The organism is Luteibacter mycovicinus (genome assembly GCF_000745235.1).
Taxonomy (GTDB): Bacteria; Pseudomonadota; Gammaproteobacteria; order Xanthomonadales; family Rhodanobacteraceae; genus Luteibacter; species Luteibacter mycovicinus.
Genome location: NZ_JQNL01000001.1, coordinates 1,251,720 through 1,306,593, shown reverse-complemented (window position 1 = coordinate 1,306,593; position 54,874 = coordinate 1,251,720). Strand labels below are relative to the sequence as shown.

55 protein-coding genes and 1 riboswitch (2 of these 56 only partly in view) are annotated in these 54,874 nt (G+C 65.1%); of the genes, 36 read left to right on the top strand and 19 right to left on the bottom strand.

The features are described from left to right. A protein-coding gene (gene fliK, locus FA85_RS05960) for a flagellar hook-length control protein FliK (RefSeq protein ID WP_036110842.1) crosses the window boundary here: on the bottom strand, positions 1 to 152 show its start. It extends 1,021 nt beyond the left edge of the window; the window shows 152 of its 1,173 coding nt (coding positions 1-152); the start codon lies at positions 150 to 152; its stop codon lies beyond the left edge, outside the window. Positions 153 to 371: 219 nt separating this feature from the next. Here fliK and tgt point away from each other — a divergent pair, with 219 nt between their 5' ends. From tgt to secF, 4 genes are all read left to right on the top strand, one after another. Next, positions 372 to 1,502: a tRNA guanosine(34) transglycosylase Tgt gene (gene tgt / locus FA85_RS05955; protein WP_036110844.1), complete on the top strand. Its 1,131-nt coding sequence runs from the start codon at positions 372 to 374 to the stop codon at positions 1,500 to 1,502. Between the two features lie 142 nt (positions 1,503 to 1,644). Beyond that, positions 1,645 to 1,986 (top strand): preprotein translocase subunit YajC, encoded by a 342-nt coding sequence (gene yajC, locus FA85_RS05950; protein WP_036110847.1) that lies wholly within the window; start codon positions 1,645 to 1,647, stop codon positions 1,984 to 1,986. Between the two features lie 59 nt (positions 1,987 to 2,045). Further along, complete coding sequence (gene secD / locus FA85_RS05945; protein WP_036110850.1) at positions 2,046 to 3,926, top strand: protein translocase subunit SecD; 1,881 nt, start codon at positions 2,046 to 2,048, stop codon at positions 3,924 to 3,926. A gap of 12 nt (positions 3,927 to 3,938) precedes the next feature. Beyond that, positions 3,939 to 4,901 carry a protein translocase subunit SecF gene (secF, locus tag FA85_RS05940; RefSeq protein WP_036110852.1) on the top strand — a complete coding sequence of 321 codons (963 nt, stop codon included), beginning with the start codon at positions 3,939 to 3,941 and terminating at the stop codon, positions 4,899 to 4,901. 987 nt (positions 4,902 to 5,888) lie between these two features. Here the strand turns inward: secF and FA85_RS05935 are convergent. After that, positions 5,889 to 6,128: a hypothetical protein gene (locus FA85_RS05935; protein WP_036110855.1), complete on the bottom strand. Its 240-nt coding sequence runs from the start codon at positions 6,126 to 6,128 to the stop codon at positions 5,889 to 5,891. A gap of 201 nt (positions 6,129 to 6,329) precedes the next feature. Here FA85_RS05935 and FA85_RS05930 point away from each other — a divergent pair, with 201 nt between their 5' ends. The 5 genes from FA85_RS05930 (at position 6,330) to FA85_RS05910 (ending at position 10,340) form a co-directional block, all read left to right on the top strand. Further along, complete coding sequence (locus FA85_RS05930) at positions 6,330 to 6,608, top strand: hypothetical protein (RefSeq protein WP_036110859.1); 279 nt, start codon at positions 6,330 to 6,332, stop codon at positions 6,606 to 6,608. A 120-nt stretch (positions 6,609 to 6,728) separates the two neighbouring features. Continuing rightward, complete coding sequence (locus FA85_RS05925; protein WP_051943349.1) at positions 6,729 to 8,042, top strand: two-component system sensor histidine kinase NtrB; 1,314 nt, start codon at positions 6,729 to 6,731, stop codon at positions 8,040 to 8,042. A gap of 79 nt (positions 8,043 to 8,121) precedes the next feature. Continuing rightward, a complete protein-coding gene (gene motA, locus FA85_RS05920) occupies positions 8,122 to 8,976 on the top strand; it encodes a flagellar motor stator protein MotA (RefSeq protein WP_036110862.1) in 855 nt (284 codons plus the stop codon). A gap of 6 nt (positions 8,977 to 8,982) precedes the next feature. After that, positions 8,983 to 10,023: a flagellar motor protein MotB gene (gene motB / locus FA85_RS05915; RefSeq protein WP_036110865.1), complete on the top strand. Its 1,041-nt coding sequence runs from the start codon at positions 8,983 to 8,985 to the stop codon at positions 10,021 to 10,023. Positions 10,024 to 10,112: 89 nt separating this feature from the next. After that, the gene (locus tag FA85_RS05910; RefSeq protein ID WP_036110866.1) at positions 10,113 to 10,340 is read left to right on the top strand and encodes a hypothetical protein; all 228 of its coding nucleotides are present in this window, start codon (positions 10,113 to 10,115) and stop codon (positions 10,338 to 10,340) included. 60 nt (positions 10,341 to 10,400) lie between these two features. Here the strand turns inward: FA85_RS05910 and murU are convergent, their stop codons facing one another. Further along, on the bottom strand, positions 10,401 to 11,072 hold the full coding sequence (gene murU / locus FA85_RS05905) for an N-acetylmuramate alpha-1-phosphate uridylyltransferase MurU (RefSeq protein ID WP_036110870.1): 672 nt from the start codon (positions 11,070 to 11,072) through the stop codon (positions 10,401 to 10,403). Then, complete coding sequence (locus FA85_RS05900; protein WP_036110873.1) at positions 11,069 to 12,082, bottom strand: aminoglycoside phosphotransferase family protein; 1,014 nt, start codon at positions 12,080 to 12,082, stop codon at positions 11,069 to 11,071. The genes murU and FA85_RS05900 overlap by 4 nt, the downstream gene beginning before the upstream one ends. A 181-nt stretch (positions 12,083 to 12,263) precedes the next feature. On the opposite strand from FA85_RS05900, the gene FA85_RS05895 reads away from it, so the two are divergent. From FA85_RS05895 to FA85_RS05875, 5 genes are all read left to right on the top strand, one after another. Next, positions 12,264 to 13,838: a flavin monoamine oxidase family protein gene (locus FA85_RS05895; RefSeq protein ID WP_036110876.1), complete on the top strand. Its 1,575-nt coding sequence runs from the start codon at positions 12,264 to 12,266 to the stop codon at positions 13,836 to 13,838. Further along, positions 13,835 to 14,257, top strand: coding sequence for a c-type cytochrome (locus tag FA85_RS05890; RefSeq protein WP_036110879.1), 423 nt, complete (start codon positions 13,835 to 13,837; stop codon positions 14,255 to 14,257). The genes FA85_RS05895 and FA85_RS05890 overlap by 4 nt, the downstream gene beginning before the upstream one ends. 3 nt (positions 14,258 to 14,260) lie before the next feature. Then, positions 14,261 to 14,755, top strand: coding sequence for a RidA family protein (locus FA85_RS05885; RefSeq protein WP_036110882.1), 495 nt, complete (start codon positions 14,261 to 14,263; stop codon positions 14,753 to 14,755). Positions 14,756 to 14,832: 77 nt separating this feature from the next. After that, entirely contained in the window at positions 14,833 to 16,110 is a 1,278-nt protein-coding gene (locus tag FA85_RS05880; RefSeq protein WP_036110886.1) for a nucleotide sugar dehydrogenase, read from the top strand. Positions 16,111 to 16,246: 136 nt separating this feature from the next. Next, positions 16,247 to 16,471, top strand: a complete 225-nt coding sequence (locus FA85_RS05875) for a hypothetical protein (protein ID WP_036110889.1) — start codon at positions 16,247 to 16,249, stop codon at positions 16,469 to 16,471. 75 nt (positions 16,472 to 16,546) lie between these two features. On the opposite strand, the gene FA85_RS05870 is transcribed toward FA85_RS05875, so the two are convergent. The 4 genes from FA85_RS05870 to FA85_RS05855 form a co-directional block, all read right to left on the bottom strand. Then, a complete protein-coding gene (locus FA85_RS05870; RefSeq protein ID WP_036110892.1) occupies positions 16,547 to 17,875 on the bottom strand; it encodes an ammonium transporter in 1,329 nt (442 codons plus the stop codon). Further along, the gene (locus FA85_RS05865; protein ID WP_036110894.1) at positions 17,865 to 18,203 is read right to left on the bottom strand and encodes a P-II family nitrogen regulator; all 339 of its coding nucleotides are present in this window, start codon (positions 18,201 to 18,203) and stop codon (positions 17,865 to 17,867) included. Before FA85_RS05865 ends, FA85_RS05870 begins: the two co-directional genes overlap by 11 nt. A 168-nt stretch (positions 18,204 to 18,371) precedes the next feature. Continuing rightward, on the bottom strand, positions 18,372 to 19,721 hold the full coding sequence (locus tag FA85_RS05860) for a sensor histidine kinase (RefSeq protein ID WP_036110896.1): 1,350 nt from the start codon (positions 19,719 to 19,721) through the stop codon (positions 18,372 to 18,374). After that, positions 19,721 to 20,431 carry a response regulator gene (locus tag FA85_RS05855; RefSeq protein WP_036110900.1) on the bottom strand — a complete coding sequence of 237 codons (711 nt, stop codon included), beginning with the start codon at positions 20,429 to 20,431 and terminating at the stop codon, positions 19,721 to 19,723. The genes FA85_RS05860 and FA85_RS05855 overlap by 1 nt, the downstream gene beginning before the upstream one ends. A 166-nt stretch (positions 20,432 to 20,597) precedes the next feature. Here FA85_RS05855 and FA85_RS05850 point away from each other — a divergent pair, with 166 nt between their 5' ends. From FA85_RS05850 to FA85_RS05800, 11 genes are all read left to right on the top strand, one after another. Further along, positions 20,598 to 21,431 (top strand): MlaA family lipoprotein, encoded by an 834-nt coding sequence (locus FA85_RS05850; RefSeq protein WP_197056488.1) that lies wholly within the window; start codon positions 20,598 to 20,600, stop codon positions 21,429 to 21,431. Between the two features lie 10 nt (positions 21,432 to 21,441). Further along, positions 21,442 to 21,651, top strand: a complete 210-nt coding sequence (locus FA85_RS05845) for a hypothetical protein (RefSeq protein ID WP_036110902.1) — start codon at positions 21,442 to 21,444, stop codon at positions 21,649 to 21,651. Positions 21,652 to 21,723: 72 nt separating this feature from the next. Next, the gene (locus FA85_RS05840) at positions 21,724 to 22,176 is read left to right on the top strand and encodes an SUF system Fe-S cluster assembly regulator (RefSeq protein ID WP_051943351.1); all 453 of its coding nucleotides are present in this window, start codon (positions 21,724 to 21,726) and stop codon (positions 22,174 to 22,176) included. Between the two features lie 14 nt (positions 22,177 to 22,190). Next, positions 22,191 to 23,651 (top strand): Fe-S cluster assembly protein SufB, encoded by a 1,461-nt coding sequence (gene sufB / locus FA85_RS05835; RefSeq protein WP_036117177.1) that lies wholly within the window; start codon positions 22,191 to 22,193, stop codon positions 23,649 to 23,651. A 2-nt stretch (positions 23,652 to 23,653) separates the two neighbouring features. Further along, positions 23,654 to 24,061, top strand: a complete 408-nt coding sequence (locus FA85_RS05830; RefSeq protein WP_036110905.1) for an ACT domain-containing protein — start codon at positions 23,654 to 23,656, stop codon at positions 24,059 to 24,061. Positions 24,062 to 24,081: 20 nt separating this feature from the next. Further along, positions 24,082 to 24,867, top strand: coding sequence for a Fe-S cluster assembly ATPase SufC (gene sufC, locus FA85_RS05825; protein ID WP_036117178.1), 786 nt, complete (start codon positions 24,082 to 24,084; stop codon positions 24,865 to 24,867). Continuing rightward, on the top strand, positions 24,864 to 26,189 hold the full coding sequence (sufD, locus tag FA85_RS05820) for a Fe-S cluster assembly protein SufD (RefSeq protein WP_036110906.1): 1,326 nt from the start codon (positions 24,864 to 24,866) through the stop codon (positions 26,187 to 26,189). Before sufC ends, sufD begins: the two co-directional genes overlap by 4 nt. An 18-nt stretch (positions 26,190 to 26,207) precedes the next feature. Then, a complete protein-coding gene (locus tag FA85_RS05815; RefSeq protein WP_036110908.1) occupies positions 26,208 to 27,455 on the top strand; it encodes an aminotransferase class V-fold PLP-dependent enzyme in 1,248 nt (415 codons plus the stop codon). Between the two features lie 32 nt (positions 27,456 to 27,487). Further along, positions 27,488 to 28,018, top strand: a complete 531-nt coding sequence (locus tag FA85_RS05810) for a GNAT family N-acetyltransferase (protein ID WP_036110910.1) — start codon at positions 27,488 to 27,490, stop codon at positions 28,016 to 28,018. Beyond that, positions 28,015 to 28,329, top strand: a complete 315-nt coding sequence (locus tag FA85_RS05805) for a non-heme iron oxygenase ferredoxin subunit (RefSeq protein ID WP_036110912.1) — start codon at positions 28,015 to 28,017, stop codon at positions 28,327 to 28,329. Before FA85_RS05810 ends, FA85_RS05805 begins: the two co-directional genes overlap by 4 nt. Before the next feature lie 94 nt (positions 28,330 to 28,423). Continuing rightward, positions 28,424 to 29,203: a CPBP family intramembrane glutamic endopeptidase gene (locus FA85_RS05800; RefSeq protein WP_036110914.1), complete on the top strand. Its 780-nt coding sequence runs from the start codon at positions 28,424 to 28,426 to the stop codon at positions 29,201 to 29,203. A gap of 10 nt (positions 29,204 to 29,213) precedes the next feature. Here FA85_RS05800 and FA85_RS05795 read toward each other — a convergent pair whose 3' ends face one another. Further along, the gene (locus FA85_RS05795; protein ID WP_036110915.1) at positions 29,214 to 29,978 is read right to left on the bottom strand and encodes a MipA/OmpV family protein; all 765 of its coding nucleotides are present in this window, start codon (positions 29,976 to 29,978) and stop codon (positions 29,214 to 29,216) included. A gap of 133 nt (positions 29,979 to 30,111) precedes the next feature. Between FA85_RS05795 and FA85_RS05790 the strand changes: the two genes are divergently transcribed. The 4 genes from FA85_RS05790 to FA85_RS05775 are packed head-to-tail and all read left to right on the top strand — an operon-like array spanning position 30,112 to position 34,142. After that, a complete protein-coding gene (locus FA85_RS05790; RefSeq protein WP_036110916.1) occupies positions 30,112 to 30,828 on the top strand; it encodes an MtnX-like HAD-IB family phosphatase in 717 nt (238 codons plus the stop codon). Next, a complete protein-coding gene (locus FA85_RS05785; protein WP_036110917.1) occupies positions 30,825 to 32,228 on the top strand; it encodes an aspartate aminotransferase family protein in 1,404 nt (467 codons plus the stop codon). The genes FA85_RS05790 and FA85_RS05785 overlap by 4 nt, the downstream gene beginning before the upstream one ends. 17 nt (positions 32,229 to 32,245) lie before the next feature. After that, a complete protein-coding gene (locus tag FA85_RS05780; RefSeq protein WP_036110918.1) occupies positions 32,246 to 33,310 on the top strand; it encodes a GNAT family N-acetyltransferase in 1,065 nt (354 codons plus the stop codon). Then, entirely contained in the window at positions 33,288 to 34,142 is an 855-nt protein-coding gene (locus tag FA85_RS05775) for an arginase family protein (protein ID WP_036110922.1), read from the top strand. Before FA85_RS05780 ends, FA85_RS05775 begins: the two co-directional genes overlap by 23 nt. Positions 34,143 to 34,198: 56 nt before the next feature. Here the strand turns inward: FA85_RS05775 and FA85_RS05770 are convergent, their stop codons facing one another. Then, the gene (locus FA85_RS05770) at positions 34,199 to 35,212 is read right to left on the bottom strand and encodes a YeiH family protein (RefSeq protein WP_036110924.1); all 1,014 of its coding nucleotides are present in this window, start codon (positions 35,210 to 35,212) and stop codon (positions 34,199 to 34,201) included. Between the two features lie 88 nt (positions 35,213 to 35,300). Here FA85_RS05770 and FA85_RS05765 point away from each other — a divergent pair, with 88 nt between their 5' ends. Next, positions 35,301 to 36,182, top strand: a complete 882-nt coding sequence (locus tag FA85_RS05765; protein ID WP_036110926.1) for a LysR substrate-binding domain-containing protein — start codon at positions 35,301 to 35,303, stop codon at positions 36,180 to 36,182. Positions 36,183 to 36,244: 62 nt separating this feature from the next. Here the strand turns inward: FA85_RS05765 and FA85_RS05760 are convergent, their stop codons facing one another. The 5 genes from FA85_RS05760 to FA85_RS05740 all read right to left on the bottom strand — a co-directional run bounded on the left by FA85_RS05760 (position 36,245) and on the right by FA85_RS05740 (position 43,304). Then, on the bottom strand, positions 36,245 to 37,234 hold the full coding sequence (locus FA85_RS05760; RefSeq protein ID WP_176167894.1) for a diguanylate cyclase domain-containing protein: 990 nt from the start codon (positions 37,232 to 37,234) through the stop codon (positions 36,245 to 36,247). Next, positions 37,231 to 37,800 (bottom strand): chemotaxis protein CheB, encoded by a 570-nt coding sequence (locus FA85_RS05755; RefSeq protein WP_036110928.1) that lies wholly within the window; start codon positions 37,798 to 37,800, stop codon positions 37,231 to 37,233. The genes FA85_RS05760 and FA85_RS05755 overlap by 4 nt, the downstream gene beginning before the upstream one ends. Continuing rightward, on the bottom strand, positions 37,797 to 38,636 hold the full coding sequence (locus tag FA85_RS05750) for a CheR family methyltransferase (protein WP_036110930.1): 840 nt from the start codon (positions 38,634 to 38,636) through the stop codon (positions 37,797 to 37,799). Before FA85_RS05750 ends, FA85_RS05755 begins: the two co-directional genes overlap by 4 nt. Position 38,637: 1 nt before the next feature. Beyond that, positions 38,638 to 42,291, bottom strand: a complete 3,654-nt coding sequence (locus tag FA85_RS05745; protein ID WP_036110931.1) for a response regulator — start codon at positions 42,289 to 42,291, stop codon at positions 38,638 to 38,640. 104 nt (positions 42,292 to 42,395) lie between these two features. Beyond that, complete coding sequence (locus tag FA85_RS05740; RefSeq protein ID WP_036110934.1) at positions 42,396 to 43,304, bottom strand: CPBP family intramembrane glutamic endopeptidase; 909 nt, start codon at positions 43,302 to 43,304, stop codon at positions 42,396 to 42,398. Positions 43,305 to 43,434: 130 nt separating this feature from the next. Between FA85_RS05740 and FA85_RS05735 the strand changes: the two genes are divergently transcribed. Continuing rightward, positions 43,435 to 45,093: an FAD-dependent oxidoreductase gene (locus FA85_RS05735; protein WP_036110936.1), complete on the top strand. Its 1,659-nt coding sequence runs from the start codon at positions 43,435 to 43,437 to the stop codon at positions 45,091 to 45,093. An 88-nt stretch (positions 45,094 to 45,181) separates the two neighbouring features. Here the strand turns inward: FA85_RS05735 and FA85_RS05730 are convergent, their stop codons facing one another. Further along, complete coding sequence (locus FA85_RS05730; protein WP_036110937.1) at positions 45,182 to 46,783, bottom strand: peptide chain release factor 3; 1,602 nt, start codon at positions 46,781 to 46,783, stop codon at positions 45,182 to 45,184. A gap of 363 nt (positions 46,784 to 47,146) precedes the next feature. Then, a riboswitch (SAM riboswitch) is annotated at positions 47,147 to 47,262 on the top strand. A gap of 92 nt (positions 47,263 to 47,354) precedes the next feature. On the opposite strand from FA85_RS05730, the gene metX reads away from it, so the two are divergent. From metX to FA85_RS05715, 3 genes are read left to right on the top strand one after another with little or no spacing between them, the layout of a single operon-like run. After that, complete coding sequence (gene metX, locus FA85_RS05725; RefSeq protein WP_051943355.1) at positions 47,355 to 48,395, top strand: homoserine O-succinyltransferase MetX; 1,041 nt, start codon at positions 47,355 to 47,357, stop codon at positions 48,393 to 48,395. Between the two features lie 3 nt (positions 48,396 to 48,398). After that, complete coding sequence (metB, locus tag FA85_RS05720; RefSeq protein WP_036110939.1) at positions 48,399 to 49,598, top strand: cystathionine gamma-synthase; 1,200 nt, start codon at positions 48,399 to 48,401, stop codon at positions 49,596 to 49,598. After that, entirely contained in the window at positions 49,595 to 50,662 is a 1,068-nt protein-coding gene (locus FA85_RS05715) for a homoserine dehydrogenase family protein (RefSeq protein ID WP_036110940.1), read from the top strand. Before metB ends, FA85_RS05715 begins: the two co-directional genes overlap by 4 nt. A gap of 69 nt (positions 50,663 to 50,731) precedes the next feature. On the opposite strand, the gene FA85_RS05710 is transcribed toward FA85_RS05715, so the two are convergent. After that, the gene (locus tag FA85_RS05710) at positions 50,732 to 52,402 is read right to left on the bottom strand and encodes an APC family permease (RefSeq protein ID WP_036110943.1); all 1,671 of its coding nucleotides are present in this window, start codon (positions 52,400 to 52,402) and stop codon (positions 50,732 to 50,734) included. A gap of 160 nt (positions 52,403 to 52,562) precedes the next feature. Between FA85_RS05710 and FA85_RS05705 the strand changes: the two genes are divergently transcribed. Then, positions 52,563 to 52,943, top strand: a complete 381-nt coding sequence (locus FA85_RS05705) for a hypothetical protein (protein ID WP_036110945.1) — start codon at positions 52,563 to 52,565, stop codon at positions 52,941 to 52,943. 64 nt (positions 52,944 to 53,007) lie between these two features. Here the strand turns inward: FA85_RS05705 and FA85_RS05700 are convergent, their stop codons facing one another. Beyond that, positions 53,008 to 54,390 carry an L-serine ammonia-lyase gene (locus FA85_RS05700; protein WP_036110946.1) on the bottom strand — a complete coding sequence of 461 codons (1,383 nt, stop codon included), beginning with the start codon at positions 54,388 to 54,390 and terminating at the stop codon, positions 53,008 to 53,010. A 73-nt stretch (positions 54,391 to 54,463) separates the two neighbouring features. Here FA85_RS05700 and FA85_RS05695 point away from each other — a divergent pair, with 73 nt between their 5' ends. Beyond that, entirely contained in the window at positions 54,464 to 54,688 is a 225-nt protein-coding gene (locus FA85_RS05695) for a glutaredoxin family protein (protein ID WP_036110948.1), read from the top strand. Between the two features lie 20 nt (positions 54,689 to 54,708). On the opposite strand, the gene FA85_RS05690 is transcribed toward FA85_RS05695, so the two are convergent. Next, on the bottom strand, positions 54,709 to 54,874 hold the end of the coding sequence (locus FA85_RS05690) for a DUF697 domain-containing protein (RefSeq protein ID WP_036110949.1). It continues 1,178 nt past the right edge of the window; only the last 166 of its 1,344 coding nucleotides appear in the window; its start codon lies beyond the right edge, outside the window — the gene reads right to left on this strand; it ends in the stop codon at positions 54,709 to 54,711.

Here is a 54,874-nt window from a genome sequence, read left to right as displayed (position 1 = left end):
CCGATGTCCAGCAGCAGCTTGCCGATGTCGTTCTGCCCCATGACGCGTGCCGTCAGCAGCGTACCCACCCGCCAGGCGTCAACGGCCGCGGTGGTGCCCGCTGCCGCGCCGGCCCATAGCTGGGCGGCGATACTGGTCGGCTGGATGATCAAAGGGCAGGTCCTCCGAGGGCCTGGGCGGACCCCGGTCTGGGCTCGCTCCTGTGGCATAGGAATCGGCGGAAACTTGCGGAACTTTAGGTAGGCGCTTGCCGACACCTGTACGCGTAAACGGCGAGCGCGGTGGGCCGCCGCCCCGGCAAGGTAATGCTCTCCGTCCGCGCGGCGCCCGACCTGCAGGTCCGAAGGGCCGACTCCCGGTACACTACGCGGATGACCCAGCTTCCCTTCGAACTCCTCGCCACCGATGGCGCGGCCCGGCGTGGCCGTCTCCGATTTGGCCGCGGCACCGTCGAAACCCCGGCCTTCATGCCGGTGGGCACCTACGGCTCCGTGAAAGCCATGACCCCGCGCGATGTTCTCGACACCGGCGCGGAGATCATCCTCGGCAATACCTTCCACCTGTTTCTGCGGCCTGGCCTCGAGATCGTCGGCGAATTCGGCGGGCTGCATAAGTTCATCGGCTGGAACAAGCCGATCCTTACGGACTCCGGCGGCTTCCAGGTCTTCTCGCTGGCGCACAAGCGCAAGATCACCGAAGAGGGGGTGACCTTCGCCTCCCCGGTGGATGGGTCGAAGGTGTTCCTCTCGCCCGAGGAGTCGATGCGGATCCAGAAGGTGCTGGACTCCGACGTCGCGATGATTTTCGACGAATGCACGCCGTATCCGGCGACCGAAAAGGTCGCCTCTGACTCGATGGAGCTCAGCCTGCGCTGGGCCGAGCGTTCCCGCCAGGCTTTCGACGACCTGAAAAACCCCAACGCGCTGTTCGGCATCGTCCAGGGCAGTACGTACGAAAAGCTGCGCCACCGTTCGGCGGAGCGGCTGGTGGAAATCGGCTTCGACGGTTACGCCGTGGGTGGTCTGGCCGTCGGCGAGCCGGAGGCGGAGCGCAATCACACGCTCGACCTGACCCTGCCGATGCTGCCAAAGGATCGACCCCGGTATCTGATGGGGGTGGGACGCCCCGAAGACATCGTCGAGGCCGTCCGTCGCGGTATCGACATGTTCGATTGCGTGATGCCTACGCGCAACGCGCGCAACGGGTTCCTCTTCACGTATGAAGGCACGTTGCGCATCCGGAACGCGAAGTTCGCTACCGATACCCGCGTGATCGAAGAAGGTTGCGACTGCTACGCCTGCGCCAACGGCTTCTCGCGCGCCTACCTGCGACATCTAGATCGCTGCAACGAGATCCTGGCCAGCCAGCTGGCGACGATGCACAACCTGCGGCACTACCAGCGCTTGATGGCCGGGCTGCGCGGCGCGATCGAGACGGGTACCCTCGACGACTTCGTCACCGCCTTCTATGCGGCCCGCCAAAAGGCTGTCGTCGACGGCTGACCGGGCTTGAGGGCGCTGTCCGGCGCCCCCAGAAGCCTTGACGAGTCCGGTACATAAGCACCGGGGCGCGTGGCATAATCCACGATCTTTTTACGTGAGCAGCCGCTTTTCCTTGGCTGTTCCATGACTTGCGAGATATCCGATGAGCCTTCCGACGTTCGCCGCCATTGCCCAGGCCACTGCCCCCGCTGCCGCACCCCAGGGCGCTCTGAGCTTCTCGCCGCTGATCATGATGGCGGTGCTGTTCGGCATCTTCTATTTCATGATGATCCGCCCGCAGATGAAGCGTCAGAAGGAGCACCGCAACCTGCTCTCGGCGCTGAGCAAGGGCGACGAGGTCGTGATGAGCGGCGGCATGGCCGGCCGTATCGAAGACGTGGGTGAGGCCTTCGTCCGTGTCGAGATCGCTCCGGGCACCGTCGTCCAGGTCCAGAAGAGCTCGATCACCCAGGTGCTGCCGAAGGGCAGCCTCAAGAAGTCCTGAGCTTCATCTCATCGCGTCAGCTGCGGCCGGCACCCGGCCGCCTCCACGGAATGTAAGGCATGAGTGATTTTCCACGCTGGAAATACGCGCTGGTTGTGATCGTATTGCTGTTCGGCATCGTCTACGCGCTGCCGAACGTCTATACGCCGCAGCCCGCGGTGCAGATCTCGGGTAACCACGGCAGCGCCGTCGACGCCACGCTGAAGACCAAGGTCGAGAGCATTCTTGCCACGGCCCACGTTCCGGCAGCGAGCGTCGACGTGACGTCGTCCGAGAAAGGCAGCCGCCTGCTGGCGCGCTTCGCCAGTGCCGACGCGCAGGCGAAGGCGTCCGACGCGCTTCGCGGTGCGCTCGGTGACGATTACACGGTCGCGCTCAACCTCGCCTCGACCGTGCCGTCGTGGCTGCGCTCGATCAACGCGTTCTCGATGCCGCTGGGTCTCGATCTGCAGGGCGGTGTGCACTTCCTGATGGAAGTCGACCAGAATGCCGTGATCGACGGTCAGGAAACCCGCTACGCGGACGACGTCCGCTCGCTGCTGCGTGACAGGAAGATCTCGTACGACTCGGTAGCGCGCAATCCGCGCGGTCAGGGCATCGGCATCATCCTGCGTAGCGACGCCGATCGCCAGGCCGCCGCGTCGCTCATCGCTACCGAGTTCACCGATCTGACCGTTTCCGATGGTCCGTCCACGGGCAACCGCTTCACGCTCAATGCCGTGGTCAAGCCGGCCAAGCTGCGCGAGCTCGCTCAGAGCGCCATCACCCAGAACGTCACCACGCTGCGCCAGCGTGTGAACGAACTGGGCGTGTCCGAGCCGCTGATCCAGCAGCAGGGCCAGAGCCAGATCATCGTCGAGCTGGCCGGCGTGCAGGACACGGCCGAGGCCAAGCGTCTGATCGGCGCGACCGCCACCCTGGAATACCGCGCCGGCCTGTACACCCCGCAGCAGGCCATGGATGCCGCCCGCAGTGGCAGCGTTCCGCCCGACGCCAAGCTGTATTACGGCCGCGATCGTCGCCCGTACCTGCTCAGCAAGACCGTCATCGCCACGGGCGATCAGCTGACCTCGGCCGTCTCGGGTCGCGACCAGCAGAACGGCACGCCGAACGTCAGCGTCACGCTGAACAGCGCCGCCGCCCGCAAGATGCAGGACTTCACCAACGGTAACGTCGGCAAGCCGATGGCCGTGCTGTACATCACGCGTACCAACGACATCAAGATGGTCGACGGCAAGGAAGTGAAGACGCCGAAGACGACCGAGGAAGTCATCAACTACGCGAACATCAGCTCGCCGTTCGGCAAGCAGTTCTCGACCAACGGCTTGCCCAGCGACGCCGAAGCCTCCGATCTCGCCCTGTTGCTGCGCGGCGGTTCGCTCGCGGCGCCGGTCGACATCGTCGGCGAAAGCGTCATCGGTCCCAGCCTCGGCGCGGACAACATCGACCGCGGTTTCAAGGCGGTGATGCTCGGCCTCGGCCTCGTGCTGATCGCCGCGGCCATCTACTACAAGCTGTTCGGCATCGTCGCGGACATCGCCCTGTTCTTCAACCTCGTCCTGCTCGTCGCGGTGATGTCGCTGATCCACGTGACGCTGACGATGCCCGGCATCGCCGGTATCGTGCTGACGCTTGGTATGGCGATCGATGCCAACGTGCTGATCTGCGAACGTATCCGCGAGGAACTCCGCAACGGCTCGTCGCCGCTCGCGGCTATCCGCACCGGTTACGACAAGGCGTGGGCGACGATTCTCGACGCCAACGTGACCCACCTGCTCGCCGCGCTCGGTCTGATGACCATGGGTTCGGGTCCGATCAAGGGCTTCGGTGTCACGCTCTTCATCGGTATCCTGACCTCGATGTTCACGTCGGTGACGGTGACCCATGCCATCACGGCGCTGATCCACGGCGGCCGCAAGCTCAAGACCCTGTCGGTCTGACGGGAGGACGCCATGGAAATCTTCAATCACAACTCGAACTTCAACTTCCTCGGTCTGCGCAAGTACAGCATCGGCCTCGCCGTGCTGCTTATGCTGGGCTCGATCGGCCTGATCCTGACCAAGGGTTTCAACTACGGCCAGGACTTCCTGGGCGGCGTCTCGGTCATCGTCGACTACGCGCAGCCGATCGAGGTCAACGAGGTCCGCGCCACGCTCGAAAAGGCCGGCATCGAAAACCCGCTGGTGCAGTCGGTCGGCGGCACGCGCGAGTTCAACGTGCGCATGTTGCCCAAGGACGACAAGGGCTCGGTCACGCTGGTCGGTGAGGAGGCGGCAACCAAGGTCTCCTCAGACATCATCGCCGCCCTGAAGACCACCCGCCCCGATGTGACGATGAAGAGCAAGTCCTTCGTCGGCCCGCAGGTGGGTGAGGAGCTCCGCAGCGACGGTATCGTCGCCGTCGCCTTCGTCATCATCGGCATCATGGGTTACCTGTGGATCCGCTTCGAGAAGCGCTTCGCCATCGCCGCGCTCGCCACCGAAGTCCACGACGTTCTCGTGACCCTGGGTATCTTCGCGCTGACCCAGCGTGAGTTCGACCTGACGGTGCTCGCCTCAGTGCTGGCGGTGGTCGGTTACTCGATCAACGATAAGGTCGTCGTCTTCGACCGTGTCCGCGAGCTGTTCCGCTCCAGCCGTAACGCCACGCCGGAAGAAGTGCTCAACCGTTCGATCAACAGCACGCTGTCGCGAACGATCATCACCTCGCTGTTCACCGGCATCACCATGGCCGCGCTGTTCTTCATCGGCGGTCCCGTCGTCCATGCCTTCGCGATCACCATGCTGATCGGTATCGTGGTCGGCACGCTGTCCTCGATCTTCGTCGCCAGCCCGATCCTTCTCTGGCTCGGCGTGTCGAAGCAGGACCTGATGCCCGTCAGCAAGGAAGACCCGGAACTGGCGCGTCGCCCGTAAAGCTGCTCCGTTCCGCTTCGGAAACCCGGGGGCTTCGGTCGCCGGGTTTTTTTTGCCTTTGTAATGGTATGAGGGCTCGGCTTGCGCCATCGCGTTTGGCTTTGTCGCGGCGTGCGGTGTGGTCGGTAAGAGCCGGCGGGGGTGACCCTCGAGGCCACGCCTTCGGCGACCCCTCAGGGAAAGGCCGCTACCGCGGCCGTGTATCAATGGCCTACGGCCGGGTCGGGCTGCGACTGGGGGTTTTCGAGTCGGCTGTCCCTGCCTCCCCGAAAACGGCCGGTCATCCCTGACCGGCCCCGCTTCGCGGCCTTGTCCAGTCGAAGCCCTCGCCTGCGGCTACCGGCCGCGAGGGTCACCCCCGCCGTCTCTTTGGTGTACCGAGGTGGGTTGGTGGTCGAGCGGGGTGTGGCTTCTTCGCTTCGTTGGCTTTTCGCGCGCAGGGCGCGCTCCTACAGGCCGCCATGTATCCCACCATTGCGGTCGCCGTGCGGCAGGAGCGAACCGTGTTCGCGAACCCTCAGCCTAACTAATGCGAACGAGGCGATGCGCTAAGGCAAGCGAGCGTTCCGATCCAACGAAGCGCACCGCCGCTCGACCCCACGCTGCCTCAGTCCCCCAAAGAGCCGGCGGGTGCCACCCTCGCGTCCGGTAGCCGCAGGCGAGGGCGCCGACTGGAAGAGGCCCGCAAGGGGGCCGGTCAGGGATGACCGGCCGTTTTCGGGGAGGCAGGGACAGCCGACTCGAAAACCCCCAGTTGGAGCCCGACCCGGCCGAAGGCCATTGAAATACGGCCGCGGAGCGGCCTTTCCCTGAGGGGTCGCCGCAGGCGTGGACGCGAGGGTGGCACCCGCCGGGTCTTCGACGCGACACCACACGCCGCGGCAACACAAAGGCGAGGGCGCAAGCCGAGCCCCCCCCCCAAAAAAAGACGACCACAAAAAAAGGCCCGCCACCGGCGAGCCCTTAGTTGTCACCCCATCCCTGAGATCAGAAGTCGTCCCTGTCCTCGGTGGCGCCTTCGGCATCGTTCGCAAGCGTGACGACGACGTAAGCGGAGCCCACGAGGGAGGCGCAGAGCCACGCGTAGACCATCTGGATCGCCGTGCGCGGGATCGCGGCGGCGACCATGGGCGCGAGTGCCAGGCCGGCGATGCCGGCAATGGCGAGTACGGCTGCGACGGCCCACGCAAGGCGCCGCGACGGCGACGTGGTGGTGGTGAGATTCATGCGGTGCTGCCCCTGTTCCCCTGTTTCGCGCCCTTCGTGAAGTCTATGTGAGGACGCTTGATGTAGGAAATACCCTACAAAATTCCGCAAGGCAAGTGACTTTTTCTGAACAATCGGTCTCATTTGCTGAGGCTTTCGATGCAAGAGAACCGGCAACCCTCCGGCTACGTTAGACTTTCCGCCCCATCGAGGTCACGGTACATGGCACAGCGCGAATTCCCCGGCTTCACCCTGAAGAGCAGTGCGATCCGTGAAGGCTCGCGCTACACGGCCCTGATCGCTTCCCATCCGGCAGACGGCAGCTTCCCGTCGTACTTCGCGGTCTACGAGAATCGCAGCTTCCGCGACGAAGACAGTGCCGCTGAGGCGGCGGAGAAGGCCCTCGGCCTGGTGCTGGGCGTGGACGACGACGGCGCGCCTGCGTTTGCCGAAGGCGAGACCGGCTTCGATGACGACCGGACGGACGACGCGGACGACTGATTCGCCGGCTCGCATGCGCACGGGTGACCGCTCCTGCTCTCGATTCGCTTGACACGCCCCGGCGCCGCGGTGCGTCATAGGGGCGGCGGGGCAATGTGATCAGGGGATAACGAGCGGGCCATGACAAGCGAAGACGGGCTGTACAGGCAATTCGTCGAGGCGTCCGCCGACTGCATGAAGGAACTGGATCGGCAGGGTGTGATCCGCTTTATCGCCGGCATGGGCAGTTTGGCGCTGACATCCGAGGAGCCGGAGCGCCTGATCGGCACGCGCTGGGTCGATCTGTGGCCGCCGGAAGCGCACGCGATGGTATCCCGGGTACTCGAACGCGCCCTGTCCGGCGAGCGCGTCGACTTCGTCGCGCCGCGTCCCTCGGCGACCGGGGCGTCGCGCTGGTGGGAAGTGACGGTCGCCGGGGTCGTGGCCGACGATCGGCTCGACCATCTGATTGTGATCAGTCGGGACGTGACCGAGAGGGTCGAACTGCAGGCCGCGATCGAGTCCATCAACGAACTGCTTCAGGAACGTCTCAACGAGACAGTCGCCCGCTCGGCCACCGCGTCGAGCCGGTATGGCACCTTGCTGGAGCGATTCGAGTCCGAGCACGGGGCGCGCCGCGACGCCGAAAACCGGCTCGCCGGCGTGAGCGAGCAACTCGCTATGGCGACCCATGCCCGTGACCTCGCCGAGGCGAGCGCTCGTCAGGCGCAGAAACAGCAGGCGGTCGGCCAGCTGGTCAGCGGCATCGCGCACGACTTCAACAACATGCTGCAGACGGTGATCGTCAGCCTCTCGGGGCTGGAGGACGATGCCGCTGACCTGCTGCCCAGGCACCGCCGCATGCTGACTTATGCGATGGAGGGTGCGCGCCATGCGACGGCGCTCACGCGCCGTCTGCTCGCCTTCGCACGCAATCACCCCTACCAGGCGGAACCGGTCGACATCGGTGTGCTGGTGGAGGGCTTCGCGGACTTCGCCCGCCACGCCCTTGGCGGCCGGGTCGGTATCGAGGTACTTCGCCAGCCGGCCCCCTTGCCCGCGTTGCTCGACCGGCAGGGGCTGGAACAGGCCCTGATGAATGTCTGCCTCAATGCCCGCGACGCCATGGAAGGGTTCGGCACCGTGGTCATCGAAGTGGGCGAGCGACAGGGCGACGCGGCTTTTGCCAGCGCGATGCGCGATAACGACACCCTGCGTCAGGTCTTCATCACCGTGGCCGATACAGGGGGAGGGATGTCGGAGGAAGTCCGGCATCGCCTGTTCGAGCCGTATTTTACGACGAAGCCCGGTGGCTCAGGCCTGGGCCTGGCGCAGGTATACGGCACGGTGGCGCAGGCCGGCGGCGGGGTGGAGATCGAGAGCGACGCCGGCATCGGTACGCGCATTCGGCTGGTCTTTCCGCACTACGCCGGACCACTCGAATCCGGCGGGTAAAACGTGCAGTAATTGTGACGGAATTCCTCAACTATCGGCCGGTCCGGCCGATACGCACAGGGTTAGGAGGAAGCAAGTCATGCTGGTCATTATCGGGTCCATCGTCGTCCTCGTCTCCGTACTGGGCGGCTACGTTCTTTCACACGGCTCGATCGGTGCGCTCTGGCAGCCGTACGAACTGCTCATCATCTTCGGCGGCGCCATCGGCGCCTTCATCAGCGCCAACTCGATGGACATCGTCAAGGGCTCGGTCCGTGACGGCATCGCGCTGCTCAAGGGCCCGAAGTACCGCCGTCAGGACTATGTCGATCTGCTGTCGCTGCTCTACGACATCTTCATCAAGATGCGTAAGGAAGGGCAGCTCGGCATGGAAGCGCATATCGAGGATCCGGCGAACAGTTCGCTGTTCTCGGCGTATCCGCGTCTCATCGCGGAACATCACCTCATCGACTTCATCACCGACTGCCTGCGCCTCATCGTCGGCGGCAGCATGGATCCGCACGAACTCGAGCAACTGCTCGACGTCGAGCTGGAGACGCATCATCACGAAGCGGCCGCTCCGGCGCATGCCGTGCAGAAAATGGCCGATGCGCTGCCTGGCTTCGGTATCGTGGCGGCGGTGCTCGGCATCGTCATCACCATGAAGTCGATCGACGGCGACGCGGCGGTTATCGGTGAGCACATCGCCGGCGCACTGGTGGGCACGTTCCTCGGCATCCTGCTGTGCTATGGCTTCATCGGCCCCCTGGCGGCGGCGATGGAAGCGCGCGTCAACACCGATGGCAAGGCGTTCGAGTGCGTCAAGGTGGCGCTGCTTGCCAACCTTCGCGGTTACAACCCGATGGTCTCGGTGGAGTTCGCCCGCAAGTCGCTGCAGTCCGGCACCCGTCCGACCTTCCAGGATCTGGAAGCGCACCTGAAGGCCGCACGGTAAGTCCCGATGAGCGAGTTGAAGCAGGTCATCATTGTCCGCAAGAAAAAGGCGGGCGGCCACGGCCACCACGGTGGAGCGTGGAAGGTCGCGTACGCGGACTTCGTGACCGCGATGATGGCCTTCTTCCTCGTGATGTGGCTCGTCGGTGCGGGGACGAAACAGCAGCGTGCCGCCATCTCGGAATACTTCAAGAATCCGAGCATGACGGCGGGGCAGTCCACCATGGCGCCGTCGGGCAAGATGGGGCCCGGCGGCGCCAGCACCAGCATGATCAAGCTCGGTGGCGCGATGGACCTGCCCAAGGGTCCGGGTGACCAGCAGGCGTTCGCCAGGCCGGCCACCGCCGCCGACGCCGAGAAGCTGGCGAAAGCGCAGGAGAAGCGCCGCCTCGAACAGCTGATGAAGGACCTCAACGAGGCGATCGCCAGGAGTCAGGCGATGGCCCCGTACAAGGATCAGCTGCTTCTCGATATCACGTCGGAAGGCCTGCGTATTCAGATCGTCGACAAACAGAATCGCCCGATGTTCGACACGGGCAGCGGTGCGCTGAAACCGTACACCGTGCAGATCCTGCACGAACTGGCCGGCTTCGTGAACCAGGTGCCGAATCAGATCAGCATCTCCGGCCACACGGATAATTCGCCTTACGTGCGCGCGAGTCAGGCTTACGGTAACTGGGAGCTTTCGGCCGACCGTGCCAATGCCGCGCGTCGCACGCTCACGGATGGCGGTATGCAGGCGGACAAGGTGGCGCGTGTCGTCGGCCTCGCGGCATCCGTGCCGTTCGACAAGAACGATCCGTCCTCGCCGATCAACCGACGCATCAGCATCGTGGTCATGACGCACGACGCGGCCAAGGCCGCGCTGTCGCCTGAGATCGCATCGGTGCCGCCAGCCACGCTGCCGCAGGCGGCGACGCTGCACTCGGCCGAGGAAGAGCACACCGCCGGCGGTGCCGCCGCCGCGGCGCCGCCGGCACCGCAGGCCGCGGTCGCGGGCAACGTCGCGCCTGCGCCCGCGGCGGCGCCGGCTGCGCCAGGCGGTTGACCGGGTGCCTTCGGGACGAAACCGAAGTCACTTGCAACAGTCATCTTCCCCGGTCAGTATCGGAGACGTGACAGGGGGGAGGAGTTGCAGTGGAAAACCAGAGCAAGTTCCGAGTGGTTGCGAAAGCGGTGAAGCACAATGGTATCGGCGGTGAGCAGGTCTATCGCGCGAGCTACCGGATTCTCGATCACGTCGGTGAAGAGATAGAAGCCAATACCGGCACGCATGACTTCGTCGATATCACCAGCGCCTTCAATCAGGCGTTCGCGATGGGTCACGAGCGATTGCGTGAACTGAACACCGTCACCGTTCAATAACGTCGTCCGCGACGAAGAGGGTGGCGGTAGCCCTCTTCGTTCGCCGGCATCGTCGGTCGGTCAACGTAGCGTGCGCAGTTCGTCGAGTTGCGCCGGTGTACCGACATTTCGCCAGAATCCCTCGAATTTTTCGCCAGCGAGGCGTCCCTGCGCGATCGCGCGCCGATACATCGGAAGCAGTTTGAACCTGCCCGGTGTCTCGTCTTCGACGATCTCCCGCCGGTAGACGCCTACGTTACCGAACGTCAGGCGCTGCGCCGACGCGGGCGCGTCATCGCCATATAGACGTCCATCCCCGAGGGCGAAATCGCCCGTCGGATGGAAGTCCGGGTTGGGCACCATCACCAGATGCGCGACACCTTCCGGTTCGGCGGGCAATGCCGCGTAGTCGATATCGCTCCAGATATCCGCACTGACGACGATAAAGGGCGCGGTGCCGAGTAAGGGCAGCGCTTTGAGCATGCCGCCGCCCGTCTCCAGCGGCGTCGGGCCTTCATACGAATAGCGAAGCCGCACGCCCCACCGCGAACCGTCGCCGAGTGCCTCGGGGAATCGATCCGCCAGATGGGAGGTGTTGATCACGATGTAGCGGACATCCGCCGCCGCCAGCTTCTCGATATGGTGCACGATCAGCGGCTTGCCATGTACGTCGAGCAGGGGCTTCGGCGTGTGATCGGTCAGTGGCCGCATGCGCTCGCCGAGGCCGGCGGCGAGGATGAGTGCATGCCTCACGCGGGATTCGCCTGACGCAGGTCACGTCCGCCGATCTTTGCTTCGATCAGGTCGGCGAGGGGAGCGACATCCGCATGTCGGCGTGCGGTGTCGAGCACGTAGCGCAGGACGCGGGGCAGGTCGTCGAGATAGCCCGGTTTGCCATCGCGGTAGCAGAGGCGGCAGAACAGGCCCAGGATCTTGATGTGGCGCTGCAGTCCGGCGAGATCGAACCAGCGGCGGAAACGATCGGTATCGACGGTCTCATCGAGCAGGCGAGCATCGAGCAGACGAAGGCGGTACGCCTCGACCCAGCCCTCCACGCGTTCGTTGTCCCAGACGATGTAGGCATCGCGCAGCAGCGATGCCAGGTCGTAGGTGATCGGCCCGGACATGGCGCCCTGAAAATCGATAATGCCGGGCGAGCGTTCCGTGGTGACCAGCAGGTTGCGGCTGTGATAGTCCCGATGCATGAATGCGCGAGGCTGTTCGGCCAGCGTGCGCAGGATCGCGGTGAAGGCTTCCTCGACGACGTCCCATTCCTCACAGGCCAGCGTGACGCCCAGGTGCCGTTCGAGCAGCCACGTCGGCATGATTTCCATTTCCATCGTCTGCCATGCGTGATCGAACGACGGCAGTCCCGATGTATCGACATGCGACTGCATGCGGAGCAATGCGTCCAGCGCATCCCCGTAGAGCGCGTCGACCGTCGCGTCGCCGAGTTCGGGCAGATAGGTCCGCGTGCCGAGATCTTCGATGAGCAGGAAGCCTTGCGCGAGGTCCGCGACCATCACCGTGGGCACGTGCAGGCCCGCGTCGGCAAGACGTTTACCGATCTCCACCCATGGTGCGGGGTTCTCTTTTTCCGGTGGGGAGTCCATCACGATCACCGGTTGTCCGTCGACATAACCGCGCCAGTAACTGCGAAAGCTGGCATCGGCGGAAGCGGGTTCGAGCACGAGCGTGGCTTCGCCGGTAACGTGGCGCGCCCACGTAAGGCGGGCTGCGGAACGGTCATCGGAGACGGTCATGGATGATCTTTGCAGTGGACTATGCGGGCAGCTTAGAGCCTTTGTGCACACGTGTCATTGCACCGCATTGGTGCGTGACGTTTGACCAGTTGTTGTGCGTCGCAACATGTGGTTATTCTGCGTGAACGGGGTTCCTGCTCGGGGGTGAAACTTGATGGAAGGTGACTGTCGGCCGACGTCCATGACGCGGCGAGATCTCTTGCGAATGATCGGTGTGGCCGGGGGCGGCGCACTGATGTACCAGTCCATGACTCAGTTGGGTTTTGCGAAGGAATCGCCGTATCGGCGACCCTCGCCACTGCAGGGTTCGGGTAAGGGGACGGTGCTGATTCTCGGTGCCGGACTCGCGGGCCTGGTGGCGGCATACGAGCTGGGCAAGGCGGGCTACAAGGTTCAGGTGCTCGAGTACAACGGACGTGCGGGCGGTCGTAACTGGACGATCCGCGGCGGTGATGTCTACACCGAACTGGGTGGCCATACGCAGACCTGCGGGTTCGACAAGGACCAGTACTTCAATCCCGGTCCCTGGCGCATTCCCTACCATCACCATGGCGTGCTCGACTACTGCCGACAGTTCGGCGTTGCGCTCGAACCATTCGTGCAGGTGAATCACAACGCTTATCTGCACAGTACGAAAGCCTACGGCGGCAAGCCGCAACGGCTGCGCGAAGTCCAGGCCGACCTGCACGGCGGCATCGCCGAGCTGCTTGCCAAGGCGACCGGGAAAGGGCGCCTGGACGACATGGTAACGAAGGAGGATCGCGAGATCCTGCTCGAGGCCATGCGTGAGTTCGGCGGCCTCGACAAGGACTTTCGCTACGTCGCGGGCCGCGCGAGCAGCGAGCATCGCGGTTATGCGAAGCACGCCGGCGGTGGTGTCGACGGCAAGCCTGAGTTTTCGACACCCAATGGCCTCTCCGAAGTGCTTCAGGCAAAGCTCTGGGCCGGTCTGGGGATGAATGCGCAGTACGAATACCAGACGACGATGATGCAGCCGGTCGGCGGCATGGATGCGATCGGCAAGGCCTTTACGCAGCGCGTCGGCGAGCACATCGAGTACAACGCCAGGGTCACCGCCATCGCTCAGGACGAGCACGGCGTCACCGTGACCTACGAGGATGCGCGAAAGCCCGGTCAGCCCCGTCAGGCGAAAGCGGACTGGTGCGTGTGCACGATTCCTTTGTCGATCCTCAGTCAGATTCCCGTGCAGGTATCGCCGGCCAAGGCCGCCGCCATCTCGGCCGTGCCGTACTGGTCGTCGTCGAAGATCGGTCTGCAGTTCGATCGTCGATTCTGGGAAGAGGACGAGGCGATCTACGGCGGCATCAGTGTCACCGACACGCCGATCGGCATGATTTCCTATCCGAGCCATGGCATCGGCACGAAGAAGGGCGTGCTGCTCGGCTCGTATACGTTCGCGATGGAGGCCTTCGAATTCACCGCGCTCGATCCCGCCGCGCGTATCCGCAAGGCCGTCGAGTACGGCTCGCAGATCCATCCGCAGTACAAGACGTCATTCGAGAACGGCATGTCGGTCGCCTGGCACCGGGTGCCGTTTACGCTCGGCTGCTTCGGCGGCTGGACCGACGCGACGCGCGAAAAGCACTTCGCCGATCTCTGTTCGCTCGACGGTCGCATCGTGCTCGCCGGTGAGCACGCGTCCTATCTTCCTGCCTGGCAGGAGGGCGCGATCCTGTCGTCGCTCTCGGCCATCGATCAGCTGCATCGCAAGGCGATGGCGGGAGGTCGCGCATGAGAGGCTTCGCTCTGGCCACCGCCGTCGCGGCCTTGTTGTCCGCCGGTATCGCGCAGGCAGCGCAGACCACCGATGCCGATTTTCTCGATGCGAAGGATATCTCGCACGTCACCGGTCAGCAGATCTTCACGCACATCTGCCAGGGCTGCCACATGCCCGACGGCAAGGGCGCGGTCGGTGCCGGGCACTACCCGGCGCTGGCTGACAATCCGAAACTCGCCGCCGCCGCGTATCCCACCGTTATGGTCGTGAACGGGCGAGGTGGCATGCCCGCGTTCGGGAAGCAGCTGTCGGACGCCCAGGTCGCCGACGTGGTCAACTACGTGCGCACGCACTTCGGCAATCACTACGCCGATACCCTTAAGCCGGAAGACGTGAAGCCATTCCGTCCACCCGCCGACAACTCCGAGGAAGACTGACGCATGACCAAGACAAGCCGTTTCCTGCCGATCCTGGCCCTTCTTGCCACGACGCCCGCTTTCGCCGCCGACGTGGTCCGGCACAAGATCCCCAACAGCACCTTTCCGATTTCGGCCGCCGTGGAGATCCCGGCGGGCAAGACGCTGGTCTTCCTCAGCGGCGCGGTGGCGCCGGTCGCCGACGCGAGCGCGCCTAAGGACAGCCCGCAGGCCTATGGCGACACCAAGACGCAGACGGTGGGCGTGCTGACCTCGATCGAGAAGCAGCTCAAGGGCATGGGCCTGACCATGGGCGACGTGGTCAAGATGCAGGCGTTCCTGGTCGGTGACCCGGCCAAGGGCGGCAAGATGGACTTCACCGGTTTCATGGCGGGCTACACGCAGTTCTTCGGCACGGCGGCCCAGCCCAGCCTGCCGTCGCGTTCGGCGGTGCAGGTGGCGGCCCTCGCCAACCCCAGTTTCCTTGTCGAAATCGAGGTCACCGCCGTTCGTCCGTGACGCACCTGACGGGGCGGTGGTACTAAGCCGCCGCTCCGCCGTGTACGCTTCGTTTCTTTTGGAAGCCCGGGCGCCTCATGGCTCTTACTCCTGATCCGCGGATCGGCATCATCGGTCTCGGTTACGTTGGACTGCCGCTTGCCGTCGAATTCGGCCGGCACTTCGATACCCTCGGTTTCGACATCGCACCGGCACGCCTCGCCGAGCTGCGCGCTGGCCACGACCACACCCTGGAAGTCACCGGCGAAGCCCTGAGCGCCGCCGCGCGGCTCCGCTATACCGGTGACGTGACCGATCTGGCCGACCGCAACGTCTATATCGTCACCGTGCCCACGCCGATCGACGAGGCGCAGCGGCCGGACCTCGAGCCGCTGGAGAAAGCCTGCCGCATGCTCGGTGGACTGCTCACGCGAGGCGACCTGGTCATCTTCGAATCCACCGTCTATCCGGGTACGACCGAAGAAATCTGCGTGCCGATTCTGGAGGAGGGTTCCGGGCTTACCTTCAACGTGGACTTCCACTGTGGCTACAGCCCCGAGCGCATCAATCCCGGCGACCACGCCCGTCGTGTGGTGGATATCCGCAAGCTCACCTCGGGCTCGACGCCGGAAGCCGCCGACCGCGTGGATGCGCTGTACCGCACGATCATCACCGCCGGCACGCACAAGACCTCGTCGGTACGCATCGCGGAAGCGGCCAAGGTGATCGAGAACGTGCAGCGCGACGTCAACATCGCGCTGGTCAACGAACTCGCCCTGATCTTCAATCGTCTGGGCATCGATACGGGCGAAGTGCTTGAGGCGGCGGGGACGAAGTGGAACTTCCTGCCGTTCCGTCCGGGTCTGGTCGGCGGGCATTGCATCGGCGTCGACCCGTACTACCTCACGCACAAGGCGGAGGTCACGGGATATCACCCGGAACTGATCCTCGCTGCGCGGCGGATCAACAGCCGCATGGGCACATATGTGGCCGACCGCGTCATCCGCCTGATGAGCGAGCGGCGCCTGCACATTGTCGATGCACGCGTGCTGGTGCTGGGGTTCGCCTTCAAGGAAAACTGCCCGGACCTGCGCAATACGCGGGTGATCGACATCGTTCGCGATCTGGAGCAGTCGATGGCCCGGGTCGATGTCTACGATCCGTGGGTCGATAACGAAGAGTGCGCCCGCGAATACGGCGTGCGTACGATCGAGGCGATCGAAGAGGGTGTGTACGATGCGGTCATCGTCGCCGTGGCGCATGACGAGTTCCGTGCGTTCGGTCCGGAGAAGATTCGCGCGTTCGGTAAGGCGGGTGCGGTGGTCTACGACGTGAAGTCCGTGCTGCCTCAGAACAGCGTCGATGGGCGCCTGTGAGTGAGCGAAAGAACTTGCGGTTCTTCGCTTCGCATCAACCTTGCTGAATGCCGTCATGGCAGTTTTTACGAACGTATTGACTCGCTCAGCCGGAACGGCGACGTTGTGGTCCCGCCCACTGGAACAGGAACGCAACATGACGCTCACCACCGGAAGCACCAACCGCAAGCGTTCGCGGGCCCTCGGCCTTCTCGTGATGGCTGCCGCCTTCATGGCGCCTCTGGCCGCCAACGCTTATGACCATCATCCGGTTCCGCCGCATCGCCCGGTGCATCATCGCCACCAGGTCTGCAAGCCGGTACGCGTGTACGACCACCATCACCACTATCACACCGAGCGTCGCTGCCACTGGGTGAACTGATCGCTCACGGATGTGGAAACGGAAAGGCCAGGCGATTGCCTGGCCTTTCTTCATCCACCGGACGGACAGAATCCTTCAGGAGAGGTTGTAACCACGCTCCTCGTGCAGCGCGATGTCCAGGCCCACCTGTTCCTGTTCTTCATCCACGCGCAGACCCATCGTCACGGCGATGCCCTTGAAGATGACATAGCTCAACACCGCGCTGTAGACGACGGTGAAGCCGACGCCCTTGCACTGGATCCAGAACTGGCCACCCAGGTCGGTGACCGTGCCGAAGCCACCCAGGACCGGCGCCGCCAGCGGACCGGTAAGCAGCGCACCGATGATGCCGGCGATGGCATGCACGCCGAATACGTCCAGCGAATCGTCGTAGCCGAACTTACGCTTCAGCCTGGTCGCACAGAAAAAACACACCACGCCGGCAACGAGACCGAGTACCAGCGCGCCACCCGGACCGCACGTACCGGCGGCGGGCGTGATGGCGACGAGGCCGGCCACGGCACCCGAGGCGATACCCAGCACGCTTGGACGGCGATGGGTCAGCCATTCGATCGCGGTCCAGCCGATCGCCGCGGCGGCGGTGGCGATCTGCGTCACCAGCATCGCCATGCCCGCGCTGCCGTTAGCCGCGACAGCCGAGCCGGCGTTGAAGCCGAACCAGCCCAGCCAGAGCATGCTCGCGCCGATCAGGGTGTAGCCGAGGTTGTGCGGCGGCATGGGCGTGTTCGGGTAACCGCGACGCTTGCCGATCACCAGGCAGCCGACGAGACCGGCGATACCCGCGTTGATGTGGACCACCGTGCCACCGGCGAAGTCGAGCACGCCGAGGTCGCCGAGGAACGAACCGGGGCCACCCCAGACCATGTGCGCGACCGGCAGATAGACCAGCGTGAACCACAGGGCGGTGAAGACCAGCAGCGCAGAGAACTTCATGCGCTCGGCGATCGCGCCGACGATGAGCGCGGGAGTGATGATCGCGAACGTCATCTGGAACATCACGAAAACCCCTTCGGGGATCGTGAGGTACAGACTGTCCGGCTTGAGTCCCGCCAGCATCGCGTGGCCGAAGCCGCCGATGAAGGAGTGGATGTTCGTGGAGCCCGCCGCCATGCCCGAGTTGTCGAAGGCCACGGAGTAGCCATAGACGACCCAGAGCACGGTGACCAGCGCCGTGATGGCGAAGCACTGCATCAGAACCGAGAGCAGGTTCTTCGCACGGACCATGCCGCCGTAGAAGAGGGCGAGGCCGGGGATGGTCATCAGCAGCACCAGCATCGTCGCCGTGAGCATCCAGGCGGTATCGCCGGAGTCGAGCTTCGCCGGTGCGGCGGCGGCCTGCGCAGAGGCCAGGCCGGGAAGAAGGAGGGCGCTCGCGGCGAGCGCGCGTGGGAGCTTAAAGCGCATCGCCGTCGACCTCCTGCGTGCGGATACGGATGGCCTGCTCGAGGTCGATGACGAAGATCTTGCCGTCGCCGATCTTTCCCGTGCGTGCCGCGGTGCTGATGGCCTCGACGGCGCGCTCGAGCTGCTCGTCGGTGACGGCGATCTCGATCTTCAGCTTGGGCAGGAAGTCCACGACGTACTCGGCGCCGCGGTAGAGTTCGGTGTGGCCGTGCTGCCGGCCGAAGCCTTTGACCTCCGTGACGGTCATGCCCTGTACGCCGACCTCGGCGAGCGCTTCGCGGACGTCGTCCAGCGTAAACGGCTTGATGATGGCGTTGATCCACTTCATGTGCCGCGGTTCCCCTTTTGGTTTGGCTGGGGGAGAGCAGAGCAGGATGCGTGCCAGCTTGAATCGAACCGCCAACCCGTTGGGCCGCAGCCCATTCAGTCACATGGGAGGTCGCAGTCGAAACGCTTTGCCTCAATCGGGGGAAGTGATTTGCACCAGATGGGTGCCTTATGGCATCTGAGCGTCCAGCACAGGCAGCCTGACGCGGGCCTTCAGTCCGCCCTGCGTTCCCTGCTCCAGTGCGATGTCTCCACCGTGCCCGCGCACCGCCGACCGTACGGCCGGCAATCCCAGGCCGACGCCGCCGGTCTGTCGGTTGCGTGAACTCTCGATGCGAAAAAAGGGTTTGAAGACTTCCTCGTGCAGATGCCGGGGGATGCCCGGGCCGTCGTCCTCGACGGCTATCTCGACCCATTCGTTGTTCGACGACAATCGTACGATCGCGCGTCCGCCGTACTTGACGGCGTTGTCGACGAGATTGGCGACGGCGCGACGCAGCGTGAGCGGGCGGCCGACATAAGCCACGCTTTCCGACGACTCAAAGTTCACGTCGTGGCCGGCGTCGCGGAAGTCGTCGAGCACCGTATTCACCAGCTCCGACAGATTGAATCGCGTCGACGGCTCATGCTGACTGTCGTCGCGGAAGAAATTGAGCGATGCATCCACCATCGTCTGCATCTCGTCGACATCGCGGAACAGCTTGCGCTGCTGTTCTTCATCCTCGATGAACTCGCCGCGCAGACGCATGCGGGTCAGCGGTGCGCGGAGGTCGTGCGAGATGGCTGCCAGCATGGTCGTTCGATCCTCGACATAGCGCTGCACACGCGCCTGCATCTCGTTGAACGCCTGTCCGGCTAGCCGGATTTCCACGGGGCCGGTGGCTTCCATGGGCGGTGCGTTCACGTCTGTGCCGAAGCGCTGCGCCTGCCGGGCGAAACGCTCCATCGGACGTGCGAGCCGGCGGCTGGCGAGCGCGGCGACAAGCAAACTGCAGATCAACGCGAAGCCCAGTGTCAGCAGGTTGCGCGTCGATGCGTGCAGACCCCAGCTGCGCTCGGGCGTCATGAAGTGGACCCACGAGCCGTCCGATAGCGCGATGGCGAGACCGTAGGTGGTTTCAGCGCGACCCTGGCGGTCGAGGTCGCCCGGCTCGTAGGCGAGTACGCGTGCGGATGGCCGGTCGAGGAGGGCGCGTACCTTCGCACGGCCGGCGTGGAAGGTCGCATTGGCGATCGGGACGGGCAGGGCGTCGTCGTCCGGGTACCAGCGTGCCTGATAGCCGTCGTTGCTTGCCGCGGCGGCCAGCCTGGAGCGCCAGGCGCGAGGCGACCCGTCGAGGGTGCGGGCCACGGCCACGGCTTCGTCCACCACGCCGCTTTCTTCGATGCCTGGCCTGGCCCACACCCCGGCGAAGGCGGCGAAGGTAGCGTTCATGGCGGCCGCGATGATCACGGTGACGACGATGTTGATCGCGAACCAGCGTCCGATCGTGTCGGCAGACCAGCGCCGCCCGCGCATCACAGTCGCTCCACGCGCGCGTTGAACATGTAGCCGACGTTGCGCACGGTGCGGATGATTTCCGGATCGCCGGGATCTTCCTCGATCTTGCGGCGAAGACGACTGACCTGCACGTCGATGCTGCGGTCGAAGGCCTCGTGTGTCGGCCCGCGCGACATGTCGATCAGCTGCTCGCGGGTGAGGATGCGTTGCGGGTGCTGGGCGAAGACGACGAGCAATTCGAACTCGCCACCGGACAGCGGTGTGAGTGTGAAATCCGACGAGCGAAGTTCACGCCGCACGATGTCGAGACGCCAGCCCGCGAAGCTGAGCATGGGTGAGTGGCTGGTGGGCGGCACAGCCGCTTGCGCGTCGCTGCGGCGGAGGACGGCGCGGACGCGTGCCAGCAGTTCGCGCGCGTCGAACGGTTTGGTGACGTAATCGTCCGCACCCAGTTCGAGGCCGACAATGCGGTCGGTCGGCTCGACGACGCCTGTGACCATGATGATGGCCGTGCGGCCGGTGGCCCGCAGTCGCTTGCAGAGGCTGAACCCGTCCTCGTCGGGGAGCATGACGTCGAGGATGACCATGTCGTACGACGCTTTTGCGAGACGCGCGTCCATCTCCGCACCCGAGGCGGCCGTGTCGGTCTCGAAGCCGTGACGCTGGAAGAACCGCTGCAGAAGCGCGCGGATCTCTTCGTCGTCATCCACGATGAGAAGGTGTTGCATGTGAGGCCGGCATCCGTACTGCGTGGCGCTATTTATAGCGGTTCGGTCCCCGGCCGTGTCATATGTTTCCAGCCCGAAACATTGTTTCCCGCCGGAAGCGAAGTGGAAAAACGGTATACGTAAACGCGCCGCACTCTCGGCGTCAGTCCCCCGCCGAGAGAGCCTCATGACCGCTATTCGTCGTCCCAACCTGTCCGCTTCACCTGCCGCAAGGCGTCACGGAGACCGCCGTTCGACGCACTGGAAGGCGGGTATGGCCGTAACCGCGGCACTTGCCCTCTCGGCCTGCTCGCACGGTGTGAAGAAGGCCGGCGCGGACGCCACGGCGCAGCCTGGCCACGATGAGCCGATCAACCGCAAGGTTTTCGCCTTCAACAAGGTGGTCGACCATGCGGTGATCCGCCCCGTGGCTCGCGGCTACTCGCACCTGCCGCGCCCGGTTCGCAACGGCGTGCGCAACTTCGCCCAGAACATGCGCGAGCCGCTGGTTTTCGCCAACGACCTGCTTCAGGCCAACCTGCTTCGTTCGCTGAATACGGCGGGACGCTTCGTCGTGAACAGCACGGTGGGCGTGGTCGGTCTTTTCGACGTGGCCAACCATTGGGGCATGCCGCACCATGACGCGGATCTGGGCCAGACCTTCGGGGTATGGGGCATGGGTCCGGGACACACCGTGGAGCTGCCGATCTTCGGTTCCTCCAACGTCCGCGATTCGGTCGGTCGCATCCTGACGATGTCGTTCGACCGCCTGGGCGACAACTCGGACACCGTCCAGACGCTGGATACGATCAGGACAGTGGGCGGCATCGTGGATGGACGGGCTCGTGCGCTGCCACTGACCGACCGGCTGGAGCAGTCGCCGGACTACTACGCGGCGTTACGGGACAGTGCGGCCGCACGCCGCGTGGCCCTGGTCGCCGATGGGCGTGAAGGGGCGGTGCGCGAGGCTGTCTCGCCAGCCGAGGGGCGAGCCGCCACGGGATTGCCGGTCAACCCCTGAGGGCCTGACGATGTCCGTCCGACTGCTTAGCGATACGGCCAGGGTGCTCGCTGAGGCCCGTCACGTCGAGCCCGACCGGGCCCGGCGGCGGGCCTGGTTCGTGGAGGATCCGATCGCCGAACTCGGCTATCGGACCGCGGAGGATGTGGTGGAGGCGGGGGAGACGTCGAGGCTGATTGCCATGATCCGGGCGATCCGGGCGCATGAGAGGGGCTTTTAAGCCACGCCTCGTTGCATCGAAGGCCGGAAAACAGTACCATTTTGGTCCGGTATTGACTGTGCCCCTTCCCCCATGCTCCGTGTCAGCCGATTGACCGACTACGCGACGGTGGTGATGACTTGCATCGCCGCCCATCCTGCCGACGTTCTGAGCACCGCTCAGATCGCGGAGGAGGCGCGCCTGGAGTTGCCCACGGTGTCCAAGCTGCTCAAGCTGCTGGGACACGCCGGGCTGGTGGAATCGTTTCGCGGCGTCAACGGCGGCTACCGTCTGGCGCGGCCGGCCGAGGTGATCAGCCTGGCCGACATCGTCGAAGCGATGGAAGGGCCGATCGGGATGACGGAGTGCAGCGTGGCCCAGGGCCAGTGCGAACGTCAGTCCCAGTGCGGCGTCAGCGACAGCTGGCGCTCCGTTTCCGGGGCGATCGGTGGCGTGCTGCGCGCCCTGACCCTGGCCCAGATGCTGGCCGACCGCTCCATGGCGTCGGCGAAGAACGCGACCACCGTCGCGCAGGCGAACGCATGAACGAGAGTGAGAACATGACACGCGACGTGGCAGACCCCGTGCGCGACAACGCCGAAGTCGTGGAGGCGCTCAACCGCCGCTACGAAGCCGGTTTCGTCACCGATATCGAATCCGACCGCCTCCCGCCGGGCCTGAGCGAGGACATCGTCCGTCAGCTCTCCGCGATCAAGGGCGAACCGGAGTGGATGACCGAGTGGCGGCTGTCCGCTTACCGGCACTGGCTGACCATGCCCGAGCCGGAATGGGCCAAGCTCGACATCGCGCCGATCGACTATCAGTCGGTCAGCTACTACTCGGCGCCCAAGGCGGGCCCCAGGTCGCTCGACGAAGTGGATCCGAAGTTGCTCGAGACCTACGAGAAGCTCGGCGTCCCGTTGCATGAGCGGGCAAAGCTCGCCGGCGTGGCCGTGGATGCGGTCTTCGATTCCGTATCGGTCGGCACCACCTTCCGCAAGGAACTGGCCGAAGCCGGCGTGATCTTCTGCTCGATGTCCGAAGCCATCCGCGAACACGGCGACCTGGTGCGCCAGTACCTGGGCAGCGTGGTGCCGACGGCCGACAACTATTTCGCGGCGCTCAATTCCGCCGTGTTCTCCGACGGCAGCTTCGTCTTCATCCCCAGGGGTGTGCGTTGCCCCATGGAACTGTCGACGTACTTCCGCATCAACGCGATCAACACCGGGCAGTTCGAGCGCACGCTGATCGTGGTCGAGGACGACGCCTATGTCTCGTACCTCGAAGGCTGTACCGCGCCCATGCGCGACGAGAACCAGCTGCACGCGGCGGTGGTCGAACTGGTCGCGCTCGAGCGCGCACAGATCAAGTACTCCACCGTGCAGAACTGGTATCCCGGCGACGAGAACGGCGTGGGCGGTATCTACAACTTCGTGACCAAGCGCGGCGACTGCCGCGGCGCGGATTCCAAGATCTCCTGGACCCAGGTGGAAACCGGCTCGGCGATCACCTGGAAGTACCCGAGCTGCGTGCTGCGCGGCGACCGTTCGGTGGGCGAGTTCTACTCGGTGGCGCTGACGCACCATCGCCAGCAGGCCGATACAGGTACCAAGATGATTCACATCGGCAAAGGTACCAAGTCGAAGATCGTCGCCAAGGGCATCAGTGCGGGCCGCAGTTCCAACAGCTACCGCGGCCTCGTAAAGATCGAGAAAGGCGCCGACGGCGCGCGCAATTACACGCAGTGCGATTCCCTGCTGATCGGCAAGCAGTGCGGCGCGCACACTTTTCCGTACATGGAAGTGAAGAATCCCTCGGCCATCGTCGAGCACGAGGCCACCACCTCGAAGATTTCGGACGACCAGCTGTTCTACTGCCTGTCGCGCGGCATCGGTGAAGAAGATGCCGTGTCGATGATCGTCGACGGCTTCTGCAAGCAGGTCTTCCGCGAACTGCCGATGGAATTCGCCGTGGAAGCCAAGAAGCTGCTCGAGGTTTCTCTCGAAGGCGCGGTGGGTTGACGATGGGCATCGCCGGTTCCGCTCCGGGCCTGACCGATCTGCGCGCGCTGCTCGCCGCGCTGGATCCGGATATCGACCCGATTCCCAAGCGCTTCCTTCACGTCTCGCACGAGAAGGCGCGCGAGCGCATGGCCGACGCCCTGATGATGTTCCGCGAAGCCGAAGGAACCACGCTGATCGTCGATGTCGACGAGGACAGCGCGGGCAACGAACGCATGCTCTGGGCCCGGATCACGCTGCGCGTGCAGTCCAGCCTCACCGCGGTCGGCATGATGGCCGCCGTATCCGCCGCGCTGGCAAAGCGCGGCATTCCCTGCAACCCGGTTTCCGCGTTCCTGCACGATCATATCTTCGTGCCCTGGGAACGCCGCGACGATGCGCTCGATGCGCTCTCGCACCTCACGCCCTGATGGACAGCCACGCCATGCACATGCTCAAGATCGACAACCTCCATGCCCGCGTCGAAGGCAAGGAGATCCTCAAAGGCCTTTCGCTCGAGGTGAAGCCCGGCGAAGTGCACGCCATCATGGGTCCGAACGGTGCGGGCAAATCCACGCTCGGCAACGTGCTGGCCGGCCGCGAAGGTTACGAAGTGACCGCAGGCTCGGTGCTGTTCAACGGTGTCGACCTGCTGGCACTCGAGCCGGAAGAGCGCGCCGCGACCGGTGTGTTCCTGGCGTTCCAGTATCCCGTCGAGATCCCGGGTGTGAACAACACCTACTTCCTGCGTGCCGCGCTCAATGCGCAGCGGAAGTTCCGGGGTGAGGATGAGCTGGATTCGATGCGCTTCCTCAAGCTGGTACGCGAGAAGCTGAAAGTGATGCAGATCTCCGACGAACTGCTCCACCGCGCCGTCAACGAAGGCTTCTCCGGTGGCGAGAAGAAGCGCAACGAGATCTTCCAGATGGCCGTGCTCGAGCCGAAGCTGGCGATTCTCGACGAAACGGATTCGGGTCTCGACATCGACGCGCTCAAGCAGGTCGCCGAAGGCGTCAATGCGCTGCGTTCGCCGGATCGCTCGTTCCTCGTCGTGACGCACTACCAGCGCCTGCTCGACTACATCGAGCCGGACTTCGTGCACGTGCTGGCCGGTGGCCGCATCGTCGAGAGTGGCGACAAGAATCTCGCCCTGAAGCTGGAAGAGCAGGGCTACGCCTGGCTCGCCGACACGCATCCGGAATTGCGCAAGGCCGACCTGACCGGAGCGCCGGCATGACCCAGGCGCCGTCCCCGTTCGTGCGGGCGGCGCTGGATGCCGCCAGCGCGCTGCCTGAGAGCGGCATCGCGTGGCTCGACGCCGCGCGCCGCGACAACCTGCAGGCATTCGCCGAAGCCGGTCTGCCGGAAGGGCGCAACGAGGCCTGGAAGTACACTCCGCTGCGTGCGCTTTCGCAGCGTGCGTTCGCCGTCGCCGACGCGGCGGTGGCGCGCGACGTAGCCATCGATGCGGCGTCGTTCGCGCTGCCGGGTGTCGACAGTGCGCGCATCGTCTTCGTCGACGGCGTCTTCCGTGCCGACCTGTCCGCTCTGAACCGCGTTGACGGTGTATCGCTTGCGCCGCTGGCGGCCGCCCTGACGGAGCAGCCGGAACCGTTGCGCTTCGCGCTGGCCAGTCGTTACCGCCGTGGTGCGGCCGACGCATTCGCGCATCTGAATGCCGCATTCGCCACCGATGGCGTGGTGCTGCGGATCGCCGACGGCATCGACGTGGCGAAACCGCTGCACATCGTCCATGTCTTCAGTGGCGTTCAGCCCGACACGGCCTGGCACGTTCGCGTGCTGGTGGAGGCAGGGCAGGGTTCCCGGGCCGACATCGTCGAGCAGTTCGTCTCGATGGGTGAAGCGAATCAGCTGGGCACCGTCGTCGCCGACTACGTCGTTCGTGAGAGTGCCCGGCTCGGCGTGGTGCTGCTGCAGGCGGCGTCGACGGCGACCACGCTCGTACGTCGCGGTCACGTCCGTCTTGACGCGAACGCGAGCGCAACCGTCCATGCGCTGGAAGTGGGTGGTGCTCTGGTGCGTCATGAACTCACGGCCGAACTGGCGGGCGACCACGCACGCTTCGATTCGCGCGGTGTGTTCGCACTCGACGGTCGCCAGCATATCGATACTCAGCTGGAAGTCCGTCATAACGCACGCGATACGGCGTCGGACGCCCTGTGGCGCGGTATCGCCAACGGTCGCTCGCGCGGCGTATTCCGCGGCGCCATCGTGGTCGCTGAAGGCGCCGATGGGAGCGATGCCTCGCTCAGCAACAAGAACCTTCTGCTCTCTGGCTCGGCCGAGATCGACACCAAGCCGGAGCTCGAGATCTACGCCGACGAGGTCAAGGCCGCGCATGGGGCGACCATCGGCCAGCTCGACGAGCGCTCGCTTTTCTATCTCCGTTCGCGCGGTATCCCGCTCGCCCAGGCGCGCAGCCTGCTGACGCTGGCTTTCTGCCGCGCGGCACTGGAATCGCTGCCGAACGAGGCCCTGCGCGAACACCTCGGCGACCTGCTGGTGGCGCATCTGCCGACCGGTCCGTCCGCCGGCTAACGAAGTACGGAGCCAGCCATGAACGCCAAGCCCGAGTCAGCCATTCTGCCGCTCGACGTCGAGCGCATCCGCGCCGACTTCCCGCTGCTGTCGCGCACCGTCCACGGCAAGCCGCTGATCTATTTCGACAACGCCAACACCGGGCAGAAGCCGTTGTCGGTGATCGAGGCGGTCGATCGTCACTACCGCGAGCACAACGCCAATGTGTCGCGCTCCGTGCACGCGCTGGGCGAGGAAGCCACGGCGTCTTACGAGGCGGCACGCGACGCACTCGCACGTTTCATCAACGCGCCGTCGCGCGACGAAGTCATCCTGACCTCGGGCACCACGCAGGCGATCAACCTGGTGGCGTACAGCTACGCCATGCCGCGCATGAAGCCGGGAGACGCCATCGTCACCACGGTGATGGAGCATCACGCCAACATCGTGCCGTGGCAGCTGGTCGCCGAGCGCACCGGGGCGACGGTGAAGGCCGCGCCGATCGATGCCAGCGGGGAGCTCATCCTCGAGAAGTTTTTCGACCTGCTCACCCCCGAGGTTAAGCTGGCCTGCGTTACCCATGTGTCCAACGTGCTGGGCACGGTCAACCCGATCCGCGAGATCGCCCGTGAATGTCGTAAGCGCGGCATCCCGCTGCTGGTCGACGGCTCGCAGGCGGCACCGCATCGCCCGATCGACGTGCAGGCGCTGGGCTGCGATTTCTACGCGGTTACCGGCCACAAGATGCTGGCGCCCACCGGCACCGGCGCGCTGTGGGCGAAGCGCGAGCACCTGATGGCGATGCCGCCGTTCTTCGGCGGTGGCGAGATGATCCGCGAGGTGCGCTTCGAGGGCACGGTGTTCGCCGATCCGCCGCACCGCTTCGAAGCGGGTACGCCGAATATCGCGGGTTTTGCGGGCGTTACGGCAGCTATCGAGTACATCGAAAACATCGGCTTCGACCGTCTGAAGGCCTATGAGCAGGACTTGCTGGCCTATGCCGTCGACGCACTGGAAACCGTGCCAGGCGTGCGGATCTTCGGCAACGCGAAGGAAAAGGAGCCGGTCATCTCCTTCCTGATCGAAGGGGCGCATGCCAACGACATGGCGACGTTGCTCGATCTGCAGGGTGTCGCCGTGCGCTCAGGTCACCACTGCGCTCACCCGCTGATGCACTTCTTCGGCGTGCCGGCCACGTTGCGCGCGTCGCTCGCCTTCTACAACACGAAGGCGGAAGTGGATGGGTTTATCGAGGCGATCGCCAGGGTCCGCAAGCTCCTGATGTAGGAGCGCGCCCCGCGCGCGATTACAATCCCGCGATGATCTCCCATACCTTCCGCACCGCCACCCCCGCCGACGCGGCCCTGATCGCCTCGCTCGTCGAGTCCGCCTATCGCGGCGAAGCCAGCCGCGCGGGGTGGACCACCGAAGCCGATTTCCTTCACGGCCGCCGTACGGACGTGACCGAGATCGAGGCGCTGCTCACCGGTTCCAACGGCCGCTTCGTGCTGTTCGAGCGCGCTGAGCAGGTGCTTGCCTCCTGCTACATCGAGCGCCAGGGCCCGGTCTGCTATTTCGGCATGTTCTCGGTGCACCCGCCGGCGCAGGGCACCGGCATCGGCCGTCTGGTCATCGAAGAAGTCGAGCGTTTCGCCCGCGACGAATGGGCCAGTGAGCGGATCGAAATGACCGTGATCGACATCCGTGCCGAGCTCATCGCCTGGTACGAGCGACGTGGCTACGTGCGTACCGGCAAGACCAGGCCCTTCCCCTATGGCGACGAGCGCTTCGGCGTCCCGCAGCGCGACGACCTCCGTTTCGAATACCTGGTGAAGGAGCTTCGCGCATGAACGGCTGGGTACGCGTCGGCTCCCGCTCCGAGCTTTTGCCGGGTGAACACAAGGTCGTCTGGGACGGCGATACGGCCATTGCCGTATACAACATCGACGGCCAGCTCTATGCCATCGAGGACGTATGTACGCACGACGGCGGGGAGCTCGCCGGCGGCCCCGTCATCGGCTTCGAGGTCGAATGCATTCGCCATGGAGCCCGTTTCGACGTGCGCACCGGCGAGGTGACCTGCCCGCCGGCGTACGAGCCGGTCACCGTCTTTCCGGTCACGGAAGCCGACGAAGCCATCTGGACTCGCGACGACCGCTGAGCGAGACGCGTAAGGGCAAACCAAAAAGACTATGGCGTGCAACGCTTTCCGGCCCTAAGCTTCCGCCCTGCGTCACCGATCATCCGGGGGGTCCATGTCACTCAACGAACGTCGGCGTGCCGCGATCGCGTTCGCGCTCCTGTTCGTTCTGTACCAGGGCGCTGAAGGCATCGGCGCGCGCCTGCTCGGCAGCTTACCGGTCCAGGCCGCCTTCACGGTGGGCGTGGTGCTGGCGGCGTGGCCGCTCGGCCGCTGGCTCGGGTTCCGCGGATATGACGCGTATGCGCTGGAATGGCGCCGGACCGCACCGGTGCTCCTGGTCGGTGGACTGGCGTTGGCGCTGCTCACCAAGTACCTCGCTGTCTGTGTCGGCATGGCGCTGAACGTCTATGCGGCCAGGGCGCCGCAGGCGCCTGCCGTAGCCGCCGTGTCGTTCCTGTCATCGATTCCCTGGGCGCTCGTGGCGACGTTCGTGCCGGCGCTGGCTGGCGACATCCTCACCCGCGGGTTTCTGTTCCGTGCGCTGCGTATGGCGTGGACGCCGTGGGTTTTCGTCCTTGCATCCACGCTGCTGCAGACGCTCAATCACCTGTACACACTCGATCAGGGGCCGGTCGAATGGCTGCGTCTGATCTGTTTCGGTCTGGCCTATGCGATGGCCGTGGCCCGCACGGGCTCGCTCTGGCTCGCGGTCGGCGTGCACTGGGGCTGGAATCTCGCCTATGTGCTGGTGGGCGACATCCTGCCGTACGAGACGTTGGCACCGGGCTGGTCGGCACTCCTGTCCGCAGGCGCGCACCTGGTCATGTTCGGTGTGTTGTTCGCCATCCCGACACAGATCGAGCGGGAAGATTTCAACGCGGATCCGGCATGAGCCTGAAGGCTCAGAAGTGATACACGAAGGCCAGTGTTTCGGTGACCTGACGAGGCGATCCGTACGACTTCACCAGCGGACTCGCCGCCGCATCGCCAAATAGCCGTCCATACGATATCGCCAGTGCGAAACCCGTCTGTTTCGACGTAGGAATGAAGGCGTCGTACTCCAGGTTGGCCGACTGCCCGCCGGCCCCGGGACGCCACGATCGCGTGCCGATGCCGGCCGCTTCGGAGGGCGTGACACCGAAGAATCGTCGCATCGCCGGCCCGTTCATGCCTTCGACCTGCAGTTCGACCGAGTGCTGGATGTACCAGACATCCGGTAGCTGGTAGTCGGCATACAGCGCGACATAAGCGCCGGCACCATCGGTGTCGTGCGCGACATGCCCGCCGACGCTGAAGTGTTTGTCGAACGCGTATTCGAGGTATCCGCCGCCCTGGAATCGCGGGGAGAGCGAGGCGACCTTACCGCCGAGCGGACCGAGATCGTCATGCGTACGTCCCCATAGCCAGTTCCCGTAGATCCCGCCATGCCAGTGCTCGCCGGCCAGCAGATCGATGGTCAGGCCATCGGCGGTCGAAAGCTCGCCCTTGCCGGGCAAATCGATGTCGATGTACGGAATCGGCTGGTTGCGTCGGTCTTTTGAGCCCATCCACGCGGGCATGCGCTGAACGCCTGCGCCGAAGGCGTAGGTCGGGCCGTCGTCGTCCTGCGCATGCGCGGAAGCGGCCGCCAGCAACGTGACGAGGAGGGTGAGACAGGTTCGACGCATGGGGGGATGCCGTTCCGCGGTGGACGTGCGCAGGATATCGGCGGACACCTTACGGCATGCTTTGCGCCCGGGAAAGGGCTTCGAAAGGATGTGCGATTAGCCTGCGCTGCAACCTGATCACCGGCCCATCCACGTGTCGAGCCCTTCCTCCTGGAACATCCTCTGCGACTTCGACGGAACGATTGCCGTTGAGGACGTGATCGACTCCCTACTGGACCGGTACGGCCGTCCGGGCTGGGAGATTCTCGAACGCGACTGGCGCGCCGGCGTCATCGGCTCCGCCGTGTGCATGGCGGGGCAGGTCGCCCTGCTCGACATGAGCCGTGACGAGCTCGCTCGTCATCTGAACGGTCTTCACATCGACCATGGCTTCGCATCCTTCGTGAGGGCCACCATCGAGTACGGCGTTCCGATGGAAATCGTCAGCGACGGCCTGGACCATGCGATCCACGCGATCCTGGCCAATCACGGCATCGACACGCTGCCGACCGTCGCCAACCATCTGCTGCAGAGCGGTCCGCGCGACTGGAGCCTCACCTCGCCGTTCAGCGTGTCCGGTTGCCGTGCGGGTACCTGCAAGTGCGCACGCGTCGAAGCGGCGAATACCCGTGGCGGCAAGACCCTGCTCATCGGCGACGGCGCGTCCGATTTCTGCGCCGCCGATCGCGTCGACTTCGTCTTCGCCAAGAACCGCCTGATCGAACACTGCCGCGCCGCCGGTATCCCGTATGCGCCTATCGCCAGTTTCGACGAGGCGCGCGAACTGCTTCCCGAACTGCTTGCCGGTCGTCTGCCGGCACAGACCGTCATTCCCCTTCACGCGACGAGCTCCCAGGAACTGCCTGCATGAACATCCTTTCCAAGAACCCGCAGCTCGTCATCGACGACGCGACCCTGCTGGCCGACGAAGCGAAGTACTGCTCGTTCGGCGACACCGTGCACTACGTGGATCCGCCGAAGATCTTCCGTCACGCGGAAGGCAGCTACATCTACGACAGCGAGAACATTCCGTTCCTCGATCTGCAGATGTGGTATTCGGCCGTCAACTTCGGCTACGGCAACAAGCGCCTGAACGACACGCTGAAGGCGCAGATCGACCTGCTGCCGCAGGTGGCCAGTCAGTACCTCCATCAGGGCAAGATCGAGCTCGCCAAGACCATCGCCGTCGACGCCAGGCAGAAATTCGGCCTCGACGGTCGTTGCCACTTCAACGTGGGTGGCGCGCAGGCGGTCGAAGACTCGCTGAAGCTCGTGCGTAACGCGCGCGGCGGCAAGAGCCTGATGTTCGCCTTCGAAGGCGGTTACCACGGTCGCACGCTCGGCGCTTCGTCGATCACCTCCAGCTACCGGTACCGTCGTCGCTTCGGTCACTTCGGCGAGCGCGCGCAGTTCATCCCGTTCCCGTACCCGTTCCGTCGCCCGAAGGGCATGACGCCGGAAGAATATTCCGATGCGTGCGTACGTCAGTTCGAGCGCCTGTTCGAAACCGAATACAACGGCGTGTGGGATCCGAAGGTGGGCGAGGCCGAATACGCCGCGTTCTACGTCGAGCCGATCCAGGGCACCGGCGGTTACGTCATCCCGCCGAAGAACTTCTTCATCGATCTCAAGAAGGTGCTCGACAAGTACGGCATCCTGATGGTCGTCGACGAAATCCAGATGGGTTTCTGGCGCACGGGCAAGCTGTGGTCGATCGAGCATTTCGGCGTCAACCCCGACGCGCTGGTCTTCGGCAAGGCGCTGACCAACGGCCTCAATCCGCTGTCCGGCATCTGGGCGCGCGAAGAACTGATCAACCCCGAGATCTTCCCGCCGGGTTCGACGCACTCGACGTTCAACTCCAACCCGCTCGGTACCGCGCTGGGTCTGGAAGTGATCAAGATGGGCTATGAGCTCGACTACGGTACCCGCGTCGCCGAGAAGGGCAAGCACTTCCTGGACGGCCTGCGCGACCTGCAGAAGCGTCACAAGGAGATCGGCGACGTCGACGGCCTCGGCCTCGCACTGCGCGCCGAGATCTGCACGGACGATGGTTTCACGCCGAACAAGGCGCTGCTCGACCGCATGGTCGACATCGGCCTGGCCGGCGGTCTCACTCACGAAGGCAAGAAGATCGGTCTCGTGCTTGATGTCGGTGGCTGGTACAAGAACGTAATCACGTTCGCCCCGTCGCTCGACATCAGCCACGAAGAAATCGACCTCGCTATCGCGTTGCTCGACCAGTGCCTCACGCTGGCCAAGCGCGGCTGATACCCGGCAGCCACGCGATGGCGTTCGTGAACCAGCTCGAGCCGGATGCCCTGCTCGGGCATTTTGAACGCCATCCGCCGCATGGGTTCACCCCGACCCGTGCGGTGGATGGTTCGCCACTTTTCGTGGCTCCGTTCGACCTGCTGACCACCGCCGACGACGAGCTTCGTCGGCGTGTGGCCAGTTTTCCGTTTCAGTCGCTGCTGAAGCGTCTGCTGACGCCGCGTACCTGCTTTGCGGGGACGACGGTCTCCGAATATTCGCTGTTCGATGCATGCAACGACCCTGCCGCGGTGGCCGCCTCGTGGGCGCGCTCGTTCGGTGCCAGCCATCCGCTGCTGATCGTGAAGGACCTCGCGGTGGATTCGCCGCTGACCAGCGTGCGCGATCGTGCCTGGACCGCGCGTTTCGTCGATGCCGCGCGCGATCGCGGTTACATCATCGTCGAAGGGCAGGCACTCGCCTATGTGCCCATCGACTTCGGCTCGGTCGACGAATACCTCGGCCGGCTCTCCGCGTCGCGGCGAAAGAATCTCCGTCGCAAGCTTCGTTCGCGCGACAAGCTCGACATCGCGGTGATCCCCACCGGCGATGCCTTCGCTTCGGACGAGATCGTCGACGGGTACTACGCGCTGTTCGAAAACGTCCACGCGCAGAGCGAAGTCCACTTCGACAAGCTGTCACGCGATTTCTTTGCCGCCGTGCTGCGCGATCCGGGCGGGCAGGTGTTCACCTACCGCGTCGACGGCCGTCTCATCGGCTGGAACCTCTGCTACGAACACGATGGCAAGTTGCTCGACAAGTACGTAGGCTTCGCGTACCCCCAGGCGCGCGAGTTCGATCTGTACTTCGTCAGCTGGTTCGTCAATCTCGAATTCGCCCTGGCGCGCGGCCTCCGGTTCTATGTCGCCGGCTGGACGGATCCCGCGGTCAAGGCGTCGTTGGGTGCGCGTTTCCACCTGACCCGGCATGCCGTGTACATCCGTCATCCGCTGCTGCGCGCCGTGCTTCGGCGTTTCGCCCATCGTTTCGAATCCGACAGCGTATGGGAGGCCTCCGATGCGGACGCCCATCGTACTTGACCTCGATGGGTCGGTCGGCGCATTGCCGGGTCGCCTCGTGCTTCCGCTGAGGGAGTGGGAAGAGCCGATCCGCTTCGGCTGTTCGGTATCCAGCCTTCGTCGCTTCTCGGCCGACCTGGTGGAAACCCTCCCGCGTGAGCACGGCACGGTCTTCATGGGCAGCGGCGATTTCCATCATCTGACCTGGCCGCTGGTCGAGCGCGTCCCCGGTAAGGAACGTTTTCAGGTCGTCGTGCTCGACAACCATCCTGACAACATGCGTTTTCCGTTCGGTGTCCACTGCGGATCCTGGGTACGCCGCGTCGCGATGATGCGGCGGGTCAGCCATGTCCATGTGATCGGGATCACGTCGGGCGATATCGGACGCGGACATGCCTGGGAGAACTACCTCGGGCCGCTGCGCGCGGGCAAGCTGACGTACTGGTCGACGGGCGTGGACACGAGCTGGGCGCTGAAGCTCGGGCTCGGTGCGCGTTTTCGTTCATTCCTGACCAGCGAAGGCATGGTCGACGCGTTCGTAAAAATGCAGGCAAGCAGCAGCGAGCCTGTGTATCTGTCGATCGACAAAGATGCGTATGCGCCCGATGTCGCCATGACGAACTGGGACCAGGGCACGCTCAGTGAAGCGGGCGGCGAGGCGATCATCCGGGTGGTGCGCGGGCGCGTCATAGCCAGCGACGTGACCGGCGAGATCTCGCGCTATAGGTACCGGAGCTGGTGGAAGCGCAAGCTCAGCGCGATGGATGGTCAGGATGAAATCGACGCCGGAAGGCTGGCGGTGTGGCAGGCGCAGCAGCATGCGTTGAATCTGCGGATTCTGGCTGCTATTTGAGCTTCTCTTTCATCTGGCCAAGTGGCTACCGACCTTGCGCGATTGGCTATGTGTTTTCACCAACGGCCGATCATGTGCTGCACGAGCAGGCTGGTGAGCGCCACGGCGGCCCAGACGCCGAGTCCGAGAAGGATCGGGCGGGGGCCGGTGGATGCCATGCGACGCAGGTCGGCCGACAGGCCGATGGCGGTGAGGGCGACCACGATCAGGCATTCCGCGATGAAGTGGATCACCGGCAGGGCGACCTCGGGAACGAGACCCGCGGTGCGGATACCCGAGGCGACCAGAAACCAGAGAATGAACCAGGGAAAGATCTTCGCGAGACTGAAGTCGCTGGCGCCCGAGCGTTTCTGACGCCACGCCACGATGAGGGCGATGCCGAGACTGATGGGAATGATCAGGGTAGCGCGCGTTAGCTTGACGATGGTGGCGTAGTCACCAGCCGCATGACTGAAGCTGTAGCCGGCGGCGACGACCGACGAGGTGTCGTTGATCGCGGTGCCTGCCCAGAGGCCGAAGCCCAGATCCGTCAGGCCCAGCAGATGGCCCAGAAGGGGGAAGAGCAGCACGGCGACCAGATTGAACAGGAAGATCGTCGAGATGGCGAAGGCGGTATCGTGTTCGTCCGGCTTGATGATCGGCACTACGGCGGCAATGGCGGAGCCGCCGCAGATCGCGGTGCCGATGCCGATCAGTACCTGAAGCTTGTCATGGACATGCAGCATCCGACCGAGCAGCCACGCCGAGAGGCCTGCCACGGCGACGGTAGCCAACGTGACCGAGAGCGATTCCATGCCTGTATGGGCGACCTGGGTCAGGCTCAGGCCGAAGCCCAGCGCGATGATCGACCACTGCAGTACCTGCTTCGAGGCGAAGCGGATGCCCGGCTGGAAGCGCGCCGCCGGCGGCGCAAAATGGCGGACCAGGATGCCGAGCACGATGCCGAAGACGGCGCCGCCGATGAGCGGTACGGCGCGTCCGAGCGCGAAGGCCACGGCCGCCACCGCGACGGCGAGCAGGAAACCGGGAAGACGTGAGGGGGCGATGGGCGAAGCGACGACGGAGGACATGGCGGGGTTCCTGGCAACGTCCCTATTGTCCTGATCGACCACGTATAAGCATATTGAAAATCCCTTATCGGGCGTATAAGTCGAACTTATGCATGCCGTCAGCCCTCGTCAGCTAGAGATTTTCGTCGCCATCGCCACCACGGGAAGTGTCCGCGCGGCGAGCGAACGACTGTTCCTCAGTCAGCCGGCCGCGAGCATGGCCCTCGCCGAACTGGAGCGGCAGCTCGGTGCCGAACTGTTCGCTCGCGAGCGGGGGCGGTTGCGGATCAACGACCGGGGGCGCGAGCTGCTGCCGCTGGCGCAGGAACTGATCGAGCGGCATGCCGAGTTCGGTCGCAGGGCCGCCGGTGAACGGGCCGAGCTTGCCGGGGAAATTCGTGTCGGCGCCAGCAATACCGTCGGCAATTACCTGGTGGGCGATCTGCTGGGGACGTTCGCGTCCGCGCATCCGGGCGTTTCCTTGCGCCTGGGTGTCGCCAATACGGCGCGGATCGCCCAGGGCGTGCTCGACCATGACTTCGATATTGGTTGCGTCGAGGGGCCGGTGACGCACCCGTCGATCGAATCGCGCCCGTGGCGCGACGACCGGCTGGTGGTCTGCGCACGGCCGGATCACGTACTGGCCGGAAAGAAGCGATTGCGCCGCGAGGATTTCGCCGGCGAACGCTGGGTGCTGCGCGAGCGAGGCTCGGCGACGCGGGCGCTGAGCGAGCGGGCGTTGGCCGAGTTGCCCGAAGGAAGAACCGTGCTGGAACTCGATCAGTCCGAGTCGATCAAGCAGGCGGTGATCGCCGGGCTGGGTATCGCGTGTCTCCCGGAGGTGGCGATCGGGGACGCGAGGGCGACGGGGCGGCTGGTGGTTCTGCCAACCCCTTTCCTGGATCTCAGGCGGGTGTTGTCGGTGTTGTCGCACCGGCAGCGGTATCGCGGGGCGGTGCTGGAAGCGTTTCTGGCCGGGCTGGGCCGATAAAAGCATCGCCGGCGAGGTTTGCTCCCGCTATGAGAGCGGGAGCCAGCCTGCCGGCGATACGGTCAGGCCAGAACGCAGCGGTTCTTGCCGCTGCGCTTCGCCTCATACATCGCCCCATCGGCAATCGCCACGATCTCGTCGTACGCCATGCCGTGATGGAACATCGTCACACCGATGCTGGCGCCAACGCGGGCGGGTACGCGAATATCCCCGATCGTCAGCGTATAGGGTTCAGCCACGGCATCGCAGAGTGCCTGGCAGCGCGTCAGCGCACCCGCGGCGTCCGCCGTATCGTGCAGCAGCACGGCGAACTCGTCGCCGCCCAGGCGGGCCACCGTATCCGTACCACGCGTGCGGGCGTCGATGCGCAGCGCGATCGCCTTGAGCAGCTCGTCGCCGGCGGCGTGTCCGCTGGCGTCATTGACGCCCTTGAATCCATCGATGTCGATATAGGCCAGCGCGAAGGTCGCGCCGCCTCCGTTGCCGAGCGTGATGGCGCCTTCGAGGCGTTCGCGGAACAACAACCGGTTCGGCAGCCCGGTAAGCGCATCATGCGTCGCCTGATGCCGAACCAGCTGCTCCATCCGCGTGCGTTCGGCCACCTCGTTGGTCAGCTGCTCGTTTCGCGTCGACAGTTCGTCGAGCGCGCTCTGTAGCAAAGCGCGGGCGCGATACAGCTCGAGGAAGATCTTCACCTTCGACTGCAGGATGACGTCGTTGATCGGCTTGGCGATGTAATCGACCGCGCCGGCCGTATAACCCTTGATGCGGTTGACGTCATCGGCGTAGGCGGCGGTCACGAAGATAATCGGCGTCTCGTTCAGGTGGTCGTTTTCCGAGATGAATTCCGCCACCTCGAAGCCGTCCATCTCGGGCATGTTGACGTCGAGCAGCACCAGTGCGAACTGGTGATCGAGACACAGCGCAAGCGCCTCGTTGCCGCTTGATGCTTCGAAAATGTCGGCATCGGCACGGGCCAGCAAGCGGCGCATGGCGACGAGGTTGGCGGGCGTGTCGTCGACGACGAGGATCTTGGGTCGGATCGGATTCATGTCAGGCATAGTTCGTTAAGTCGCGCGGCGATGGCGTCGAGGGGCAGGCAGGCGTCCGCTCCCGCGCGTTCGAGGCCAGTCAATGGCATCACCTTCGCTTCGGCGGTCTGGGGATCCTGAATCACGGCATAGCCACCGGCGTGGCGTACGGCGACGAGGCCGTTGGCGCCGTCCGAGTTGGCGCCGGTCATCAGCACGGCGACGAGGGCATCGTGCCAGGCATCGGCGGCGGTTTCGAAAAGTACGTCGATCGACGGCCGTGCATAGGCGACCTTGGCGTCGATGCTCAGGGAGAAGTGCAGGTTCGGTTCGATCAGCAGGTGGTAGCCGGCGGGAGCGACGTGGATCACGCCCGGATCGACGGGTGCGCGCTCCTGGGCTTCGACGACCGGCAGCGGGCTGACGCGCGCCAGCAATTCGACCAGGAGCGATACGTCGGCCGAGCCGGTATGGCAGCAGATGACGACAGGCACGGCGAGCCGTCTGTCGAGTCCGGGGAGGACGCGTTGCAGCGCCGACAGGCCACCGGCGCTGCAACCCATCACGATCGCCTGATGCGTGCTCATCGCGTCAGCGGCCTCGCACCGGAACCGCCCACCTGGTAAACGCGCAGCGCGTTGTCGACGTCCGAAAAGCCCGCCGCCGCGGGCGAGAAATCGATGTTCTCCCGGGTGCCGAGGCAAAGAAAACCGCCGCGCACGAGACTGTCGCGGAACAAGCCCAGCGTGCGGTCCTGCAAGGTGTTGGTGAAGTAGATCAGGACGTTGCGACAAAGGATCAGATGCGCCTCGCAGAACACCTCGTCCGTCACCAGGTTGTGATTGAAGAAGGTGACGTTGCGGCGCAGGCGGGTGTCCAGCTTGATGAAGTCGTAGCGCGCGCTGTAGTAGTCGCTGAGCGAGCGCTGCCCGCCGCCTTCCAGATAGTTACGGGACCAGTCCCGCGCTTCGCGGGTCGCGTAGATGCCTTCACTCGCGACGGCCAGCGCCGCGTCGTTGAAATCCGTGGCGTAGATGCGCGAGCGCTCGTAGAGTCCGGCTTCCTCGAGCAGGATGGCCAGCGAATAGACCTCCTGTCCATGCGCGCAGCCGGCCTGCCAGATGTTGATCTCGGGATAGGAGGCCAGTACCGGGAAGACCTTGTCGCGCAGGACGCGAAAGACCGCGGGGTCCCGGAACATTTCCGACACCGGAACCGACAGACCTTCGATGATCCTGGCGACGAAGCCCGGTTCGTGCAGCAAGCGCCGGGTAAGCTCGCTGACGCTGCCCGCATCGTGCGTGCGCACGAGCTGCTGCACCCGCCGCTTGAGCGAGGCGGGCGCGTATTCACTGAAATCGTGCCCGTGGCGCAGCTGCATCGCGCGCACGAACAACTGGATTTCGATGTCTTCGATATCCATATCAGCCGCGCTGCGGCAGCCACACGCGAATCAGGGAGAGCAGGCGGTCCACGTCGATCGGCTTGGACAGGTAATCGTTGGCACCCGCCTCCAGGCACTTTTCACGATCGCCGCGCATGGCCTTCGCGGTCAACGCGATGATCGGCACCTTCGCGACCGCCGGCTTCGCGCGGATCGCGCGCATGGTCTCGTAGCCGTCCATCACCGGCATCATGATGTCCATCAGCACGAGTTCGATGTCCGCGTCCTTGTCCAGGGTGTCGAGTGCTTTCTGGCCATCCTGTGCCATCACGACGTCGACGCCCTTCGCCCGGAGCACCTTGGACAGGGCGAACAGATTGCGCATGTCGTCGTCCACCAGCAGCAGTCGACGGCCGCGGAGGTCCGCCTCGTCCATGCCGCCGGCAGGGGTGATCGCTTCGTCGCGCGCGCCGCCGCCATGACGGATCGAGTGCAGGAACAGGCTCACCTCGTCGAGCAGGCGGTCGGGCGAGCGGGCGCCCTTGACCACGATGCTGTCGGTGTACTGGCGGATCTTCATGCTTTCCTCGCGACTGAGGTCGCGACCCGAATAGACCACCACCGGCGGCGTATGACCACCGCGCGCGAGCCGTTCGAGGAACTCGATGCCCGACATGCCGGGCAGGCCGAGATCGAGCACGATGCAGTCGTACGGCGTATCGCCGGTCATGGCGAGCGCTTCCTCGCCGGAGGAAGCTTCGTCGATGACGACCGAATCGTCCTTCAGCAGCGTGCGCACGGCGGCGCGCGCGCTGGCATCGTCGTCCACGACCAGCAGGTGGCGCGTGCGCCCTTCGGCGAAATGCAGCAGGCGCTCGAAAGCGTCCGAGATGGACTCGCGGCTGACCGGCTTGGTCAGGAAGCCGACCGCACCCAGCTCGAGGCCGCGGGTGGAATCGTCCGTGGCCGAGATGAAGTGCACGGGGATGTGCCGCGTGGCGGCATCGCCCTTGAGGCGCTCGATCACCGTCCAGCCGTCCATGCCCGGCAGCATCACGTCGAGCAGGATGCCGGTGGGGCGGTAACGATTGGCCAGGGCCAGGCCGGTCTCGCCATCCGCGGCCGCCAGCACACGGTGGCCCTTGCGATGAATCATGTCCGCCAGAATGCGCGCGAAGGCCGGGTCGTCCTCGACGACGAGAATGATCGTATCGCCCGGATTGAGCGAGCCGCGATCGTCATCGATGCTGTCCACGAGCAGGCCGGGCGACAGCGGGAGCGTCGCCTCGGCAGCCGCCTGCTGGAGCGGGATCGGCTCCGCGATCGAATCGCTCTCGGGCGCCGTCTCCGGCAGGAAAATGGTGAAGGTACTGCCCTTGCCGGGTTCGCTTACGAGGGTGATGTCGCCGCCCAGGAGCATCGCGATGCGCCGGGAGATGGCGAGGCCCAGGCCGGTGCCGCCGTACTGGCGGCTGGTGCTGGCGTCGACCTGCTCGAAAGCGTGGAACACACGCTGGAACTTGTCGGCCGGGATGCCGATGCCCGAGTCGATCACGGCGATGGCGATGGTGTGGGCCGGATCGAGACCGTCCGGCAGCGCCGCCCCGGCGGCGGGCCGAGAGATGCGCAGGGCCACGGTGCCGCTGGAGGTGAACTTGAACGCGTTGCTGAGCAGGTTGTTGGCGACCTGTTCGAGCTTGGCGCCATCGGTGCGGATGGACACGGGAAGCCCGGGGGCGACGGTCACCTCGAAGCCGAGCTTCTTTTCCTGCGCGACATGGTTGAACGTCCGGCTGAGCGTGCGTGAGAGATCGGCCAGCGGGAACGTATCGACCATCAGTTCCATCTTGCCGGCCTCGACCTTGGACAGGTCGAGGATGTCGTTGATCAGCCGGAGCAGGTTGGAGCCCGCGTCGTGGATGATCCGGGCCGACTCGACCTGCTCGCCGGTGAGGTTTTCTTCGTCGTTGTCGGCAAGACTGCGCGAGAGGATCAGCAGGCTGTTCAGCGGCGTACGCAGCTCGTGCGACATGTTCGCCAGGAACTCGGACTTGTACTGGCTGGCGCGCGCGAGCTCTTCGGCCTTTTCCTGGGTTTCGTTCTGCAGGGCCTGCAGCGAGTCCTTCTGCTGGTTGAGGGTGAGGCTCTTCTCTCGCAGTTCCTCGTTCGACGCATGCAGTTCTTCCGTCTGCACGCGCAGTTCTTCCTCGGAGGCGACCAGCCGCTGCGACTGCTCCTGCAGCTCGTTCGTCCGGTTCTTGAGTTCTTCGTTGGTCGAACGCAGGTCCTCCTGCTGCGAGCGCAGCGCTTCTTCCGAGGCGCGCAGTTCGTCGGCCTGGCTCTGCGTCTGCTCGAGGAGCGTGCTCGTGCGCAGCGCTCGCGAGAGATTTTCCAGCGACAGGGCGACGATCGGCATCAGTTCGTCGAGCAGGCGTTCCTGGACCGACGACAGGTGATCGAAGCTGGCGATCTCGAGGACGCCGAGCAACGTGTCGCGTGAGAGCACGGGCACCAGGATCACGCTGCGCGGCGACGCTTCGCCGGTGCCTGAGTGGATGCGCGTGTAATCGTCCGGCACGTCCTGCAGCACGATGGGCCGGCGCTCGATGGCGGCCTGGCCGACAAGGCCCTCGCCAAGAGCATAGGACGTGGTGACGTGGCGTCGCTGGCGGAAGCCGTAGCTGCCCAGCATCTCCAGCGTCGAGGTTTCTTCCCGCAACACGTAGAACACCCCGACGCCCGCCTTGAGGGTGGGAACCAGCTCGGAGAGCAGCGTGTCGGCGAACTCGCGGTAGGTCGTCGCGCCCTGCAGGCGGTTCGATACCGCGGTGACGGTCGACTTCAGCCAGTTCTGTCCCGCCGTTTCGATCGCCATCTCCTTGAACACCTGGAGCGCGCGGGCGATCTCGCCGATCTCGTCGCGGCGGCTCAGCTGCCGAACCTCGATGGTGTGGTCATGACCGGCCAGTCGCGTCATCAGCTCGGTCATCCGCACGATGGGCCGGGTGATCAGCTGGGAGGTCATGAGGATCACGGCGATGCCGAACAGAAGGCACACCACCAGCGAGATGACATCGATGTACTGGGTTGCCGCGAGTACGTGGTCCAGGGCCCTGGTCCGCTCCTCCAGCAAAACCCGCTCGCTGGCTGACATCTCGTCGATCAGCTTGCGAATGTCGGTCATCAGCACCGTGCGATGGTCGAGGTAGTCGTGACGAACGCGGTCCCGGGCGAACGACGCCTCGGGGGTGGCCGCGTTGCCGATGGCGCGCATCGGCTCCAGTCCGGCTTTGGTGACTTCGGTCTTCCACCGGTCGAGCATTTCCTGGGCACGGTCCAGGCGCGCCTGCTGCAGCGGATTGTCGACCGTCAGCTGGCGGATCTGGGCGATGTCCTGGGTTATCTTGCGGTCGGCCCGGTCGAAGTCGGCCCACTCGGTTTCCGCCTGGTTGAGCAGGTAACCACGCGCCGCCACCTGCCGGGCCTGCGCGTCGTCGCTCGTATTGGCCAGGGTCAGCAGGACGACGTAGGTATGCGTCGACCAGGCCCGCGTGTCGTTCTCCCGGTAGAGCGACACCAGGTTGGCGACACAGGCCGCCACGAAAAGGGCCAGAAGGGCGCCGATGGCGAAGACGATCTTGCGCTGAAGGGGCTGGTCGGCCAGCCAGTTGCGCTTCTTTTCGTGAGAGGACATGCGAAGACCGGTAGTGGGACAAGGGTGCCGCGTCTGGCCCGTTCAGGTACTACACCCAAACCGGGCCGGGCTTCCATGGCGTCATACTGATTATCGGCGATACGTCACACGACTGGAGCCTGCGGGACGCGACGCCACGGCGGTGGGACCAGTGTGCCGCGGCGGATCGCCACGGCAAGACATACGGCCGTCGCCATCGAGCAGATGCAAAGCGCCGCGACAGAGGCCTCGGCGCCGAACGCGCCGCCGGTGAGCCATTCGGGCCCCTGCATATGGGAGGCCAGCAGGCCGTGCTGTTCGAAGCCCGACACCGGAATGCCGTAGAACGGCCCCTGGGCCATGTTCCACGCGGCGTGGACGCCCATGCAGAGCCAGAGGGAGCGGGTCACGTTGTAGAGCAGCCCGAACAGGAGCCCGGCTTCCAGCGCAATGGCGATGGCGCTCCAGGCGGTCGCGCCGGGGTTCCAGATGTGCACGCCGCCGAAGAAGGCCGCGGAGATGATCAGCGAAGCCCAGGTCCCCAGGCCTTCTTCGACGATGCGGAAGAGCACGCCGCGGCTGATGATTTCCTCTCCCACGCCGGCACCGACTCCCGTGACCAGGATGGGACCGAGCCAGGCCACGTCGTGGTTCACGCCGTCGACGACGAAGACGCCCAGGGCGTAGAGGGTTCCCACGACCAGCGAAAACAGCGCCGCGCCGCCGATCAGGCCGAGGGCCAGATGCGGGACAGCCTTGCGTGGCGCGAGCTCGTCGATCCGCCGTCGCTCGATCGTCCGCACCAGCAGCCAGTAGGCGATCACGATGGGCAGCAGCCGGAAGGCCTCGATCAGGGGTGTGACCTGATCGAATGGCAGGCTGCCCCGGGGCAGACCGATGCCGTTGTAGATGCGGCCGGCGATGAAGCCCAGTGCGCTGAGCGTCACGGCGAAAACCAGAATGCGACCGACCGGTGAGCGCAAGAGGCGCACAGGCAGCGAGGGACGGGTAACGACAGTGGGCGGCGCGGACATGAACAGTATCCTGATGGGCTTGCGGGCAGAGTCTACGCAGGCATGATGGTGCTCCGATACAAGATCGTCCCGTGCCACATCGGCTATCTTCCCACGAGGGCATACGGCCCAAACCCCTGGAATCCGCTGCATGGCCATACCGTCAGAAAACGATCCGTCGAGCCCGATGAACCGTCGTGAGCAGACCTTCCCCCACCTTAGCGAAGAGATGGCGGCGCGGCTGGTGAGGTACGGAGTGGAAGAGACGGTCCCGGCCGGCACGCTGCTGTTCGAGCGTGGGCAGCGGCGCGTGGATTATTTCTTCGTGCTGGAGGGCAGTATCGAGGTCTACGACTTCCACGAGAACGGCGCGCCCAACATCTTCGTCGTCCACGGTCCGAACCAGTTCACCGGTGAGGTCGACCTCTTCAGCGAGCGCCAGGTGATGGTCAATGGCCGGACGGCCGTCGATACGCGTCTTGTCCGGCTCAATCCCCTGCAGTTCCGTAAGCTGGTGTCCGGTGAGCCGGATATCGGCGAAATCATCATGCGTGCCTTCATCCTGCGCCGCGTGGGTCTCATTCAGAGCGGGCAGGGCGGCGTGATCCTGGCAGGCTCCGCCCACGCGGCGGACACGGTGCGCCTGCGCAGCTTCCTGATTCGCAATGGCTACCCGTACCGCTTGCTGGACACGGATATCGATGAAGACGCGCGCCACCTGATCGACGGGTTCGGCCTCGATCCGGAGGAGTGTCCGGTCGTCATCCTGCCTGATCGAACGGTACTCAAGTGCCCGACGACTTCCCAGCTGGCCGACGAACTGGGCATCTCCATCCTGCTCGATACCGATCACGTGCACGACGTCGCGGTCATCGGCGCCGGGCCCGCGGGACTCGCCGCGGCCGTGTACGCCGCGTCGGAGGGACTGGACACGCTGGTGCTGGAATCGCTGGCGCCGGGTGGTCAGGCCGGCACCAGCTCGAAGATCGAAAACTACCTCGGCTTTCCCACCGGTATTTCGGGGCAGGCCCTGGCCGGCCGCGCCCAGGTACAGGCCATGAAGTTCGGTGCGCACATGGCCATCGCGCGTGAAGTGCAGGGCCTGGACTGCTCGGCGCACCCGTTCCGTCTCAAGCTCGACAACGGCACCGTCGTCACGGCGAAGTCCGTGGTCATCGCGACGGGTGCGCGCTATCGCAAGCTCGATCACGTCGACTACGAGCGCTTCGAGGGCCAGGGCATTCATTACGCCGCGACGGCGATGGAAGCGACGCTCTGTGCCGGCGAGGAAGTGGTGATCGTCGGCGGCGGCAACAGCGCGGGTCAGGCGGCGGTTTTCCTCGCGCGCACCGTGGCGCAAGTACATATCCTCGTGCGCGGCAGCGGGCTCGCCGCGACCATGTCGGATTACCTGGTGCAGCGTATCGACCAGTCGCCGCGCATTACGCTGCATACGCACTGCAAGGTGGATCACCTCGACGGCGATGCCTATCTGCGTGAGGTGGGCTGGATCTGCAACGACGGCACACAGACGCGCAAGAAGATCGGTGCGCTCTTCGTGATGATCGGCGCGGAGCCGAATACGGCCTGGCTGGACGGCTGCCTGGATCTGGACCGAAAGGGTTTCGTGCTTACCGGCCGCGATGCCGATGGTTACGCGACACCTTCGCCGTTCGCTACGACCCTGCGCGGCGTGTTCGCGGTGGGCGATGTGCGGTCGGGATCGATCAAGCGTGTGGCTTCCGGGGTGGGGGAGGGGTCGGTCGTGGTGCAGGCGATTCACCGGTATCTGCATCCGTCGCCGGTCTGAGGCCCAATGAACGCACGCCTCCTTTTCGCGCCATAAAAAAAGTCCGGCCAGGCCGGACTTTTTTATTGAGCCTAAGCTTTATTGAGCCTCAGACGTCGACCGACGCCGCATGCTCGCGCGTCGCCGAGAACCGGACTCCCGGCCAGCGCTCCTGTGCCAGCTGCAGATTGACTCGCGTCGGGGCGAGGTAAACCAGCTCGCCCGCCGCATCGATCGCCAGATTCCCCGCGTTCTTCTCGCGGAATTCCTCGAGCTTTTTCGCGTCGTCGCAATGGATCCAGCGCGCCGTCGCCACACCGACCTGCTCGAAACTCGAGTCGACGTTGTACTCGTCCTTCAGACGATAGGCGACCACATCGAACTGCAGCACGCCGACCGCGCCGAGAATCAGGTCGTTCGACATCAGCGGGCGGAAGAACTGCGTCGCGCCTTCTTCCGACAGCTGCGCGAGACCCTTCTGCAGCGCTTTCATCTTCATCGGGTCACGCAGACGCGCACGACGGAAGAGCTCCGGCGCGAAGTTCGGGATGCCGGTGAACGACAGTGGCTCCCCTTCGGTGAAGGTATCGCCGATGGTGATCGTGCCATGGTTATGCAGGCCGATGACATCGCCCGGGTACGCCCGCTCCACGATTTCGCGATCGGACGCCATGAAGGTGAGCGCATTGGCGATGCGCACCTCCTTGCCGGTACGCGTCTGCTGCATTTTCATGCCAGCGGTGTAGGTGCCCGAGCAGACACGCATGAAAGCGACGCGGTCACGATGTGCCGGGTCCATGTTCGCCTGAATCTTGAAAACGAAGCCGGTGAGCTTCTCTTCTTCTGGCTTGACTTCACGCGTCAGCGTCTCGCGGCTGCGCGGCGAGGGTGCGTGCTCGACGAAGAAGTCGAGCAGCAGTTGCACGCCGAAGTTGTTGACCGCCGAACCGAAGAACACCGGTGTCTGTTTACCGGCGAGGTAGGCGTCGATGTCGAAGGGATTCGATGCGCCGAGAACCAGTTCGAGCTCTTCGCGCAGTTCGTCGAGCGCGGCCTGTCCGATCATCGTGGCGAGTGCGGGATCGTCCAGGCCCTTGAAGATCGTCGAGTCCTGGCGGGTGAAGTTCTTGCCCGGCTCGAACACGTGCACTTCGTCGAGCACCACGTGGTAAACGCCCTTCAGACGGGAACCCATGCCGATCGGCCAGGTCACCGGTGCGCAGGCGATCCCGAGTACGGACTCGACTTCGTCGAGCAGTTCGATCGGCGAGCGGCCTTCACGGTCGAGCTTGTTGATGAAGGTCATGATCGGCGTGTCGCGCAGGCGACAGACTTCCATGAGCTTGATCGTGCGCTCCTCGACGCCCTTGGCGCAGTCGATCACCATCAGCGCCGAGTCGACCGCCGTGAGCACGCGGTAGGTGTCCTCGGAGAAGTCCGCGTGGCCGGGGGTGTCCAGCAGGTTGACGATGGCGTCGTCATAGGGGAACTGCATGACCGACGAGGTCACCGAAATGCCGCGCTCCTTTTCCAGCGCCATCCAGTCGGACGTCGCGTGGCGGGCGGCCTTGCGGCTTTTCACCGAGCCGGCCATCTGGATCGCGCCGCCGAACAGCAGGATCTTCTCGGTCAGGGTCGTTTTGCCCGCGTCGGGGTGGCTGACGATGGCAAAACTGCGCCGCCGGCGGGTTTCGGTGAGGTGTGAGGACATGGGCAGGGTCGCTGTGAAGGCTAACCCCCTATTCTAGCAGGGGTTAGGAGGCTTGGCTGAGGCGGCCCGACACCTCTCCCCACCGGTGACCCGGCCCGGCCGGACGCCAGAGCAAGGCCATCGACCCGGGTCCGATGGGGTCCGGCCCTGCCGGCGACGCTCTTCCGCGTGTGCACGATCCCACGGCCTCGGACCGGTCCCGTTGCCGTCGCCATCCGTCATGCGCTTGCAGTCCGAAGCCCGCAGCCCGCCTGTGCCAACGGTTTCCACGATGATTCGCGCATCTCACACGTTCGGACATCTGGACATCTGGACGTCTAAACGGCTGTTGACACGTTTTGGATCGAGGCGTATCGTCGGTTTCACTCATCGAGACCGGCTGAGGGACAGGCCCTTTGAAGCCGGGGCAACCTGCGGATTTCCGCGACGGTGCCAACTCCTGCGGGTCGTGCTTCCGCACGTCAGCCGATAGATGGGATGTCCGTTGCGGGCACGCATTCGCGTACCCGTGGCCGGCAATCCGCATACCGGTGTTCCCGCAGGGCTCGATCCCGAACGCAGGAATCTGGATATGTCAGCCGAGCCCCTCACCGTGATCTCCCTCCCCGAAACGGCCTGCGTTGCCGCGCCGCGTTGCGCGGCCGACCTCACCGAGCAGCGTGGCGTGCGCCGCATCTCCTTCGTCCCGAAGTACGGCAGCGAAACCGTCAATGTGGACGTCCGTTACCTGTGGTGCGGCGCGCCTCATGCGCCGACGGTGATCGTGCAGGGCGGCATCTCCGCCGATCGTGACGTCTGCGCCGGACGCGACCGAGCGACTGGCTGGTGGCAGGAGCTGGTGGGGCAGGGCGCCGCGATCGACCTCGCCGAATGCCGCGTGCTGTCGATCGACTGGCTGGTCCCGGGCGACCTGGGCGACGACGTGGCTTCGGTTTCCAGCGAGGATCAGGCATCCGCGCTGGCCGCGCTGGTGGACGAACTGGGCATCGGTCGCGTTCAGGCCTTCGTGGGCTCCTCATACGGCGCGATGACCGGCCTGGCCTTCGCGGCCGCCCATCCGGACAAGCTGCGTTCGCTGGTACTGCTCGCCGGGGCGCACCGTCCGCACCCGCTGTCCACGGCGCAGCGCTCCGTGCAGCGCGGCATCGTCCGCCTCGGCATCGAGTCCGGCCGGGTGGATGAAGCGCTCGCCCTGGCCCGTCAGCTGGCGATGACAACGTACCGCGGCAGCGAGGAATTCTCGCGCCGTTTCGCCGCCGGCCCTGAACTGCGCGACGGCCGCTTCCACTTCCCCGTGGAGGATTACCTGGAGCATGCCGGCCGTCGCTTCGTCGAACGTTTCGACCCGTCGCGTTTTCTCGCCCTTTCCGAGTCCATCGACCTGCATGACATCTCGCCGGAACGGGTTTCCGCACCGACGACGCTGGTCGGCTTCCCTTCCGATCGCCTCGTTCCGCTGTCGGACCTGTGCGAACTGCAGCGCCGTCTCGGCGGCACCGCCACCCTCGAAGTCGTGGACTCGCCGTACGGCCACGACGCCTTCCTCAAAGAAACCGTGCAGCTCGCTCCCGTGCTGCGTCACGCACTCAACGACTGTCGCGGAGACCGCTGAATCATGACCACCCACGAATCCCGTCTGTGTACCCGCGCAGTCCGCGCCGGCATCGAATCCGACACTCAGCACGGCGCCGTCGTGCCGCCGCTGCACCTGTCGACCAACTATGCGTTCGAGGGCTTCGGCCGCAAGCGCGCCTATGACTACTCACGCAGCGGCAATCCCACCCGCGACCTGCTCGGCGAAGCGCTGACGGAGCTGGAAGAGGGCGCGGGCGCGGTCGTCACCGGCAGTGGGATGTCCGCCGTGGCGCTGGCGCTGGAGCTCGTACCCTCCGGTGCCCTCGTGCTTGCCGCGCACGATTGCTATGGCGGCACGTGGCGCCTGCTCGATGCCTGGGCGAAGAAGGGGCGCTTCCGTGTGCGTTTCGTCGACTTCACCGATCCGACCGCGCTTGCGGATGGCCTCGCGGAGAAGCCGGCACTGGTCTGGGTGGAAACGCCGTCCAACCCGCTGCTGCGTATCACCGACGTGCGTCACGTCGCGCAGGCCGCGCATGCCGTCGGCGCACTCGTCGTCGTCGATAACACCTTCCTGTCGCCCGCCCTGCAGCAGCCGTTGACACTCGGCGCCGACATCGTCGTTCACTCGACCACCAAGTACATCAACGGACATAGCGACGTGGTCGGCGGTGCGGTGATCGCCGCGGACCAGGCGGTCGCCGAGCAGCTGAAGTGGTGGGGTAACTGCAACGGGCTCACGGGGTCGCCGTTCGACAGCTTCCTCACGCTGCGTGGTGTGCGGACGCTGGCCGTACGCCTTCGTGCCCACGAAGAAAATGCTCGCCGTATCGCCGACCGCCTCGACGCACACGACGCCGTGTCGCGTGTGTTCTATCCCGGTCTCGCGTCGCACCCCGGCCACGCGCTGGCGCAGCGCCAGCAGAAAGGTTTCGGCGCGATGCTCAGCTTCGAGATCGCCGGCGGTACCGACGCGATCGAAGCCTTCGTCGATGGCCTGCGCTATTTCTCGCTGGCGGAGTCGCTGGGTGGCGTCGAGAGCCTGGTCGCTCATCCCGCCTCCATGACGCACGCGTCGATGGCGCCGGAAGCGCGCAAGGTCGCCGGTATTTCCGACAGCCTGCTGCGTCTCTCGGTCGGCATCGAAGATGGTGACGACCTGCTGGCGGATCTCGAAGCCGCGCTGGCGCGCGCGGCGGCGGTGGCGTCGGTCACCTCGAAACGCAAGGTCGGCGCGTGAGCGCCGTGGTCGCCGCTCCCCTCGTGGACACGGCGCCGCGCACGGCGGTCGTCCTGCTCGGCACCGGCGTGGTGGGGCGTGCCTTGCTGACCCTGCTCGCGACACCGGCGGCGCGTTCCCTGCGCCTCGTTGGCGCCGCGAACTCGAAGCGTCAGCACACGCATGCTGACGGCCTGGTCCCTGCCGATGTCGCGGCGTTTCTCGCCAAGGGCAGGGATGGTCGCGAAAACGCGCCACTTCTGGCCGCGCTCGACGCCACGGGCGCCGAACGCAAGGTGGTCATCGACGCGACGGCGTGTTCGATCGAGGCCAGCCGCCACGCCGAGTGGCTGGCGGCGGGTTACCACGTCGTCACCGCCAACAAGGCGCTGGCCGGGGGCCATCTGTCCGGTTGGCGCGCGCTTCAGGGCGCAACCGCGAACGGCAGCGTTTATGGCGACGCCGCGACGGTGGGCGCCGGTCTTCCGGTGCTGTCCACGCTAAGGCGCCTGCGCAACTGCGGCGACAGCCTGCTGACACTGGAAGGCGTGTTTTCCGGTTCGCTGTCCTGGCTGTTCAACCAGTATGACGGCAGCCGCCCTTTTTCGGCGTTGTTGTCGGACGCGCGGCGGCTGGGCTTTACCGAGCCCGACCCCCGCTCGGACCTTTCGGGCGAGGATGTCGCGCGCAAGCTGCTGATCATCGCGCGCAACGCGGGATTCGCATTGGGTACGGAAGAAGTGGAGGTTGAGAGCCTCGTGCCCGAGGCGCTCCGCGATCTCGATACCGCCACGTTCCTCGAGCGGCTCGGCGAGCTCGATGAACCGCTGCGCATCCGGCACGAGCAGGCGAAGGCCAACGGCAAGGTGCTGCGCTACCTGGCACGCCTCAACCAGCGCGGCCGGGCGCGCGTAGGCCTCGTGGAAGTGGGCCCGGAGCATCCCGCGTCCCGCCTGTCCGGCACCGACAACCAGTTCGCGCTGACGACAACGCGCTATCACGCGACGCCTCTGGTGATCCAGGGTCCGGGCGCCGGCCCCGAAATCACGGCGCAGGCGCTGCTGGGCGATGTGCTGGCACTTTAATCCCGTCGGATCGTTTTTCTCCGCCCGGTAGTCGGGATCAAAAAAAACGCCCCGAGGGGCGTTTTTTCGTTACCGGCGACCGGTGACTGCTTCGGCCTCATCCGCGCTGGGCGGAAGGACGGGGCCGCCGCCGGAGTCCTCGTCATGGTGGAAGCGCGCGGCTTCGACCATCGGGGTGCGCCAGCCGGAGGCGACGCCCCAGAAGTAGAAGATCACACCGATGACGGCGACCACGGCCAGGTCGTAGCCGTAGGGAATGAAGTCGCGGCCGCCGAAGGTCTTGCTGCCCGCCCAGGACACCAGCGCCAGGACCGGCAGGTAGACGATGAGCCACCAGGCACCCCTGAGGTGGCGGCTGAAATCTTCCCAGCCCGATTTGGCGGTGTAGTAGAAGTAGATCGGCAGGGCCACGACCATCAGCAGGATGATCTCGCCGGTGAGCGGCCACTTGGCCCAGTACAGCAGCTCGGTCGCGAAGATGAAGGCCAGCGCGGCGAGGATGGGCAGGCCGGCGATGCGCAGCGGACGCTTCAGTTCCGGCGCGGTGCGGCGCAGGGTCATGACGCTGACCGGACCGGTGAGGTACGAAATGATCGTCGACACCGAGATCACCGCGGCCAGGGTGCCCCAGCCGCGGAAGAAGAACAGGAAGATGAAGCTCACGACGAGGTTGAGCCACATCGCCGGGCGCGGGATACCGAAGCGCGGGTTGATATGGCCGAAGATCTTCGGCAGCTGACCGTTGCGCTCCATCGCGTAGATCATGCGTGCGGTGGTGGCGGTGTACGTGGCGCCGGTGCCGCTGGGGCTGACGAACGCATCGGCGTACAGCAGGATCGCCATCCAGTTGATCATCAGCGCCGTGGCGAGCTGGGCGAACGGCGAAGCGTATTCCAGACCCGCCCAGCCCTTGCCGAGCTGATCGGGCGGTACCGCGCCGATGAAGGCGACCTGCAACAGCACGTAGACCACGGTGGCCAGGAGGATCGAGCCGATCACCGCGAACGGCACACTGCGGCCGGGATTGCGCGCTTCACCCGCCAGATTCACGGGGCTCTGGAAACCGTTGAAGCTGAAGACGATGCCGGAGATGGCCACGGCGGTCAGGATCGAGGAGATGTCGATCGCGTGAGTGCCGCCATGCGCGCCGATGTCGAAGTTGCCGGGGTTGTAGCTCGTGGCGATTAGCGCGATACCGGTCGCGGCCGGAACGACGAGCTTGAATACCGTGATCGCCGTGTTGCTCTTGGCGAACAGCTTCACGCTCCAGAAGTTGAGGAAGAAGTAGACCATCACCAGCACCGCGGCGATCGCCAGGCCCGGCGGTGTCAGCTCACCGTGACCGGCGGTGACCACATACAGGCCCTTGGTCCACTGCGCCCATTCCCAGGGCCATGACGCCATGTACTGGACCGAGGCTTCGGCTTCGACCGGAATGACCGAGACGATGGCGATCCAGTTGGCCCAGCCGGCGATGAAGCCGACCAGCGAGCCGTGCGAGTAGTGGCCGTAGCGAACCATACCGCCGGATTCGGGGAACATCGCACCCAGTTCCGCGTAGGTCAGGGCGATGAAGAGAATGATGACGGCGCCGATGATCCAGGCGTAGACGGCGCCAGGGCCGGCGAGCTGGGCGGCGTGCCAGGCGCCGAAGAGCCAGCCCGAGCCGATGATCGAGCCCAGGCCGGTGAGCATCAGGGCGAAGGCGCCGACATCGCGGCGGATATGGTGATGTGACATACAGACTCCGGTCGGACGGGGCGGCGAGAATCCACCCCGGGGCGGCACAAGGGCCGGATAATGACAGCCCGGGCCGCAACTGTCAGCCATCGTTCCCCTACGTACACGGGGCGCCGCATCGATATACACTGGCCGACGCGGTAGGGCTAAAGGGGTTCGGATGCGTTCGAAGGTGGTCGCCAGCGGCATGTTGTTCTTTGCCTTGACGGTATGTGGCATTGCCGCAGCCGATGAGGCGTGGACCGACAAAGGCCGGCTGATCGATTCCGAGTCCTACGACCGCACCGCCAAGGGTTTTTACTTCACGCTGTACCCCGGTGAAGACCCGGTGGAGTCCGTGCGGCGCTGCGCCATGACCATGCGCGAACTGGGTCATCTGGCGTCGGTGTCGTGCTTTGCGTACACGAGCAAACAGCGCTTCGATACGCGCCGCGGAAAATTGAGAATTTGCTACACCGCCGTCGCCAACTGGTGGGGCGAAGACGAGCCGGTGAGAGTCGAAACGGTCGACCGGCTGCCGCGGGATTGTCCGGTTCGCTAGGGGCCTTTCCGCATTATCGCTTTGTTGGCTTTTCGCGCGCGGGGCGCGCTCCTACGGGGGCCGATCAGCATTCGATGACGTTGACGGCCAGACCGCCGCGCGATGTTTCCTTGTATTTGTCCTTCATGTCGCGTCCCGTGTCGCGCATGGTCGCGATCACCTTGTCCAGCGAAACGTGATGCTTGCCGTCGCTCTTGAGCGCCATACGGCTGGCGTTGATCGCCTTCACCGCGCCCATGGCGTTGCGCTCGATGCAGGGAATCTGGACGAGGCCACCGATCGGGTCGCAGGTCAGGCCCAGGTTGTGCTCCATGCCGATCTCCGCGGCATTCTCGACCTGGGTCACGCTACCGCCCAGCGCGGCCGTCAGACCGCCGGCCGCCATGGAACAGGCCACGCCCACTTCGCCCTGGCAGCCCACTTCGGCGCCGGAAATCGACGCGTTTTCCTTATAGAGGATGCCGATGGCGCCTGCGGTGAGCAGGAACTGGATGACGCCGTCTTCCGATGCGTTGGGGCAGAAGTGGCGGTAGTAATGCAGCACCGCCGGGACGATGCCCGCGGCGCCATTCGTCGGCGCCGTCACCACGCTGCCGCCGGCCGCGTTTTCTTCGTTCACCGCGAGTGCGTACAGGTTGACCCAGTCGAGGATGGTGAGCGGATCGCGCAGCGCGGCTTCCGGCTGCGCGCGGAGCTCGGCGGCCATGGCGGGGGCGCGGCGATTGACCTTCAGACCGCCCGGAAGCACGCCGGGCGAACGCAGGCCGCGGGAGACGCAGTCCTGCATGGCCTTCCAGATGGTCAGCAGACCCGCGCGGGTCTCCGCCTCGGGACGCCAGATGCCCTCGTTGTGCATGACCAGCTGGGCGATCGTGAGGTTGTGTTCCTTGCACAGCGAGAGCAGCTGGTCGCCGGTGGAGTAGGCGAAGGGTTGCTCACTGGTGTCGGCGACGATGCGGTCTTCCGCGGCTTCGTCCGGATTGACCACGAAACCGCCACCGACCGAGTAGTAGTCGCGTGTGGCCAGTTCGTTGCCGTCCGCATCGTAGGCCGAGAAGCGCATGCCGTTGGTGTGGAACGGCAGTTTCTGGCGCTTGTTGAAGACCAGATCGACCTTTTCGTCGAAGGGGATCTCGTGGCGGCCGAGGATCCGGATGCGCCGGGTTCCGCGGATGCGCTCGAGGGTCGCCGGGATGGTGTCCGGATCGACGCGATCGGGCCACTCGCCCTCGAACCCGAGCAACACCGCCTTATCGGTGCCGTGGCCGCGTCCGGTCATGGCCAGCGAGCCGAACAGCTCGCAACGCACGCGCGCTACGCGCTCCAGTACACCCTTCTCCTCCAGCCAGTGTTCGGCGAAACGCGCACCGGCGCGCATGGGGCCCACCGTGTGCGAGGAGGACGGGCCGATGCCGATCTTGAAAAGGTCGAAAACGCTGACTGCCATGGCTGGGGAAGGTTGGCTACGGGGATAGCCGGTTATTCTACGCCGCGACGCCCCTGGCCCCATACACCTGCGCATGTCCGACTTCACCTTGTTCCAGCGAGATGACTGCCACCTCTGCGATCAGGCGCTGGAGGTGTTGGCGCAGGCGCGGTTACCGGATTTTTCGTCGGTGTGGATCGATGAGGATGAGGCGCTGGAGAGCAGGTATGGGACGCGTGTGCCCGTATTGCGCCGGGGCGACGGGATGGAGCTGGACTGGCCGTTCGATGTGGCGCGAGTCAGGGCTTTCGCGGGTTGAATCGCCAGCGGGGCTGGCTCCTACCGGTGCAGGCGCCTGAGAATTTCCTCGCGCGCCTCGCGCAGGATGGAATCGCGGTCGAGTCCGGCCACGATATCCGCGACGGCGCGCTTCGCCCCGTGCTCACCCCATGATTTCCCCGTGATGAGGTAATGCTCAGCCGCCCGGCCGATCAGTACCGTCGCG

What these genes read in the sequence shown, in the direction of transcription:
- tgt (WP_036110844.1), top strand. Translation starts at nt 372, where the DNA reads ATGACCCAGCTTCCCTTCGAACTCCTCGCCACCGATGGCGCGGCCCGG.
- yajC (WP_036110847.1), top strand. Translation starts at nt 1,645, where the DNA reads ATGAGCCTTCCGACGTTCGCCGCCATTGCCCAGGCCACTGCCCCCGCT.
- secD (WP_036110850.1), top strand. Translation starts at nt 2,046, where the DNA reads ATGAGTGATTTTCCACGCTGGAAATACGCGCTGGTTGTGATCGTATTG.
- secF (WP_036110852.1), top strand. Translation starts at nt 3,939, where the DNA reads ATGGAAATCTTCAATCACAACTCGAACTTCAACTTCCTCGGTCTGCGC.
- FA85_RS05935 (WP_036110855.1), bottom strand. Translation starts at nt 6,128, where the DNA reads ATGAATCTCACCACCACCACGTCGCCGTCGCGGCGCCTTGCGTGGGCC.
- FA85_RS05930 (WP_036110859.1), top strand. Translation starts at nt 6,330, where the DNA reads ATGGCACAGCGCGAATTCCCCGGCTTCACCCTGAAGAGCAGTGCGATC.
- FA85_RS05925 (WP_051943349.1), top strand. Translation starts at nt 6,729, where the DNA reads ATGACAAGCGAAGACGGGCTGTACAGGCAATTCGTCGAGGCGTCCGCC.
- motA (WP_036110862.1), top strand. Translation starts at nt 8,122, where the DNA reads ATGCTGGTCATTATCGGGTCCATCGTCGTCCTCGTCTCCGTACTGGGC.
- motB (WP_036110865.1), top strand. Translation starts at nt 8,983, where the DNA reads ATGAGCGAGTTGAAGCAGGTCATCATTGTCCGCAAGAAAAAGGCGGGC.
- FA85_RS05900 (WP_036110873.1), bottom strand. Translation starts at nt 12,082, where the DNA reads ATGACCGTCTCCGATGACCGTTCCGCAGCCCGCCTTACGTGGGCGCGC.
- FA85_RS05895 (WP_036110876.1), top strand. Translation starts at nt 12,264, where the DNA reads ATGACGCGGCGAGATCTCTTGCGAATGATCGGTGTGGCCGGGGGCGGC.
- FA85_RS05890 (WP_036110879.1), top strand. Translation starts at nt 13,835, where the DNA reads ATGAGAGGCTTCGCTCTGGCCACCGCCGTCGCGGCCTTGTTGTCCGCC.
- FA85_RS05885 (WP_036110882.1), top strand. Translation starts at nt 14,261, where the DNA reads ATGACCAAGACAAGCCGTTTCCTGCCGATCCTGGCCCTTCTTGCCACG.
- FA85_RS05880 (WP_036110886.1), top strand. Translation starts at nt 14,833, where the DNA reads ATGGCTCTTACTCCTGATCCGCGGATCGGCATCATCGGTCTCGGTTAC.
- FA85_RS05875 (WP_036110889.1), top strand. Translation starts at nt 16,247, where the DNA reads ATGACGCTCACCACCGGAAGCACCAACCGCAAGCGTTCGCGGGCCCTC.
- FA85_RS05870 (WP_036110892.1), bottom strand. Translation starts at nt 17,875, where the DNA reads ATGCGCTTTAAGCTCCCACGCGCGCTCGCCGCGAGCGCCCTCCTTCTT.
- FA85_RS05865 (WP_036110894.1), bottom strand. Translation starts at nt 18,203, where the DNA reads ATGAAGTGGATCAACGCCATCATCAAGCCGTTTACGCTGGACGACGTC.
- FA85_RS05860 (WP_036110896.1), bottom strand. Translation starts at nt 19,721, where the DNA reads ATGCGCGGGCGGCGCTGGTCTGCCGACACGATCGGACGCTGGTTCGCG.
- FA85_RS05855 (WP_036110900.1), bottom strand. Translation starts at nt 20,431, where the DNA reads ATGCAACACCTTCTCATCGTGGATGACGACGAAGAGATCCGCGCGCTT.
- FA85_RS05850 (WP_197056488.1), top strand. Translation starts at nt 20,598, where the DNA reads ATGACCGCTATTCGTCGTCCCAACCTGTCCGCTTCACCTGCCGCAAGG.
- FA85_RS05845 (WP_036110902.1), top strand. Translation starts at nt 21,442, where the DNA reads ATGTCCGTCCGACTGCTTAGCGATACGGCCAGGGTGCTCGCTGAGGCC.
- FA85_RS05840 (WP_051943351.1), top strand. Translation starts at nt 21,724, where the DNA reads ATGCTCCGTGTCAGCCGATTGACCGACTACGCGACGGTGGTGATGACT.
- sufB (WP_036117177.1), top strand. Translation starts at nt 22,191, where the DNA reads ATGACACGCGACGTGGCAGACCCCGTGCGCGACAACGCCGAAGTCGTG.
- FA85_RS05830 (WP_036110905.1), top strand. Translation starts at nt 23,654, where the DNA reads ATGGGCATCGCCGGTTCCGCTCCGGGCCTGACCGATCTGCGCGCGCTG.
- sufC (WP_036117178.1), top strand. Translation starts at nt 24,082, where the DNA reads ATGCTCAAGATCGACAACCTCCATGCCCGCGTCGAAGGCAAGGAGATC.
- sufD (WP_036110906.1), top strand. Translation starts at nt 24,864, where the DNA reads ATGACCCAGGCGCCGTCCCCGTTCGTGCGGGCGGCGCTGGATGCCGCC.
- FA85_RS05815 (WP_036110908.1), top strand. Translation starts at nt 26,208, where the DNA reads ATGAACGCCAAGCCCGAGTCAGCCATTCTGCCGCTCGACGTCGAGCGC.
- FA85_RS05810 (WP_036110910.1), top strand. Translation starts at nt 27,488, where the DNA reads ATGATCTCCCATACCTTCCGCACCGCCACCCCCGCCGACGCGGCCCTG.
- FA85_RS05805 (WP_036110912.1), top strand. Translation starts at nt 28,015, where the DNA reads ATGAACGGCTGGGTACGCGTCGGCTCCCGCTCCGAGCTTTTGCCGGGT.
- FA85_RS05800 (WP_036110914.1), top strand. Translation starts at nt 28,424, where the DNA reads ATGTCACTCAACGAACGTCGGCGTGCCGCGATCGCGTTCGCGCTCCTG.
- FA85_RS05795 (WP_036110915.1), bottom strand. Translation starts at nt 29,978, where the DNA reads ATGCGTCGAACCTGTCTCACCCTCCTCGTCACGTTGCTGGCGGCCGCT.
- FA85_RS05785 (WP_036110917.1), top strand. Translation starts at nt 30,825, where the DNA reads ATGAACATCCTTTCCAAGAACCCGCAGCTCGTCATCGACGACGCGACC.
- FA85_RS05780 (WP_036110918.1), top strand. Translation starts at nt 32,246, where the DNA reads ATGGCGTTCGTGAACCAGCTCGAGCCGGATGCCCTGCTCGGGCATTTT.
- FA85_RS05775 (WP_036110922.1), top strand. Translation starts at nt 33,288, where the DNA reads ATGCGGACGCCCATCGTACTTGACCTCGATGGGTCGGTCGGCGCATTG.
- FA85_RS05770 (WP_036110924.1), bottom strand. Translation starts at nt 35,212, where the DNA reads ATGTCCTCCGTCGTCGCTTCGCCCATCGCCCCCTCACGTCTTCCCGGT.
- FA85_RS05765 (WP_036110926.1), top strand. Translation starts at nt 35,301, where the DNA reads ATGCATGCCGTCAGCCCTCGTCAGCTAGAGATTTTCGTCGCCATCGCC.
- FA85_RS05760 (WP_176167894.1), bottom strand. Translation starts at nt 37,234, where the DNA reads ATGAATCCGATCCGACCCAAGATCCTCGTCGTCGACGACACGCCCGCC.
- FA85_RS05755 (WP_036110928.1), bottom strand. Translation starts at nt 37,800, where the DNA reads ATGAGCACGCATCAGGCGATCGTGATGGGTTGCAGCGCCGGTGGCCTG.
- FA85_RS05750 (WP_036110930.1), bottom strand. Translation starts at nt 38,636, where the DNA reads ATGGATATCGAAGACATCGAAATCCAGTTGTTCGTGCGCGCGATGCAG.
- FA85_RS05745 (WP_036110931.1), bottom strand. Translation starts at nt 42,291, where the DNA reads ATGTCCTCTCACGAAAAGAAGCGCAACTGGCTGGCCGACCAGCCCCTT.
- FA85_RS05740 (WP_036110934.1), bottom strand. Translation starts at nt 43,304, where the DNA reads ATGTCCGCGCCGCCCACTGTCGTTACCCGTCCCTCGCTGCCTGTGCGC.
- FA85_RS05735 (WP_036110936.1), top strand. Translation starts at nt 43,435, where the DNA reads ATGGCCATACCGTCAGAAAACGATCCGTCGAGCCCGATGAACCGTCGT.
- FA85_RS05730 (WP_036110937.1), bottom strand. Translation starts at nt 46,783, where the DNA reads ATGTCCTCACACCTCACCGAAACCCGCCGGCGGCGCAGTTTTGCCATC.
- metX (WP_051943355.1), top strand. Translation starts at nt 47,355, where the DNA reads ATGTCAGCCGAGCCCCTCACCGTGATCTCCCTCCCCGAAACGGCCTGC.
- metB (WP_036110939.1), top strand. Translation starts at nt 48,399, where the DNA reads ATGACCACCCACGAATCCCGTCTGTGTACCCGCGCAGTCCGCGCCGGC.
- FA85_RS05710 (WP_036110943.1), bottom strand. Translation starts at nt 52,402, where the DNA reads ATGTCACATCACCATATCCGCCGCGATGTCGGCGCCTTCGCCCTGATG.
- FA85_RS05705 (WP_036110945.1), top strand. Translation starts at nt 52,563, where the DNA reads ATGCGTTCGAAGGTGGTCGCCAGCGGCATGTTGTTCTTTGCCTTGACG.
- FA85_RS05700 (WP_036110946.1), bottom strand. Translation starts at nt 54,390, where the DNA reads ATGGCAGTCAGCGTTTTCGACCTTTTCAAGATCGGCATCGGCCCGTCC.
- FA85_RS05695 (WP_036110948.1), top strand. Translation starts at nt 54,464, where the DNA reads ATGTCCGACTTCACCTTGTTCCAGCGAGATGACTGCCACCTCTGCGAT.